The sequence below is a fragment of the Streptomyces sp. NPDC037242 genome, from assembly GCF_055604165.1.
In genome coordinates this window covers 222,703-267,683 of the sequence record NZ_JBVJUY010000006.1, presented here as the reverse complement: position 1 = coordinate 267,683, position 44,981 = coordinate 222,703, and the positions used below count along the sequence as shown (strand labels likewise).

The window sequence follows — 44,981 nt, the reverse complement described above, 5'->3', positions numbered from 1 at the left end:
CCCCCCCCCCCCCCCCCCCCCCCCCCCCCCCCCCCCCCCCCCCCCCCCCCCCCCCCCCCCCCCCCCCCCCCCCCCCCCCCCCCCCCCCCGCGGCGTGGATCCGTACTCCGTGCACCCGGCCGTGGCGCCGGATGCCGGCCGGGTGGCCATAGCCGTATCAGGCCGGTCCACTCTCACCAGCGTCTGTCGATGGCGCATCTAGACCGCTCCCGTACGGCCGTTCAGCACGGCCTTACGTGCGCTGAACGGGCGAGCACCGCCTCGCCCGTCGGCGGCATCCGCATGAGCGACTACCTGACGCATCATCGAATGAGAGCCGGACCATGCATTCTTCGATCACCGACGTAACACCCCCTGCCCGCACCACGCTCTCCGGACTGGTGGGCAACACCCCTCTGCTCCGCGTGTCAGAGCCCCTCGCCCCGGCGGGCCGCGGCTTCTGGGCGAAGCTCGAAGGCTTCAACCCCGGCGGCATCAAGGACCGACCCGGCCTCCACATGGTCGAGCGCGCCCGCGCCCGGGGAGATCTCAGGCCGGGTGCCCGGATCATCGAGTCCACCAGCGGCACCCTCGGTCTCGGCCTGGCCCTGGCCGGCATGGTCTACGGCCACCCGGTCACCCTGGTCACCGACCCCGGCCTGGAGAGGTCGATGACCCGGCTGCTGACCGCCTACGGGGCCCAGGTCAATGTCGTGTCCGAGCCGCACCCCTCCGGCGGCTGGCAGCAGGCCCGCCGCGACCGCGTCACCCAGCTCCTGGCGCGGCACCCGGGCGCCTGGTGCCCGGATCAGTACAACAACCCCGACAACACCAGCGCGTACACTCCGCTCGCCCTCGAACTGGCCTCCGAGCTGGGGCACATCGACGTCCTGGTGTGCAGCGTGGGCACCGGTGGGCACTCCGCGGGCATCTCCCGCGTCCTGCGGCAGCTCTACCCCGATCTGACGCTGGTGGGCGTGGACACCGTGGGTTCGACCATCTTCGGCCAACCCGCCCGGACCCGGCTGATGCGCGGCCTCGGATCGAGCATCTACCCCCGCAACGTCGCCTACGACCGGTTCTCCGAGGTCCACTGGGTCGCCCCGGCCGAAGCCGTGTGGGCCTGCCGCCGGCTCGCGGCGTCCCACTACGCGACCGGCGGCTGGAGTGTCGGCGCGGTCGCCCTCGTGGCCGGATGGCTGGCCCGGACCCTGCCGAAGGACACCCGGATCGCAGCGGTGTTCCCCGACGGACCGGAGCGCTACCTCGCCACGGTGTACGACGACGACTACTGCGCGGCCCACGGCCTGCTCGACTCCCCTCCGGCCGCCGAGCCCGAGACGATCGGCCGCCTCGACGAGAAGGAGGTCACGCGCTGGACGCGCTGCGCGGCCGTGGTCGACCCGCTCACCCTCGACGCGGCCGCTGACGCTGACGCTGCGGCTACCGCCACTGCTGCGCAGGAGCCGGGCCGATGAAGGGCACCCTCGCGCAAGTCCGTACGTACGAGCGCAGCGTCCAGCTGTTGATGGTGAACCAGTTCACCATCAACCTCGGCTTCTACATGCTCATGCCCTACCTGGCCGCGCACCTGGCCGGGCCGCTGGGGCTGGCCGGCTGGACGGTCGGGCTGATCCTCGGCGTACGCAACTTCAGCCAGCAGGGCATGTTCCTGATCGGCGGGACACTCGCGGACCGCTTCGGCTACAAGCCGATGATCATTGCGGGGCTGGTCCTGCGCATCGCCGGTTTCGCGACCCTCGGGCTGGTCGATTCGGTGCCCGCGCTGATCGGCGCCTCCGCCGCCACGGGGCTGGCCGGGGCCCTGTTCAACCCGGCCACCCGGGCGTACCTGGCCGCCGACGCGGGAGAGCGCCGGGTCGAGGCCTTCGCACTGTTCAACGTCTTCTACCAGGCCGGCATCATGCTGGGTCCGCTGGTGGGCATGGTGCTCACGGGGGTCGACTTCCGCGTCACCTGCCTCGTCGCGGCCGGGATCTTCGCGCTGCTGAGCATCGTGCAGATCCGGGCGCTGCCCGCCCGCCGGGGAGATGACGCCCCGGTGGGGCGGGACGGCCGGTCCGAGAGCGTGCTCACCCAGTGGCGCGGCATCCTGGCCAACCCTCCGTTCCTCCTCTTCTCCGTGGCCATGATCGGTTCGTACGTCATGACCTTCCAGGTCTACCTGGCCCTCCCGCTGGAAGTCCGGCGCCTGGGCGGCGAAGGCCTGTCGGGCACGGCCGCAGTGGCCGCGCTCTTCGCCGTGTCCGGGCTGAGCACGATCCTCTTCCAGACCAAGGTCACCGCTTGGTGCAAGGCCCGCATGGAGCCGGGCCGCGCGCTCACCTGGGGACTGCTGACCATGGGGGTGGCGTTCCTGCCGATGCTGGCCGCCACGGCGGTGCCCGTACCGGGCGGCGCGATAGGAGCGTGGCTGCTGGCCGCGGTGCCGCCGGCGCTGTCGGCACTGCTGCTGGCCCTGGGCACGATGATCGCCTACCCGTTCGAGATGGACACCATCGTCCGCCTCTCCGGCGACCGGCTGGTGGCTACGCACTACGGGTTCTACAACACCGTCTGCGGAGTCGGCATCGCACTCGGCAACCTGCTCACCGGCGCCGCGCTGGACGCGGCCCGGGCCGCCGGGGTGTCCGCGCTCCCGTGGCTGGCGCTCTTCGCCCTCGGCCTCGGATGCACCGCCGCCCTGTACGGGCTGCACCGCACGGGCCGCCTCGACCCACCCGCCCGTGAACCACGGACGGAGGCCGTGGCCGCCTGAGGGGGCCGGAACCGGCCGGGGCCGCCGTCAGCCAGGCGTCCTCGGCCAGTCCCAGGGCCCCCACACCAGCGCCGGGGCGAGCGTCGAGGACGCCTTCGACTCCTTACGAAACGCGGATGTCTACGGGGAGCCGCGCCCGGGGCAGGACGCCCGGCGGCGCCGGATGCGAGGCTGGAGCCCATGAGCACGCAATCCCCTCCGGACCGGATCCTCGTCGTCGACGACGACCCGACGGTCGCCGAGGTCGTCACCGGCTACCTGCGCCGTGCCGGACACATCGTGGAGCAGGCCGCCGACGGCCCGGCCGCTCTGGACAGCGCCGGGAGGCAGTGGCCCGATCTGGTCGTCCTGGACCTCATGCTCCCCGGCATCGACGGCCTGGAGGTCTGCCGCCGGCTGCGCGCGACCGCACCCGTACCGGTGATCATGCTGACGGCCCGCGGGGACGAGGACGACCGGATCGCGGGCCTGGAGCTGGGCGCCGACGACTACGTCACCAAGCCGTTCAGCCCGCGCGAGCTGGTGCTGCGGGTCGAGTCCGTACTCCGCCGCAGCCGAGGCGCCGCCGAGAGCCCGCCCTCGGCGGCCCGGACCCCGCTCTGCGGCGGCGGGCTCACCCTGGACCCGCAGACGCGGCAGGCCACCAAGAACGGCAGCGAACTCACGCTGACCTTGCGGGAGTTCGACCTGCTCGCCCACTTCCTGACCCACCCGGGCACCGCGCACACCCGCGAGGAGCTCGTACGGGACGTGTGGGGCTGGGACTTCGGAGACCTGTCCACCGTCACCGTCCACGTCCGCCGCCTGCGCGGCAAGATCGAGGACGACCCCGGGCGGCCGGAGCTGATCCGCACCGTGTGGGGAGTCGGCTACCGGTTCGAGGCCGAGCCGGACGCGGTGAGCGGGGCGGAGGAGCGGTGAAGGACCTGCTGCTCATCGCCGCCTTCGCCCTCGGCGGCGCCGCCTGCGCCGGGCTGCTCGGCGCCCTCGCCCTGCGCCTGGTACGGCAGCGCTCGGCCGCCGTCTCCCTGATGGTGGTGGCCGCCGTCACCGTGACCGCCATGCTGGCCGGCACCCTGGCGGTGGCGCGGGCGATGTTCCTGTCCTCGCACGACCTCACCGTGGTCACCCTGGTCGTGGCCATGGCCGCCGTCGTCTCCCTGCTGACCGCCTTCGTGCTGGGCCGTTGGGTGATGGCCCGCAGCCGTGAACTCGCCCTCGCCGCACGCGATTTCGGCGAGGACGGCACTTTCCTCGCGCCACCCGCACCGGCGACCGCCGAACTTGCGACGCTCTCCCGCGAACTGGCCGTCACCAGTGCCAAGCTGGCCGCCTCGCGCGAGCGGGAGCGGGCCCTGGAGTCCTCGCGGCGCGAACTGCTCGCCTGGATCTCGCACGATCTGCGCACTCCGCTGGCCGGGTTGCGCGCGATGTCCGAGGCGCTGGAGGACGGGATGGTGGACGACCCGGCCCGCTACCACCGTCAGATCCGTATCGAGGTCGACCGCCTCAACTCGATGGTCGGCGACCTCTTCGAGCTGTCACGCATCCATGCCGGATCCCTCACCATCAACCCGAGCCGGATCTCCGTCCGCGACCTGGCCGCCGACGCGCTGTCGGGGGCCGACCCGCTCGCCCGGGAACACGGCGTACGGCTGGTGGGCGAGGAGATCGCGCACGTGCCCGTGGAGGTGGACGGCAAGGAGATCGCCCGGGTCCTGTCGAACCTGCTGGTCAACGCCATCCGCCACACCCCGGCCGACGGCACGGTGGCGCTGGCCGTCGCCAGTCGGGCCGACGCCGTGGTGCTGTCGGTCACCGACGGCTGCGGCGGGATCCCCGACGAGGACCTGCCGCGCGTGTTCGACACCGGCTGGCGGGGCAGCGCCGCCCGGACTCCCCCGGCCGGCGCGGGGCTCGGGCTGGCGATCGTACGGGGCGTCGTCGAGGCGCACGCCGGCCGTGCCGACGTACGGAACGTGCCCGGCGGCTGCCGCTTCGAGGTCACCTTGCCCCTCAAGCCGGTGTGATCGGGCGGGAATCCGGGCAGCGGGTCGATCGCCCCTCGGCCACCGAAATCCAGTGGAAGCGCGCTCCCGCGTGCCGTTAGTGTGCTCCCGCCCGCAGTCACCCCGTCAAGGACGTGCCGTTGTACACCAAGTGAGACACCCCGAGCGCTGAACCGTCGCGCGTCGCACCTGTGCGACGTGCTCCTTTTCGCTGCGGTCTTCTCACTGGAACCGGTGTATTTCTGTGTCCGAAACCTGGGTGGTCATGCCCACCTGCCTGCCGATAATCCTCCGCCGTTGCCACAGGTGTGCCTCCGGGCGCTTCCGGGCGGACGGCAAGTTCCGTGTCAACGCGAACCACAAGCTCCTCGACGCCTGGCTCCTCGCGTTGTGCACCGAGTGCGGGGACACCACCAAGCTCACTGTCCTGGAGCGGGTGAACGTACGCTCCGTGCAGCCGGGGTTCCTGAACCGGATGCACGACAACGACCCCGGCCTGGCGGCCGAGCTGCTCCAGGACCCCGTCCTGCGGCGCCGCAACCACATCGCCCTCGACTGGGACAACGCCTGGCGCCTCGACACCGGCGCGCCCGGCCGGCCGCATCAGACGCACCGGCCGGAGGGGGAGGCGATCGAGGTGTCGGTCCGCTTCACGGCGCGGATCCCCGTGCGGCCGGTGCGGCTGATCGCCGAGGGCTTCGGCCTTTCGCGAGCCGAGGTCGAGAGGCTGCTCACCGAAGGGAACCTCGTGTCGACGGTGCGCCTGAGCGGCAAACTCTCGGGCGACTTCACCTTCACGCTCAAGCACTGAGCCCTTCCGGCCCGGGCCTGTCCGGCGGTATCCGACCGCCGGGCAGGCCCTCGCGCTGTGACCGGCCGGTCCACGTTGGCCGGGCGGCCTGCGCGGGTCCGGCGCGCGTGTCACTCCGGATCGTTACGGATGCCTTGCCCGGCGTACCCGCCGCTAGCCTGTCGACCGCGTCCGCCAGACCGACCAGCCCGGACCCCGGGGAGCAGCCATGCCGACGACCGCCACCACCGACCGGCCGACTGCCCCCGTACTCGGGCACCGTGAGCGCGAGGTGCTCCAAGCGGTCGGCTGCGGTCTGCGGGACGACGAGATCGCCGCCGCGCTCGCCATCCCCGAGGACGCCGTCGCCGGACACCTCGCGCGGATCCTCGTGAAGCTCGGTCTGCGCGACCGGGCCGCCGCCATCGTCCACGCCTTCGACTGCGGCATGGTCGTCCCCGGCTGCGGCCCCCGTACGCAGCCGGTGAGCCCGGTGCTGCGCGCCCTCGGCGGCCGGGCACCCGGGCCGAAGGTACGGATCTCCGTACTCGGACCGCTACGGGCATGGCAGGACGAGCGGCCCCTGAATCTGGGGCACCTGCGCCAGCAGGCCGTACTGGCGGCCCTCGCGCTGCGCGCGGGCCGGACGGTCAGCCAGCAGGAACTGCTCGACGGGGTATGGGGGATGGAGCCTCCGGTCACGAATGTGGTGCCGGTGTACGTCTACCGCTTGCGCAAGACCCTGCGCATCGAGGACAGCCCGGACTCGGTGATCGAGCACGCCCGGTGCGGCTACCGGCTGGCCACCGGAGCGGTCGAGGTGGACGTGGCGCGCATGGAGGGCCTGGTCGCCGATGCCGCTACCGCCGATCGGGCGGGCGACCGGACCGAGGCGGTCCGCCTGTGCTCCCAGGCGCTGGACCTGTTCCGCGGGGAGCTGCTGGCGGGACTGCCCGGGCCCCTCGCCGAGTTGGAGCGGCTGCGGCTCGCCGAGCGCAGGATCGCCGTGGCTCAGCGGAAGTTGGAGTGGCAGTTACGGCTGGGCCAGTGCGCCGAAGCAATCGCCGAGCTGTTCTCGCTGTCCACGGCGCATCCCCTGAACGAACCGGTGGCGGCGATGCTGATGCGCGCGCTGTACCGCAGCGGCCGGCAGGCCGATGCCTTGACCGTGTTCGACCGCGCCCGCCGCCGCCTGGCCGACGACCTTCAGGTGCCTCCGAGTCCGATGCTGCGGCGGACGTACCAGATGATCCTGCGCGGGGACGAGGCCGGCCTCGGACTCGTCCGAACCACGACGCATCTGCCACCATCCGTCAACGGTCCCTCCATTCGGGGCCGTTGACGGATGTGGGAGGGAGTTCGGTCACGCAGCCTGCCGACCGGCTCGCTGACTACCAGGCGGACCAGACGCCGTTGTACCACTGCTCGTGGGCGCTGTCGTTGTGGTGATCCATGTTGAAGTCGACGCGGTAGTTGTTGACGTGGTTGGCCGGGTAGGTCCAAATGCCGGCGGACTCGTCACAGACGTAGTCCCAGTGGCAGATCGACTTGACGGGCACGTTGCCGAAGAACCTGTCGGCGCCGGCGAGCGGGGCGCCGATGATGCCGCCGAACGGCACGGACCCGCCGTTGGCACCGGGAGGGGCCTGGCGCTTGGGGTCCGCGATGAGAATGGCGTTGACGTTGCCGAACGTCTGCCAGTTCTCGGTGACCCAGATGTGCACCACCGCGGCGCCCAGGGAGTACCCGCCCATCTTGACGTGCTGGTCCGGGCACGCGGCACGCTGGTTGCGGACCAGCCGGTTCAGCTCATTGACGCCTGCGCGGGCGCTCGCACCGTTGGGGATCCTGGTGGGGTACCCGACGTGCTGCTGGATGTTGCCGGAGAAGCCGTCGTCGTTCCAGGAGCTGCCGGTGCCCCCGACGACGATGGTGTAGGTGCCCTCGCACGAGGCTGCCGCTTGCGCCGTGGCCGTGGCCCCCTGCGTCGCCGAAAGCCCGACCGTCAACAGGAAACCGGCTAACGCGGCCGCGATCCTTCGTGTTCGCATTCTGTTCTCCCCATGTAGTCAACCGGCCTGCGCGCCCGCTGTCCGATGCGGTGCGGTACGCGGTCGGCCGAGGTCACCGGACGACAGTGGCAGCGCCCGATGACATCCCGATGAAACCGGGGCTTTACTAAACGGACCGACGGTCCGTATGCTTTCACCCATACGGACTGCCGGTCCGTTTCCTTTCCCATGCCGAGTCAGGACGGAAGCCTTGAACATGACCGCATCCATGCCCACGCCCATGACGGCCGCGGAGCTGTACCGCCACGGTCTGCGACTGCTGCTGGCGAAGGACGTGCCCGCCTGGGTGGAGCTGTGGGCCGTCGACGGCGTCCTGGAGTTCCCCTTCGCACCCGACGGCTGGCCCGTGCGCCTCGAAGGCAAGGCCGCGGTCGGCGAGTACATGCGCCACTACCCCGACCACATCGACCTCCACGACTTCCCCGACGTGACGATCCACCAGACCACAGCCCCCGAGACGATCGTGGTCGAGATGCGCGGGGTCGGCCGTCTGGTCGAGACCGGCGGCCCCTTCAACATGACCTACATCGCCGTGGTCACGGTCAAGGACGGCCGGATCGCCTCCTACCGCGACTACTGGAACCCCCTGGCCGCCCAGCAGACCGGCGCCGACTTCGCCGGAGCGACCCGATGAACGCCCCCCACGCCCCCCACACCACCCTCGTCATCGGGGCGACCGGCACCACCGGCCGTCGCGTCACCGCCGGGCTGATCGCCGAGGGCCACCCCGTCAAGGCCGCCAGTCGAAGTGCCACGCCGATGGAGGGCGCGCAGGCCGTCCGCTTCGACTGGAACACGCCTGCGACCTGGGCCGATGCCCTCGACGACGTCGGCCGCCTCTACCTCGTCCCGCCCGTCGGCTCCCCCGACCCGGCCGCGGTCATGCTGCCCTTCCTACGCCGGGCCCGCGCGGCAGGCGTGCACCGCGCGGTGCTGCTCAGCTCGTCGGCGATCCCCGAGGGCGGTCCGGCGGTGGGGCAGGTCCACGAGGCTCTGCCCGGCCTGTTCGACCAGTGGGCGGTGCTGCGGCCCTCCTGGTTCATGCAGAACTTCGCCGACCCGGCCCCCCACGCGCGCAGCATCCGTGAGGAGGGCGCCATCATGTCGGCCGCGGGAGACGGCCGCGTCGGGTTCATCGACGCGGAGGACATCGCCGCCGTCGCCGTACGCGCCCTGGCCGACGAGGGGGCGCCGAACACCGACCTGATCCTGACCGGGCCGCAGACGCTGAGCTACGCCGACGTCGCCGCGATCATCGCTGAGGCCACCGGGCAGCCCGTGGTGCACCGGCGGCTGACCTTCGAGCAGCTGCGCGACCGCTGGGCCGCCGGAATACCGCTGGAGTTCGCCACCATGCTGGCCGAGATGGACCGCGCCATCGCCGGGGGCGCGGAGGACCGTATCTCGGACGCCGTCCAGCGCCTCACCGGCCGCGCCCCCGGCACGTTCCGCGCCTTCGTCGAACGGGAGGTGGCGTGAGGCGGCCGATGTGCCGGGCGCCTCACGCCCTGCCATAGCGCGTATCTTCGACTGGCTCGAGGACACCACCTGACCACCGAAGACCAACGAGGAGGGCCCGTGGCCCAGCGCACTGAACGCACAGAGCGCGCGGACGCCCTGCGCAACCGGGAAGCCGTCCTGGCCGCGGCCGATGCCCTTTTCGGCGCCAGCAGCAGCCCCCAGAACGTGTCGATGGACGACATCGCCGCGGCCGCGGGCGTGGGCAAGGGCACCCTCTTCCGCCGCTTCGGCGACCGCGCCGGACTGATCGGCGCCGTGATCGCCGCCCGCCTCGAACCCTTGCAGCAAGCCGTGCTGGAGGCGCAGGACGCCGCCGGGTCCGCACCGCGCCAGCGGGTGCTGGACCTCCTCGACGCCTCGCTCCGCTTCAAGATCGAGAACCGGAACCTGATGTCGGCCGCGGAGGACGCCGGGCTCAGCAGCCCCTACCGGGCCGGACACTACGGCTGGTGGCACGGCATCCTTCGTACGGCCCTGGACCAGGTGCCCGGGGTCCACGAGGCGGATTTCACCGCCCACGCGCTGCTGGCCGCCATCCGCGCCGACCTCGTGGCGCATCTGATCGACGACCAGAAGATGACGCCCGAAGGCCTGCGGGCCTCCCTCGCGGCCCACGTCGACAACGTCCTCGGCGGCAGTTCCGAGCCGCCGACGGGCGGTGGCCGGTCCGCGGTGCCAGGCTGAGGTCGTACGCGACCCGCGAAAGGCAACCGTCATGATCACCACTGACTTCGCTCCCGGCTCCCCCTGTTGGCTCGACCTCGGAGCCCCGGACGTCCCGGCCGCCGCGGCCTTCTACGGCACCGTCCTCGGATGGGACTACGAGTCCATGGGCGAGGGCGAGGACATGGAAGGCGGGATGTTCCGCAAGGACGGCAAGATCGTCGCCGGGCTCGGCAAGCTCACCGAGGGGGGTGCGCGCTCGGCCTGGATGATCTACTACAGCGTCACGGACGCGGACGCGACGACCCGGGCCGTCGAGCGCGCCGGCGGCACGGTGCGGGTGGCGCCGAGGGACCTCGACGAATGGGGCCGGATGGCCCAGTACACCGACCCGCTGGGAGGCCAGTTCGCCGTCTGGCAGCCGGGTACGAACAAGGGCGTCGACCTGGTGGACCAGCCGGGCTCCCTGTCCTGGACCGAGCTGTACACGAGCGACGCCGCGGCCGCCAAGGAGTTCTACGGCGGTGTCTTCGGCTGGCAGTACAGCGACATGGAGCTGCCCGGCGGCGGGGGCTCGTACGTCCTGATCACTCCGGCCGGACTCCCCGAGGAGCGCATGCACGGCGGCCTCATGGAGATGCCGAAGGAGAACCTCGCGCTCGCGGGCGGGCACGCGTACTGGCACCCCGTCTTCGCCGTCACCGACTGCGACGCCGCGGTCGCCAAGGTCACCGAGAACGGCGGCAGCGTACAGATGGGTCCCGAAGACGCGGAGGGCGTCGGCCGGCTCGCCGTCTGCCTCGACCCGTCGAACGCCGACTTCGTCCTCCTCACCCCGACCTCCGGCTGACCTCGGACCGGACCGGGGCAGCAACCGGAGGTCGCCCGCGCCGAGTTACAGTGTTTGAATGTTGCATATTGCGCGGTCGTGGGTCGAAGGATGGGCCGTGGCCCGAGGGATACCCGAGCCGGTGGACGTGCCCTGGGGACTTCGGATCGAGGTCGGACAGCCGACTCAGACGGTCCGCCACGTCCTGCTCGACACCGACGCCGCAGCCGCCCGCGGGCTCATCGGCACGATCACCGAACCCACCACCTGCATCAAGGGATTCCTCCCACCGGAGGACATGGATCCCTGGTTCTCGTCCGACTGGGAGCCCACCGATCCCTGCTTCCTGATGGCCGTCGATTTGCGCCCGTCGCGCGTGCGTGCGCCGGACGGGTACACCACGACCGTCGAGACCGCCGATGGCGTCACCTACGTGCGGATCCTGAGCGCCGATGGGGAACTCGCCGCGTGCGGCCAGACCGGTCTGGCCGATACCGCCTGCGTCTTCGACCAGATCATCACCGAACCGGCCCACCAGCGCCGTGGCCTCGGGACGGTGGTGATGGGCACACTCACCGACGCGGCCGTCGAAAGCGGGGTGTCCACCGGCATTTTGGGCGCGACCGTCGAGGGCCGGGCGCTCTATGAGGCGCTCGACTGGAAGGTCCTCTCACCCTTGACCGGATACGTCTACAAACCCGCCGCCTAGGGGGTGCGGAGCGACTCCTTCGGGGGGCGCTCGCGCAGGGCCCCGTACGCGATGAAGTAGGCCGGGATCCGGTTCAGCCAGCGCGAGTCGGTGACGAGCTCCGACATCCGCTCGGCCCGTCGGGGGTTGCCGAACGCCGTGCGGCCGGCCAGCAGTGGTTCGATGACCTGCCTGTGGGCGAGGCGCTGGAGGCCTTGGGTCGCCACCGTGGTGGGCCAGCGCCGGTGTTGGACGCGGCGCACGTCGCGCAGTCCTACGGTGCCCTCGCGCAGCGGACGCACGAGGTAGCGGGCCGCGGCCACCGCGTCCTGGACCGCGAGGTTGATGCCGATGCCGAAGACGGGTGACATCGCGTGGGCGGCGTCGCCGATGCACAGCAACCCCGGGCGGTGCCACCGGCGCAGCCGTTCGAGCCGTACGTCGAGCAGTTTCACCTCGTCCCAGGAGGTGACGGCCTCGCTCCGGTCGGCCAGCCACGGGGCCGCGGCCGTGAACCGGGTCATGAAGCGCTCCAGGCCCTCGGCGCGGCGCTCGACGTCGGTCCCCTTGGGGATGAGCGCGGCGCACTGCCAGTAGTCGCCGCGGTCGATGAGTGCGGTGAAGAACCTGTCGCCGAGGCCGCCCACGAGTCCGCTGGGGTCGTCCTCGCGGCGCGGCAGCCGGAACCACCAGGCGTCCATGGGGCACGGGAAGCCTTCCAGGCCGAGTTCTGGCAGCGCTCTGGCCAGTGAGCCACGGCCGTCGCAGGCCACGGTGAGGGTGGCCCTGAGCTCGCCGGTGCTGCCGTCCGCGGTGCGGTAGCGCACGCCCGTGACCCGTCCGCGTTCCATGAGGAAGGAGGTCGCCTCGGTGTCCATGCGCAGGTGGAAGGAGGGTTCCCGGGCGGCTTCGTCGGCGAGGAGGTCGAGCAGGTCCCACTGGGGCACCATCGCGATGTAGTTGTACTTGCCCTTCAGCGCCCCGAGGTTCCCGACCGTGACCAGGGAGCGGTCCGGCCCGATGGGCAACTGCACCGAGTTCACCCTGCGTTGGGGCAACTGCGCGAACCGTTCGGCGAGGCCGATGTCGTCCAGCAGCGACAGGGTGGAAGGGTGCACGGTGTCACCGCGGAAGTCGCGCAGGAAGTCGCCGTGCTTCTCCAGCACCGTCACCTCCACACCCGCCCGGGCCAGCAGCAGTGCCAGCACCATGCCGGCCGGCCCGCCTCCCACCACGCAGCACGTCGTGCGCTCCACGGCAACCACTCCCTTCGCGGGCATCGGGTGCGCCCCAAGGGACGTATACCGCACTGGGGGCGGCGAATGGTGCTCTCTATGCTGACGACATGATCGACGTACCTCTTTCCGCGCTGGAAGTCGCGATGGTCCAGACGGGCTCCCGGGCCCTGGACACCCTGCGCGACACGGCCGCCTTCGCACAGGGACTGGAACGCCTCGGCTACCACCGCATCTGGTACGCCGAGCACCACCACTCGCCCGCGATCGGCGCGTTCCCGCCCGTCCTGCTGAGCGCGCACGCCGCTGCCTCGACCTCGGCCATCCGGCTCGGCTCCGGCGGGGTGCTGGCCCCCAACCACGCGCCCATCACGGTGGCGGAGCAGTTCGGGACGCTGGCCGCCCTGCACGAGGACCGCATCGACCTGGGCATCGGCCGCGGTCCCGGCACCTTCGACGAGGCCACCGCGCGGGCGCTTCGCCGCGGTGCCGGGCCGGCGACGGACGCCGAGTACCGGGAGGACATAGCCGCGATCCTGTCCTTCCTCGTCGACGAAGTCGCGCTCGGCCCGCTGCCGGAGCCGTGGCTGCTGGCCTCCAGCACCGCGGGGGCCGCCCTCGCCGCGGAACTCGGCCTGCCGGTCGCCGTCGCGCACCACATCCGGCCGGACAACACCCTCGCCGTCCTGGACCGCTACCGGTCGGCGTTCCGCCCGTCCCGCTGGTGCGAGCAACCCCGGGTGCTGCTGTGCGTGGAAACGGTGTGTGCCGAGACGCAGGAGGAGGCCGCGTGGCGGATCGGCCCCATGGACGTCGTCAAGGCCGGGCTCCTCAAGGGACTGAGCCAGGACCCCTTCCCCACGCCCGCGGAGGCCGCAGCGCACTCCTTCACGGCGCAGGAGCGCCAGGCGCTCGATGCCTTCCGTGCGCAGCAGGCCGTCGGGACGCCGGAGACCGTCGTGCACCGGCTCGCGCAACTCGTCGATGGGACCGGGGCGGACGAACTGATGCTGACCACGCCCGTCTTCGACCTCCACGACCGCATTCACTCCTTCGAGCTCATCCGGAAGCACGCCGGGGCGCCTTCAGCACCGTAGGAAGGGCAACCTGCCTCCGCCTCTTCCCCCCCCTCATCCCCTCTTTCAGGAGCCACCTCACCCATGGCACGCTCACTCGACGGCCTCACTCTCGTCCCCGTGGCCGACCAGGCGCCCGGCCAGGTCGGCCGGCAGACCCGGTTCGAATACCACGAGCAGGAGGGCCGCGTCTGGGCCGAATACTCCGGCGGAGAGGTGGTCAGGGGCTACCTGGTCGGCACCCGGGCGCAGGACACCGTCGACTTCCGCTACGTCCAGCTCCGCGCCGACGGCACGACCGCCTCCGGGCACTGCGTCTCCCTCGTGACGGAACTCCCCGACGGCCGCGTCCGCCTGGAGGAGACGTGGACGTGGGAGTCCCAGGAAGGCAGCGGTACCAGCGCGGTCGAACAACCGCTGTCCTGAGGGACGGGTGCCGGGACGAGACGGGCGGCTACGTCCGGTTCACGGAGGCCACGTCGCGGTCCAGTTCCAGGGCGAGTACCCGGTCGTGGGCCTCGTCGGCGATCTCCCGGGCCTGCGCGAACCGGCGCAGCGCGACCGCGGCGGCGCCGTCGGCGGCGTTCACCCGCCCCATCCCCTGTAGCGCCCTGGCCTCGCCGCGCCGGTCCCGCAGCTGCCGGGTCAGGTCGAGGCTCCTGGCGAACGACCGTGCCGCGGCGCCCGAGTCGCCGGTGTCCAGCTCGGCCTGTGCCAGACCGCGCCAGGCGTACGCCTCGGCCCGCCGGTCCCCCAGCTGCTGGAACTCGGCCAGCGCCTCCTGGAAGAGGGGGACCGCGTCGCTGACGCGCCCCTGGCCGGTGCGGACGACCGCGAGGCTGCGTCGGGCCTGCGCGGCGAGTCGGCGGTCCCCAGCGGCCCGCAGCAGCTCGACCCCGTCGCCCAGCCGCTGTGCGGCCAGCTCCCACTCGCGCCGGTTGCGGTGGACGATGCCCTGCACCAGCATGACGGCGCCCATGCCGTGCTCGTCGCCGGACGCCGCGTACCCGGCCATCGCCTCTTCGTACGCGGCCAGCGCCTCGTCGGGACGGCCCAGGTCGCGGAAGAGCGCGCCGTTGTCGAAGAGCGTGACCGACTCGGCCCAGCGGTCGCGCGACCGGCGGGCGCCGGCCAGGGCCAGTTCCACGGCGGTTCCCCAGTCGTCCCAGATGGCCAGCATCTCGAAGAACGGTGCCCCGATGTGGGTGAGTTCCCACGCCGCGCCCCAGAACTCCCGCTCGAACGCGAGCCGTACGCACGCCACGACATTGTGCCGCTCGGTGATGAACCACACGACCGGCTCCCGGAGCAGACCGTCCAGGTGACCGGCCTCGACGGCGTGGCGCGGATGCGTGCTGACCTTGCGCAGCTCGCCGGGCTGGAACCGCTCCTCCGCCGCCGCCGCGAGCGTCAGGTACGCGCCCAGGAGCCGACCCGTCGCAGCCGCGGCATCGGGCTCGGGCTGCTCACGGGCGAGCGCGCGCAGCAGGTCGTGGAAGCGGTAGCGGCCGGTACCGGTCTCGTCGGGGCCCACGGCGTCGAGCAGTTGCGCGGACACCAGCGCGTCGAGATGGCGCTCGGCCTCGCGCAGGGAGACGTCCATGAGCGCGGCGAGCGACCATGCGGCGAAGTCGGCTCCGGGGAAGAGCCCGAGCAGCCGGAACGCCCGCTGCTGCGCCTCCGGCAACCCCTGATAGCTGATCATGAATGTGGAGCGTACGTCGAGGTCTCCGATTTCGAGGTGGTCGAGCCGGTCGCGCTCGTCGGCGAGACGGTCGGCGAGGCCTGCCAGGCTGAGGTCGGGCCGCTCGGCGAGCCGCGCTCCGGCGATGCGTACGGCCAGCGGCAGATGCCCGCAGAGCGCCACCAGCCGCCGCGCGGCCGACGGGTCTCCCGCGATCCGGTCCGCGCCCGCGACCCGGCCCAGCAACTCGACGGCCTCATCGGGCTCCAAGAGGTCGAGCACGATCGCGTGGGCTCCTTCCAAAGTGCTCAGCGGAGCACGGCTGGTGACGATCACCGCGACATCCGGGGTTCCCGGCAGCAGCGGCCGCACCTGCCGGGGCCCGTTGGCATTGTCGAGGACGATGAGCAGCCGCCGCCCGGCCGTCAGGGTACGCAGCATCTGCTCGCGGTCGTGCTGGGAGTCCGGGATCGTGCGCGGTTCTGCGCCCAGCGACCGCAGGAAGTTGGCCAGTATCTCGGTCGGTTCGGCGGGCAGGGGGTCGTACCCCCGTAAGTTCGCGAACAGCTGCCCATCGGGGAAGGCCGCCGCGGAGCGCTGCGCGACCCTCACCGCGAGCGTCGTCTTTCCCAGGCCCCCCTTGCCCGCGATGGTCACGAGCGGCCCGGCCGACCGGCCCGGGGCCCGTAACAACTCCCCCAGTCGGATGAGTTCGGTGGAGCGACCGGTGAAGTCCGGTATGTCACGCGGCAGTTCCCGCGGCACCGGATGGCCGGGCCCGGTGGATGCCGTACGGCCCGCCTGATGCCATACGAGCGCTCCGCCGAGCAGCGCCGTCACCCCGGCGGACGCGTACTGGACCGGCCCGACCTCGCCGAAGGCCTGCCATCCGGCTGCGGCTGCGGCGAACGCCCCGACGGCGCCTGCCAGACCCGAAAGCCACCGTGCTGCGCCTGAGTTCACGCGGCACATGATAGCGAGCGCCCCATGTCCGCGCGGGGCTGATTCAGGCCGATCGGAGCCGCCCGGGCCGGCTACCCGGGGAGGCGGAAGCCGTTGAAGAGGTCGTCCATGCCGCGCAGGGCCAGGCGGGCGGGGGTGGCGCGGACCGCGAGGTCGCGGGCGGCCGCCGCGAGCGGGTTGCGGAGGGTGCCGAGGCGGCCGACCCGGCGGGCCCGGACGCGCACCGCGTCGGTGCGGTCGCGGCGGGCGGCGGTGTACGCGGCGAGGGCGGCCGGGATGGGGTTCGCGCCGGGTCCGCTGCCGCCGATGGCGTCGATGGCATTGCTGTCGCCGTCGCCGATGTCTCCGGCCGGGAGCAGGTGCGCGAGGACCACTGCGTCCTCGATGGCCTGGCAGCCGCCCTGGCCGAGGTTGGGGGCCATGGCGTGGGCGGCGTCGCCGATCCAGGCGATCCGGCCGTGGTGCAGGGTGGGGAGCGGGGCGGCCAGGTCGTAGAGGTCGTTCTGGAGGATGTCGGCGGGGTCGAGGCGCTCGATGCGGTCCAGCAGGGCCGGAATCGGGTCGTGCCACGAGCCGAAGCGGCGCCGGAGTTCGGCGCGCGGGTCGGCCGATCGGGTGCCGGCCGGGACGAGCGCGGTGGCGTAGAGGTAGTACCGCCCGTCGGAGAGCGGGGTCACGCCGAACCGCTCGCCCCGCCCCCAGGTCTCGCTCATGGCCGGCACCCGGAGGTCCGGGGCGTCCACGATGGTCCGCCAGGCGATCTCACCGAGGTAGTTCAGGCCGGGGTGGGCCGGGAAGCAGGCCTGGCGGAGCGGGCTGTGGATGCCGTCGGCGGCGACGACCAGGTCGGCGGGCAGGTCCGCGCCGGCTTCCGTACGGACGACCGGGCCGCCCGCGGTGTCGTCGACGGCGGTCACGGCGGTGCCGTAGCGCAGGGCCTGCGGCGGCAGGGCCGCCGCCAGGGCGGCGGTGAGGGCCGTACGCGGAACGGCGATCGGGGCCATGCCGTAGCGGGCCGCCATGTCGGCGGTGCCGGTCCGGGTGAGCCACTGCCCGCCGGCGCGGCGCACGCCCATCGAGGTGGGGATGGCGCTGCCGGCGGCCCGGGCGGCGTCGACGCCGATGGCGTCGAGTGCGCGCAGGGCGTTGGGGGCGAGACCGATGCCGGCGCCGGTGACGGGGGGCTCGGTGGCGCGTTCGCAGACGGTGACCCGCCAGCCCCGGCGGTGCAGGGCGACGGCGGCCGTGAGGCCGCCGATTCCGGCTCCGGCCACCACTGCGTGACGTTTCGGCATGGAACACCTCTCCGTTCGGGCTCCCTCTACACTTGCAGAGCCCTCACTCTACAGCTGTAGAGCCTGGCCGTGTCCAGCCCCGGCCGACGTCCATACGGAGCGCAGCCCCTCGGCGGCGGAGGCCGCCTGGGCAAGACCCGCCCGGTAGGCCGGCTGCCAGTTCGCGGGGTCGTGCAGGTCGGAGCCGAAGGCCCGTACCGCGTCCGGGTCGGGGCCGATGGTCACGACCGTCCGCGCCCCGACGGCTGCCAGTTGCTGTTCGAGCTGCTCGCGGGGGAACAGGTGCGCCAGCGGCTCGATGACGACCAACGCGCGGGCTCCGGCCGCCAGGTCGGCGTTCGCCCCTGCGCGCAGGGCGCCGTCCATGTAGTGCCGCCCGTGGATGGTGACGGGCGGATCGGCCCCGGGGAAGGCGCTGCTCGCGGCCACCGCCTGCACCAGCGGCACGCCGCTGCCGCGGTCCCACACCACGGGCTCACCCGTGGCCGCGTCGACGGCGGTGATCAGCAGACGCCGGTCGGGCCAGACGTCCGTACCGATCAGGGCGCCCCGCGTCGCGAGGAGCGCCCGTTCGGCTTCGGGGTCGGCGTGATCGATGGCGATCCGGCCGACTCGGCGCCGGGCCTCCGCGGGTTCGAGCCCAGCTTCGCCGAGTACGGCGAACACGGAACCCAGTACGTCGGTGTCCACCTCGCGCGGGGGCGCGGCCGGGGTCGACCGGCGCGACGGAGCGGCGAGCCCGTCGAGGTCCTGGCCGGTGGTCAGGAGCGCACCGACGATCGCACCGGCCGACGTGCCGACGGTCAGGTCGGCTTCGCCGAGGTCCACGCCACCGCGGCGCAGGCCGGCCGCCAGGCCGGTCATCCATGCCGTACCGGCCAGGCCTCCCGGGCCGAGTACGAGTGCCCGGCCGAATGCCGCTCCGGTATCGAGATCCACGAGTTCGCTCCCCCGTCGTCTTGTGGTGATCAACACGATCGACGGTAGGACCTCAACCAGTCTTCAGGTCAAGCGTGCCGCGGTGCCCTCGAAGGCCGGGGCGAGGCGATCGAAGCGAGGAAGTCGTCGACCATGGCGCTCTGGACCGCGACGGGGAACCGGCCGGGGTCGAAGAGAGCCTGGACGACGAGTCCGTGGACGAACGCGACCGCGGTGGCGGAGAGTTGTTCCGGGTCGGCGTCCGCCTGCAGCTCGCCCAGCCCGTGAGCGGCCTCGAAGTGCGGGCGGAGCGTGGAGCGCAACCGGGTGTACCGGTCGGCCTGCTCCGCGCCGAGGCCGTCGTCGGCGAGGGCCAGGTCCCAGGAGCTGACCCAGATGCGGTTGCGGGCGGCGCCGTCCGCGGTCAGCGGCAGGATGTCCAGCAGCATGGCCCGTACGGTGGCGAGGCCCTCGGCGGGCCGCTCGCGCCGGGGGCGCTGCGCCGTACGCCGCTCCAGCAGGTCCAGGGCGTGCGCGACCAGGGCTCGCTTGGTCGGGAAGTAGTGCATGAGCATCCCCGTCGAGACGCCCATGTCGGCGGCGACGGCGCGCAGCGTCAGCCCGCCGAATCCCTTGTCGGCGAGGACGTTCCAGACGGCCTGGGAGACGTCCTCGCGGCGGGCTTCACGGTCTCCGGGTGCGGGTGGCATGCTGCTACCTTACCTACCGAACGCTCGTTACGTACCCATGGAGTGAGGAACCCGTGTTCGAACTGTCGCTCGGTGACAATGGCCGGCTCCGCCCCCTGGAGCCCTGGCACGCGCAGGAGTTCCTGGACCACATGGACCGCGCCCGGCCGTACGTGGACCCCTGGATACCCTGGGCGACCTTCAGCACCGACCTCGACTCCGCCGCGGCCACCCTCCAGCGCTACGCGGACCAGCAGGCCAAGGACACCCGCAGGATCTACGGGATCTGGCTGGACGGCACGCTGGTCGGCGGGGTCATGTTCCCGAACTTCGACGCCACCACCGGGGTGTGCGAGATCGGCTGCTGGCTGGAGGCGGCCGGCGCGGGCCGCGGGCTGGTGACCGGGGCGTGCCGGGTGCTGATCGACTGGGCTTTCGGGCAGCGGGGGATGAGCCGCGTCGAATGGTGGGTCGCGCCAGGCAACACCCGCAGCGTCGCAGCGGCGCGCCGGCTCGGGATGACCCGCGACGGTGTGCTGCGACAGCGCTATCCGTACCGGGGCGTGCGCCAGGACACCGAGATCTGGTCCCTCCTGCGCGAGGAGTGGTCGGGCGCTTCGCCCGCCGAAGGGGTGGCCGAACGGGTGGCCGCGTCCGACGACAAGGCCCGGATCGACGCGTTGATGCACGTCTTCCTCGGCGCGTTCACCAACACCAACGGCAGCCGGCCGGACCTCGCCGTCGTCCGCGAGGTGTTCATTCCGCAGGGGACCATCATCAGCAACACGGGGGACGAGCCCGCCGTCTACGACCTCGACGCGTTCATCGAGCCGAGGCAGCGGATCCTCACCGACGGGACCCTGACGGAGTTCTCCGAATGGGAGGTCTCCGAGCGGACCGAGATCCTCGGGTCGATCGCGCACCGGTTCAGCGAGTACCGCAAGTCCGGTCTCCGCGACGGCGAGCCGTTCGAGGGCGGCGGCCGCAAGACCACCCAGTTCGTCCGGACCCCGGACGGCTGGAGGATGAGCTCGATGGCCTGGGTCGACATGTAGGGCTTCCCCGGGCTTCCCGGCCGTAGGAGGGCACGGTGGTCCAAGATGGTCTTCCGCAACCGCGCACAGGGAGGCCCGCCGTGTCCAGAACACCGCAGGAGATCTTCGGGAGCTACGTCCACGCCGGCACCATGAGCCGCGATGCCGATGCCCTTGCCGAGTGCTTCACCGCGGACGGCGTCCTGGAGGCACCGCTCATGCCGGGCGGTGCCACCTTCCCCAGACGGCTGGTCGGCCGCGAGGAGATCCGTAGCGCGATGGCGGCGTACTACGAGCGGCCGGTGGCGGACGACAGCGCGCCGAACTTCGAGAAGTCCGGGTACGTACTGCACACCACCTCCGACCCGGACGTGTTCATCGCCGAGATCGACACGGTCTTCGACGGGGACGGCGTGGAGGTCGCCGTCTCGCTCGTGCAGATCTTCCGCATCCGGGACGGGAGGATCGCCCGCCTGCGCGACTATTTCGCTCCGGAGCTGATGAACTGACGAGCCGATGGGCTCATGGGCTCATGAGCCCACGGCCGTCGAAATATTCCGCGGCGGACCGGCCGGTGGACGTGCAGAATCGCCCCATGGTGTACATGCAGGCCTTCCGGGACGCCGTCGACCGCTGGGCGGCCGGCGGTCCCGGCGAACCAGCGGGCGATCTGGCCGTGCAACTGGGGCTACGGACGGCAGTGCTGCTGGAAGGACTGAGCGACCTCGCGGCAGTCGACGCCCTGACCGCACGGCGGGGCCGGGACCTGGCCGCCGAAGGCGTCTGCGTCCTGCCGATGGGCGGGGCCATGAACGTCGGCCGCTACACCGGTCTCCTCGGGCCGCCCGGGCTCGGTCTGCGCCTGAGGGGACTGTGCGACGTGCGCGAACAGCCCTTCTACGACCGCGCCCTGGAGCGGGCCCGGGCCCCGCACGAGGGCTTCTTCGTGTGCGTGGAGGACCTGGAGGACGAGCTCATCCGCGCACTGGGCACGGCGCGCGTCGAGGAGATCATCCGGGCCGAGGGCGACCTGCGGGCCTGGCAGACCTTCCTGCGCCAGCCCGCACAGCACTGCCGGCCCCGGCAACAGCAGTTGCGGCGCTTCCTCGGCACGAAGAAGGGCCGCAAGATCCGCTACGGGCGCCTCCTGGTGGAGACCCTCGACCCCGGCCAGGTACCGGCCCCGCTGGACGACCTCCTCACGAGCCTTTGACCGGCGTACGAAGAGGCGCATCGCCGGTCGGCGGCGGCCCGGCGATGCGGTAACCCACCCCGGGCGTCGTCGTGATGACCGGCGGGCTGCCCAGCTTGCGGCGCAGCCGGCCCACGGTGACGGTCACCGTGTTGGTGAACGGGTCGGCGTTCTCGTCCCATACCTGTTCGAGCAGGTCCTCGGCGCTCAGGAACCCCGGGCTGGCCCGCAGCAGCGCCTCCAGGACGGCGAACTCCTTGCCCGAGAGCTCCAGGGGGCAGCCCTCCCGCAGGGCGGTCCGGCGTGCCGGGTCGAGTTCGAGGCCGGCGGCGCGCAGCGTACGGGCCCGGGCCGCGGGCCTGCGCCGGGCCAGCGAGCGGATGCGCAGGATCAGTTCCGGGAAGTGGAAGGGCTTGGCGAGGTAGTCGTCGGCGCCCAGGGTGAGACCGCTGACGCGGTCGCCGGGCGACCCGGCCGCGGTCAGCATCAGGACCATCGCGCGGTCGTCCCGTTCGGTGATCATCTGGCAGAGCGCGTCGCCGTGGATGCCGGGCAGGTCCCGGTCGAGCACCACCACGTCGTACGCGTTGACGTCCAGCTTGGCGGCGGCGGCCAGCCCGTCGTGCGCGACGTCGACCGCCATCCCCTGGTCCCGTAGCCCCTCGGCGACGACCTCCGCGAGCGCCCTCGCGTCCTCGACGACCAGGATCCTCACGGCGCCCCCTCCCCCTGCTGCCCGTCCGGGCCCGCCGTCGACGGCACCGCGGCCGTCACCCGCAGGCCCCCCTCCGGACGAACGCGCAGGCCGAGGCTTCCGCCGTGCGCGTCGACGATGGCCGCGACGATCGACAGCCCCAGGCCCGAACTCTCCTCCGATCCGGTCCGGTCGGTGCCGAGCCGCTCGAAGGGCTGCGTCAGCCGGTCCACCTGCTCCTGGTCCAGGACGCTCCCGCCGGTCTCGACCACGAGACGGGCCTCGGGGCCGTCTTCCTCGGTCCTGATCCGGATCCAGCCGCCCTCGTGGTTGTGCACGACCGCGTTGTCGATCACGTTCTCCACCATCCGGGACAGCAGCGCCAAGCTGCCCCGCGTCCAGGCGTTCGGCCGGACCCCGTCGTCGAGCGTCAGGTTCTTGGCGGCGATGGCGGCGCCCCGGGCGCTCAGCGCTCCCCTCGCCAACTCGCCGAGCGATACGGGAACCTGGTCGGGGAGCACGCCGTGCTGCGCCCGGGCGAGATCCAGGAAGCCGTCCAACAAGTGGTCCACCCGGTCGAGCTCGGTCCGCATCCGGCCGGCGAGCACGAGGGTCTGCGCCGCCGGCTCCGGTTTCGCGGCGGCCACGTCCAGCGACGCCCGCATCGTCGCCAACGGCGTGCGCAGTTCGTGCGACGCGTTGGCGACGAACCGGCGCTGCGCGGCGAAGGAGGCCTCCAGGCGTGCCAGTAGGCCGTCGATCGTGTCGGCGAGCTCCTTGACCTCGTCGGCGGGCCCGGCCACCGCGAGCCGCTGATGCAGGCTGTCCGCGGAGATCCGCCGCGTCGCCGCGGTGATCAGCCGCAGCGGGCGCAGGACCCGGCCGGCGAGGGCCCGGCCGAGCAGGAGCGAGACGACCGCCATCACCAGCAGCGCGATCACCGAGCCGAAGAGCAGTTGGCGGGACTGCTGTGCGTGCACGTCCGAGAGCTGCCGTTCCAGATCGCGGATGTGCTGCTCCGCGCCCGCCCCGGGGCCGGCGCTCGGACCCGGGCTGGGCAGGCCGGACGGGAGCTGGCCGGGGGCGCCGGTGCTCATGTGGCCGCCGGACAGGAGGTAGGTCAGGGCGAGCAGCCCGATCCCGGACAGGAGGAAGACCGTGGCGTACAGAATCGTGAAGCGCCGGCCGACGGTTCTGCCCGGTGACTTGCCCATGGTTCCCCCCTGTTCGGCACGGCCGGCCGGCAGCCGACCGCACTCAGCATGCCCCGCGCCACCTAACAGCGTCATGACAGCATCCCGCCGGCCGGCCACCGGTCTCAGCCGTCGTGGCGGCCCTGGCAGCCGCAGCCCTGGGCGCCCGCGCGCGGCAGCCCGTCGGTGAACGCGCTCTGCGAGAAGACCGCCAGGACCGTGGCGTCCTCCTCACCGTGGTTGACGAGGGTGATCTCCTTGCCCGCGGGGAGCATGGCGAAGGTGCCCTGGGCGACGGTCTTCGCCCCGCAGCCGCAGGAGGCTTCGATCACGCCCGCGACCCCGGTCAGGAGCAGTTCCGAGGCGCCGTGCGCATGGGCCGGTACGGAGCCGCCCGCGGGGACCTGGATCCGTACGGCGGCGAGCTGCCGGAAGGGGCCGCCCTCGGGGTCGAGTCGCAGCGCGGGGCTCTGCGCTGCGGAGTCGTGGGCGGTGTCGATGGTCATGCCGAACATGGAGGTTCCTTCGGTGTAGGGGAACGATGTGTATCGCTGAGCAGGGGTCAGGGATCAGGGGTCAGTTCGTGGTCGGGTGCAGTTCTGCCGCGCACAGGTCCGGTCCGATGAAGGGCCGCAATCTCGCCGTGGTCCCGGAGGATTCGAGCAGGCCGTCCAGCACGCCCTGGTGGACGGCGCAGACGACCTCGGGCCGGGTCCGGGCCAGTTCGCGGTACGGACAGCCGTGGAGCAGCACCTTGCGCGTGCCGGGACCGGGGCCCGGCTCCTCGCGCGGGTCGAAGCCCATCCGGGCGGCCACGGCGAAGACCTGCTCCGCCGCCGGACCGCTCCCGGCCATGCGCCGCCCCCAGCCGCGTCCGGCTGCGCGGGAGGCGCCCGGTCCCCCGCCCACCGCCTCGGCCAGGGCTGCGGCCAGCTCGCGGAAGGGGGCGTCCGCCGACTCCTCCCCGGGATCGGGGCGGGTGGGGGCGTACCGGAGTGCGGGGCGTCCCCGGCCGCGCCCGGCCGAGGCCGAGGCCGTGGCCGCGATCAGGCCGGCCCCGGCCAGGGCTGCCAGGTGGTGGCGGACCGTGGCGACCGAAAGCCCCGTGGCAGCGGCCATGTCAGCCACGCCCAGCAGGCCGTCCGCCTCCCGCAGCAGGGTCATCAGACGCCGACGCGACGGTACGGCCAGGGCGTGGTGAACACGCTGGGCATCCACACCACGGGGCATTTCGGTCATGACTCGAATTTAAGCGATATCCACCGTTTAAAAAGAGAACGAAGTCCTGCCCTGCAAGGCAGCAGGTCCCGAGGAGCGGGCGTCGCTCACCAGGGGCTGCGGATGCTCACCGGCAGGGCCCGGACCCGGTCCTGGGCGTCCGGGGGCAGCCGCCGCAGCAGGTCCTCGCCGACGACGGCGTCCCGCCTCCAGATCACGACCAGCGACTCCAGCGCCGCCCGTGCGACTTCCGGGTCCGGCCCGGCCGCCGCGGCGGTCAGGACTTCGAGGACCGGGCGGGTCCCGAAGCGCTCCAGCGCCGCCATCGCCCGGATCCGGTCCGCGGCGGGCAGCTCCGGGTCCCCCGCGCGGCGGACGACGTCCCCCGTGGCCCGGGCGTCCTCGCAGGGCAGCACCCACACCACGTACACCGCCTGCACGCACAACATGATCATGTACTGGAGCGGGACCAGGAGAGCCGCCGGCAGGACCGGAGCGAACGGCAGGAGGAGCAGCCAGCCGCCGCGGATGCGCGCCGCACCACCGGTCGGCGGCTCGAAGCGCCTACGGGCCAGGAGGCTGAGCACCAGCACGGTCGCGCCGGTGAGCAGGGGCAGGACCAGCAGTCCCACCAGCATCCCCGTGCCGAACATGGGGACGAAGGGGTCCGATCCCCTGGGCAGGACCGCCACTGCGGCCGCCCAGCCCACCAGGGCCACGGACAGGTACCTCAGCGCACTACCGACCAGCCAACGCCCCGTAGTCATCTTGCCGTTCCTCAGGTAACGCACGGCCTCCGGCCATGTTCCGGAAGTGGACCATACGGGAGGCCGGCCCGGAACCGGACGGCAGGGGGCCCGCTGTCAGTGGCGGCTGGCAAGATCGGCACATGAACAGCAGCACCGGCGCCCATGTCCCGCTCCCGGCCAACCACCGCATCTCCGAGACCTACACCGACTGGGCGCGCATCCAGGATCCGGCCACCGCGGCCACCGCGGAGGGGGTGCTCGGCGAGGCCGGCCAGAAGCGGGGGCGGTCCTGGGAGAAGCCCGGCCGCTTCGTGGACGACATGGAGCGCCTGGCCCGAGGCCTGCCGGATGCCCATCTGCCCTGGTTCTGGGACAACATCGGCCACTGGCTGCTGGAGACGCACCGCCGCTCCGCCGCCCGCGCGTACGGCCAGGCGCGCGCCGCCGAGCAGACCCGCGGACTGCCCGTGGACCCCCACTGGCGGCGGGCCAATGTGCTGCTGTTCGCCCGCTTCGGCGCCCTGCCCGCCACCGAACTCAGCGGACACTGCGCATGGCTGGCCGGCCTCCTCGAACCGGGCGGGGCACACCGTGAGTTCGTCCGCCTGCTGACCACCTGGGCGGCGTCGCCCGGGGAGCTCCCCGCCGATCTGGCCCGCAGGGTCCGGGACTCCGCCCGCGCCGCCGGTCTCGGTACCGAGGAGGAAGCCCGGGTACTGGGTGAACTGCTGGCCGCCGCCGGCGGGAAGGCCGTACCCGACCGGCTGCTCGAAGCGGCGGTCGGCCCGCTCAGCGCGCATCCGCCGGGCGACGCCCAGGCCACGGCCCTGCTCGACCTGTTCCCCGAGTCGAAGAACGACGCGGCCGCCTGGCTGCGGTTGCTCATCGGCTGCGGCGCCGCCGACGCCGCCGCGGCCGGCCGGATCGCCCCCGAGGGCGGCCTTGGCGACTGGCTGCGTCGCTACGCCGCCCGCTACTCGCACCGCCCCGTCGCGGGCGGCGGTGTGACCAGCCAGCCGATGCCGGCCGAACTCTTCCGGCTGGTCGGCCGGTTCGCACCCCTGCTGCGGGCGGCCGGCACCCCCGTGCGGCTGCACGAGGACCGCTACCGGTGGCAGCACCTGGACGCCGATCTGCTGGACCTGTGCCTCGCCGAGGGCGTATCCGTGGAGGATCCCGGCCCGGCCGTCAGCCTGGAGTTCTGGGGCGAGCAGTCGCAGCGCGACCTGAAGGCGATCGCCGCCGACCCCGTCTTCGGACCCCGGCTGGAGGGCAGCGTGCACGCCGGGCTCCGTAGCCGGGGCGGCACCGCCATCAGCCGGCTCCCGCACAACCCCGGCATCGCCGCGGAGGTGCACGCGCGCGTCGAGAAGCTGCTCGACGCCCTGCGTGGCGGCGGTCTCGCGGCCGCCGACGAATCGGTCGACGAACTGCGCGAACTCCTCGACAGGCCCACGGCCATCGCCCTGGACGGCATCGAGGAGGCCCTCGCCGCCCTCGACCTCGCCGGCCCCCTGGCCCGCGCCCTGCGCGCCGGACTGCCCGAGGAACTGGGCTGGCCCGCCCTGGAGCAGGCCGTCGCCGAGTTCCGGCCCGACGAGACCGTGCAGGTCACCTGTACCTGGCCGGTGCTCGCGCTGTACGGGGACACGCGCGCTGTCGCCGTCGATCACGCCGGCCGGCGCGGCGAGCACGTCCTGCAACTGCCCGATGCCTCCCGCTCCCACACCGTGCACTGGGTCGGTGGGCAGTTCCTCGTCTCTTGGGAGGAGCAGGCCGAGGAGGCCGCGGAGCCCGGGAAGGCCGGGGAGAGGTGGAAGCGGTACGCCTACTGGTCCGGGCGGCCCGGCGAGACCTTCGAGCCGCAGGAGTCGTACGGACTGCGCCCCTACGGCGGGAGCATCCAGGGCGGCCTCGGGTACCAGTTCGAAACCCCTGACGGGGGCGGCCGGTTCGACGGCGAACGCGTCCTGCGCCCGGGCGGCCGCGAGGGCATGGGCCACCGCGACTACCAGATGAGCGACGGCCGGACCGTCTGGAGCTCGGAGGTGTTCGGCGAACGCCGCAGCGGCTGGGCCTGCGTCGACCCGGATACGGGCATCCCCACCGGCGACCGCACCCTGCCCGCCTTCCACCGGCCGGCCGAAAACCCGCCCGGTACCCAGCCGTTCGCCGACCACCGGATCCTCGCCGCGCTGCCGGTCGGCGCACCGCCCTCCCCGCTCGGCCAGGACGGGCCGCTCACCGGGTGCCGGGTCCTGCACCGCACTCCGTACGCCGGTCCGTCGCCCCGCGAGTTCGTGCTGGAGTCCGTCGACGGCCGCACCGCCTCCTACCGCAGCAGCCGCTGGGGCCGCCGCCCCTGGGGCGTCCTCGCCCTGCCGCTCGGCGGTGAGGACGCCGTCCTGGCCGGCGAAACCACCGTCCGCTGCCACGCCGCCGAGGACAACTCGCTGCTCTGGCAGGTACGCGGCTTCGCCGGCAGCCGGGATCGCTCCCCCCGTCCGGGCCACCCTCGGTGAGCAGGCCGGGCCGGTTCCGCCGCCGGCCTACTGGCACTTCCTCACCCCCCGCGACGAGGCCTCCTCCGAAGCGCTGCGCGCTGTGACCGAAGCCGCCGCAGGGCAGCTGATGCGGGCCCATGCCGAGGATGGCGGCGAGGCGTCCTGGCCACTGCCCGGCGTGACCGAGCCTGCGGTGCGGGAGGGCGTCCTGCGCGCCGCCCGGCTCGCCGCCGACGTACTGCGGCGTCGCCGGGAACTGTCCCGCCGGGTCGCCGTCATGCGGTCCGGGCCGGTCGTCGACCTGCCCGACGCGGTGCCCGACACCCAGCTCTCCCCCGCCCTGCACGGCCTGCTGCCCGAGCTGCGGGCGTACGACGAACGGCCCGCGCAGCCGCAGCCCGCCCTGCTGACCGCGGTCGCCGCCGATGGCCGACACCTGCGCGGGGAGATCGAGGACGAGGTACGGGTGCTGGCCCGGCCCGCCACCCCGCCGGAGTGGACGGCGCTGCTCGGCGGGATCGACGCGGTGGCCTGGCGTGCCGCCGGCGCCGCTACCCCCGACGAGCAGCGGCGGGCCCTGACCGCCCTGCTCGAAGTGTGGAGCAGGCAACCGTTCGCCGAGGCCGGCAGCGCCTGGCGGACCGGCCGCGCCGCCGAGCCGCGGATCGCCGAACTCCGCTCGGCCGGGGTCACCGTGGCCTCGGGCCCGGTCCGTAGCGGCCTCGCCCCCTTCCTCCAGCGCGCCGCCGACCCGGCCCCGGCCGACGCCGAGGACTGCGCGATCCACACCATCGCCCGGGACGACGCCGCCCGGCTCCGGCGCCTGTCGGCCCTGATCGCCGAGCACGGCCCGCTGCCCGTGCCGGAGGAGGCCGTGGACCTGTTCCGCTGGCGCACCGGCGTGCCCCGCCCGATCGCCGCCCTCGCGCTCGACGGCTTCCCCGGCAGCGCGGACTACGACGTGCACCGCAAGCTGCTGCGCGCCAAGCCGTACAAGGCGGACCGGGCCGCGGCCCAGGCCTACCACGACCTCCAGTGGCGGCTCGGCCCGGGCGGCCGGCGTACTGTGCTCGCCGCCGCCCTGCCCGCGGACCCGGCCGAATTGTGGGCACCCGGCGGGATGACCGCCGCCGCGGAGCGGATGGCCGCCGCCTGGACGGGGCTCCTCGATGCCACCCCGTACACCGACGACGGCAGCCACGCCGCCGCCCTCGCGGCGGACCGCGGCCTGCCGGAGGCCTGGGCCACCGCCCTGCTCACGGGCCGCGCCCCGGAGCCCCTGGACGCCGACGGGGTGCGGAGCGCTGCGACGGCCGCCGCCTGGGCCCTCACCGAACGCCCGATCGGCGATCCGGCCGCGACCGGTGCCCGCGCCCTGGTCGACGGGCTCGCGGACTCCCCGGCCGCTCCCCTCGCCCGCCTGCGGCGACTGGTGGACCGGTCCGCGGCCACCCCGGTGCCGCCCGGCCAGTACGAGACCAACCCGCTCTTCAGCGTCCCGGACCTGGTGACCGAGGCCGCGGCCGCGCTCGGTGTCAGCCGCGAGGCGGCCGCGCTCCACCTCCAACTGCACGCCCTGGGCGGCCCGGCCGACCGTACCGTGCGCCGCTGGAACACCTGGTCGCTCGAACACCACCGCGCCGTCCGCAAGGAGCTCACCGCCGCAAAGGCCCCCCGCCCTGCCCCGCCCGCCCCTGTGGACGACACCGCCGCGGTCCCGGCCCCCGTTCACGAACGCTTCGCCCACGCGTGGGCGCGGCAGGCGCGGTGAGGTGGTAGAAGCGGGCCAGCTCCGGGCGGGCGGCGTAGACCCCTTCCAGGATCACCGCGGCGCCCGGGGCGATCTCACGCCGCCTGTCCGGGGTGTCGGAGTCCTGCTCCACCTCGGCTATGAGGGCCTCCAACTCGGACAGCACCTCCGCTCCCCGGCCGTGCACGACGGCGACTTGTGTCGCATGGAAGACGGCTGTCCACCGGGCGACGGGGCTGCGGTCCCGGCCGCGTCGTGGGTGACCGGCGAAAGCCCGCGCCGCAGTCCCGGCCTCCTCGTACCGGCCCGCCTCGGCAAGCACGGCGATGCGTTCCAGGACCGCCGCTCGCCCGCCGCCGATCTCTCGTCTGAGCAGCCCGTACCCCCGCAGGTGGTCCCACATCGTCCGCATCAGGGTCACAAGGCGAGAGGGTACGGGGATATCGGATCGTGATCCGCCAACTGTCGCGACGACCAGTCTTCGCACCGCCGCCGTCAGGTGACGGTGTCGACCTCGTCCGTGGCCTCCGGGTGTGGGATTGACCCTCTTGGGTGACAGTGGAGGGGTCAGTTTTCCGTGAGGAGGACCCCCCATGTCCATGATCGACAAGCTCAAAGGCCTGCTGAAGGGCCACGAGGACGTAGCCCGTCAGGGCGTCGAGAAGGCCGGAGACGCCTTCGACGCGAGGACGGGGAACAAGTACCAGTCCCAGGTGGACACCGTCCAGGAGAAGCTGAACGAGCAGATCGGCAACCAGCCTCCGACCGACCAGCCGAAGTAGCCCTTGGCGGTGTCGCCCGTGACGGCCGCCATCGAGCCGTCCCGGGCGCCGCCGGGCCTCAGCCGCGCGGGTCGGGGTCGTCGAAGCTCAGTACGGTGTCGACCTCCCGGCGCAGGGCGTGGGCGGTGGGCGGCGGTGCGTAGGCGAGGCGGAACAGCAGCAGTTCGGTCTCGCCCGGGTGCTGCGGGACCAGGGCGGAAAGCCGCTTGCGCAGAGTCTGCAGGATCGCGGTTTCCGTCGCGTCGAGTCCGGTGCCGTCGCCGCGCTCCATGCGGGCGAAGAGGTACAGCAGGACGGTGACGGGCTGGAATCCGAGGCCCAGGGACGTCGCGGTGAGCCAGAGCCGTTGCAGGGCCCTGCCTCCGTCGAAGTGGGCGTGGGAACCGGTCCCGGTGGTGGTGAGGCAGCCGATCGCCGAGGAGCCCGCGAGGCTGGTGCGCGCGCCCTGCTCGAAGGCGCGGCCGCCGCCCATCTGCCGTACGAAGGCGAGGTGGGGCCAGTGCCGGGCGAGGGACAGGCCCGCCAGGTCGGTGCTGTCGGCTTCGAGGGTGGCGATGTCGATGCCGTCGCGGGTCCTGCGCACCTCCTCCGGGGTCCAGCGGAGCTCGCTCATCATTTCCCGGTGCAGGCGCGGGGACAGCATGCGCAGCCGGTCGCCGGCGCCCAGGATGTGCCCGGCCTCCTCCAGCTCCGGACGGTCGGTGATCAGGTGGAGGCGCGCGCCGCTGTCGGCCGCGCAGCGCATCAGGGCCTGCCGGTGTGACTCGTCCAGGGACCGGGCGGGGCCGGTGCGGCGGTTCGTGGCGCGCCGGTCGATCCAGTCGGCCAGTTCGGGCCGCGGTGTGTGCGGGGCCCTGGAGAAGGTGAGTTCGCACACGAGCCCGGGGTCGGCCGGGTCGGGCATGGGGCGTACGTGGCAGGCCCAGCCCGCAGCCCGGGCCGCGAGGTCGATGTTCTCGACGGCCGCCCCGATCGCCAGTTGGGTGGCGGTCCCCTGGAAGTCGAGGAGCGTCGACGGCTGCGTGTCGTCGGTGCGGCAGTGCAGCACGGGTCCGCGGGCGACGAACCTCCAGGGCTGGACGTTCCCGCCCGAGGGGGCCCTGGTTCCGTACGCCACGAGACGGCGGATGCCCTCCTCGCCCAGGACCTCGCCGGGGCCTGGCAGGACGAGCGGGGAGCTCTGCGGCTGCTCGGCCGCAGCCCCTGCCGGGCGCGCCGAGGACGGCGCCGCGGGCGCCGGGCGGGCCTGTGTCCAGTCGCGTACGAGCTCGGCCAGGTCTACGAGGAAGCGCCCCGAGCCGGTGAACTGCCCGAGCAGGACCCGGCGGGCGGTGTCGGTGAGCACGGCGGCGCCGAGGGCCACCCCCGAGGCGAGCTGGGGCCAGGAGGAGAGGGTGTGCCCGATCTCCATCAGTGAGGGGGCCATGCGCGCCGAGAGGTTCTCCGGGCCGAGGATCCGCAGGACGTGGGGGACCTTTTCGCGGACCGGCAGCCCCTTGAGGTCGGCGGCGGCCACGCCGTCGAGCAGGCCGTGCAGCACGGGCCGGTCCGGTTCGAGGTCGAAGCGCTCCACGTCCAGCATGCCGCGCTCGTTGGTCTCCATGAGCACCGCGATTCCGTGTGCGCGGGCGCGCTCCCGCGCGAAGACCTTGATGTAGAGGTCGTCGCACTCCTCGATGAACAGGTCGGCGCGGCCGTCTCCGGTGAGGAACGCGTCGACGTTGTCCTCGGTCAGGCCCTCCGGCCAGACCTCGATGTCGAGGTAGGGGTCGATCTCGTACATCTGCCGTGCGGCGAGGACCACTTTGGGCAGTCCGATGTCCGTGATCGAGGCGCGCAGCCGGTTCAGGTTCGAGAGGGAGAGCCGGTCGAAGTCCGCGAGCCGGAAGCGGCTGCCGACTCCTTCCTGGGCGAGGGTGAACGCGCTGGCGGCGCCCACGGAGAGTCCGGCCACGGCGATCGTCCTGCCGGCGAGGTCGGCCTGTTCCGCCGCCGTGATCTTGTACTGGTTGCGGGACTGGCGCAGTTCGCGGTACTCGGGCTCGGGCAGGACGTGCGCGAGCTGGCGGGACCACGGGTACCAGACCCAGGTGCCGTACTCCAGGGGCGGCTTCCCGCCGAAGTGCCCTTCCACCGCCGTCGCGAGTTCTGCGTCGCCCGGGCGCCAGGCGGGGCGGCGGGTGGTGAGCAGCTCGGCCACCTGTTCGGCCAGGGTGTCGCGGACCGCCGTCGCCTCGCCGCGGGCCAGGATGCCGGTCAGCTCCGACCGTTGGCCGGGGTCGCCCGCGGCGAACAGCCGCGGACGCCAGGGGTTCGCGCCGTCGGCGGTCCCGGCAAGGGAGTTGATGTGCGATTCCAGACTCATCGTGCACCTTCGGCAGATCGTGGTCGGGGCGGAGGCGGAGGCGGAGGCCAGAGCGAGAGGGGCGGCGGCGTCAGGATTCCGGCGCGAGCAGGGAGAGTTCGAACAGCCGGATGCCGAGCAGGCGGGCGCAGTCGCGCAGGACGTCCTCGGCCAGGTGTTCGTGCGAGTTCGCCAGCCCCCGGCCCAACAGGTGCAACGCCCGCGTGAGTCGCGCTTCCCGGTTGTGGAACGCGCTGATCCCGTCGAGGGAGTAGTACGAGGTGGCGCCGGGGAAGGGGACGTCGATCAGGGGCAGTTCCCACCGCCACCGGAATCCGCAGAGCGCGTACGTCTCGGTCAGCCGGGCGGAGCAGCTGGCGAGGATCGCCGTGGCGCCGAGTCCTTCGGTGGCGGCGATCCCGGCGACCATCAGCAAGGGGACGAGATCGCGCCCTCTCCAGTGCGGCGCCACCCAGGCCCCGGCGAGCTCCGCCACGGCCAGTCCCCGAGCGCGGGCCCGGGCGACGGCGGCCGATACTTCCGGGCTGCGCAGGTGGATCTCGGAGGGCAGCTCCCCCTTGACTCCGTGGTGGATGCGCAGACCGCCCACGAGCCGGCCGTCGTCGTCAACGGCTGCCACACAGCTCAGGACGTCGGCCCCGATGCGTGGGTCGCCCTTTCCGAACCTCACCATCGACTGGTGGCCGAGCCGGGCGTACGCCTTCTCCTGCTCGGCGAGGAACTCCTGGTAGAGGCGGTCCTCGTAGTGGATTTCGAACAGTTTGAAGTGCATGGGGCGGCCTCGGGGTGTGGGGGATCCGGCGCGAGGGCCCGGCCGCTGCCCGGCGGCTCAGCACCTGCGGGGCAGCGGGCGGCGCGGGTGGAGAACCGTCAGCGGCGGTTCGTGTCACCGCTCTCCCGACGTCTGCGGCTGCGTCGGCCGAGGGCTCCCGCCAAGCCGACCAGGCCGCCTGTGAGCGCGCCGGCCACGAGGATGCGCAGCAAGTCTTCCATCGAGTACTCCCCTCCGGGCCAGGTCCCGGCAGATGCTTCCATGTGCTCGGGTGCCTGACCGACTACGAACGGGGACACTAGCGACGTGCGGACCGCCTGGCTTGGAAAAATTTGACCTCGCTCCTCACAGGGCGAGGGCGCCCTCCGCCACGCGGGCGGCGGCCATCTGGCCGGGGGTGGTCCCGGCCAGGGAGCGGAACTCGCGGTTGAGGTGGGCCTGGTCGTAGAAGCCGCAGGCAGCGGTCACTTCGGCGAGGTTCGAACCCTCGCGGACGAGCAGCCCCATGGCTCGTTGGAAGCGCAGCACCCGGGCGGACATCTTGGGCGTCAGGCCGACCTGTTCGGTGAACCGGCGGACCAGGTAGCCCTGGCTCCAGCCGACTTCGGCGGCTATCCGGCCGACCGGGATCGCCCCGCCGGCGCGGGCGAGCAGCCGCCAGGCGTGGCTCACCTCGGGCGCGGGGCGCGGGCCGTGTTCGAGCCGGGTCGACAGCGCGATGTCCAGGAGGTCGAACCGGGCTCCCCAGTCGCGGGTGGTGGCCAGTTGCTCCACCAGCAGTCCGGCCCCGGGGCCGAGGACGTCGCTGAGGTCGACCACTCGGTTGGTCAACTCGCTCATCGGCATGCCGAACAGGCGGAAGGCTCCCAGCGGGGTCAATTCGAGCCGGATCGCCTCCTGGCCGCCGGGGTGGTCGCACACCCGGGACCCGTCCTCCAGGCCCGCGATCAGCGAGCCGGTCACCTGGTTGTTCGGGCTCGCGCCGTCCAGCCGGTGGATCTGCGCGAAGGGTTCGCCGAGGCTTATCACGACGACGGCCCGCCCCGTGGGAACCAGCCGCACCCGATAGGGCGAGGCCGCCACCGCCTCCCAGTAGCCGGCGTAGCTGTGCACGATCGGGCGCAACTGGGCGGGCCACGGCCGGGTCACCCGCCACCGGTCACCCACCCGGGTCATCGCGACTGCCCGACCTGCCATGGCTGTGCCTGCGACCACCGGCATGCCCCTCTCCCTCCCGTGGCGCCGGGCGCCAGGCGCCGGCCGGCCCTCGGGCCGGTGCACCTCGCCCCCTGCGAGACCCCGATCAGGTATCAGCATCCCAGAGAGAGCGGCCGAGTCGGAGCGGCGCCGCTCGCGCCGCGGCTCGCACCGGAGCCGCGGCCGATACGGCACGGTGGCGCTGCGGCCCGGCCGTGACGGCCGGGCCGGCGCAGGGTCAGAGTGCGAAGACCGCGTTGCCGTTGAGGGTCGCGGACATGACGCAGGAGTTGGAGAAGGTGTACTTCCAGGCGACGCGGGAGCCCTGCCACACGCCGTCCGCGGTGACGGTGACCGGGTCGTAGTGCATCGGACACGCCCGGTCCGGGTTCGGGGAGTCCAGCAGGCGGTCGAACGTCCCGTCGGTGGAGTTCAGGGCCGCGCAGGCGGCCTCGGGGTCGGGGTGGGTGCCCCGCGCGGCCGGCATGCAGCTGAGGGTGGACGCGCGGACCACGGTGGCCGTGTCGGCGTCGTCTCCCTGTGCGACGGCGATCACCAGGGCGGACGGGGCGTACAGGCTGTCGGGCTGGGCCGTCGCCATGCCGCTGGCACCGATCAGAGAGAGGAGGGAAGCGGCGAAGACAACTGCGATGCGGTGACGCACAACAAACTCGCTTTCGATTCAAAGGTTGAACGCGATATTTGATTTCGATACCACGCCCTGTCAAAGCCCAGAGTGTCCGATGTGAAGGCCTGATGCATATCGATGACCGACTTACGGACACCACGTTCGAATATCGGGCTCCGCACGCGGGTTCGGGCAGCTCACGGGCACCGCACCGACTCCGCCGCCGCATGCGTACGCGAGTGGCGCCCGGCCTTGACGTGCACCCCTGCCCGCTGTCGGCCGCGCCGGGTTCACCGAACGGCCATGGAGCTTGGCCGGATACGTACTGAACTCCCCCACCCCGCATTCCACTTAGGCAAGGCTTGCCTAAGCTGCCTTAGAGTGTCGACATGAAGAAGATCATCCGCATGCTGACGGCAGTGACGGCCGGTCTGGTCCTCGCCGCGCCCGGCACGCTCGCGACTCCCGCAGCGGCCGCGGCCGCACCGGAGAAGGCCTCCAGACTCGAACTCCCGGGGCCCACCGGCGCCTTCGCCGTAGGGCGCGACACCCTCCACCTCGTGGACCGGGACCGCAAGGATCCCTGGGCACCCACGGCCGCCCGGGAGTTACTGCTCTCGCTGTACTACCCGGCCCTCCCGCACACCGGAACCCCCGCTCCCTACATGGCCGTTCCCGAGGCCAAGGCACTGCTGACCGACCGGGGGCAGCTCGGCGACCACGCCACGCCCGAGCGCATCGCGGCCACCCGGACCAACGCGCGGGAGAACGCCCTGCCCCGGCCTGCGATGCGCCGCTACCCGCTGATCGTGCTCTCCCCCGGCTTCACCCTGCCCCGCTCCTCGCTGACCACCCTGGCGGAGGAACTCGCCAGCCGCGGGTACGTCGTGGCCGCCGTGGACCACGCGTACGAGTCGGACGGCACCCTCTTCCCCGGCGGGCGGATCCTCAACTGCACCGCGTGCGAGCAGGTGTTCCCCGACAGGTCGCTGCACCGGGTATCCGACGGGCGGGCCCGTGACATCCCCTTCGTCCTCGACCGCCTCACCGGCCCGGGTTCGACGTGGCGGTACTCCTGGCTGATCGACTCCCGGCACATCGGGATGGCCGGCCACTCCATCGGCGGGGCTGCGGCCTCGGCCGCGATGGCCGCGGATCCGCGCGTGGACGCCGGGGTCAACATGGACGGCACCTTCTTCACGCCGATTCCCGAAAGCGGCCTCGGCGGACGCCCCTTCCTGATGCTCGGCGGCGACCCGGCCCTGCTGCCGCCCGACTTCCCCGACACTTCCTGGGAGGACAACTGGCCCCTGCTGGACGGCTGGAAGCGCTGGCTGACCGTCACGGGAGCGGGGCATCCCGGCTTCACCGACTGGCCGGTGCTCGGTGACCAGGTCGGGTACGCCCACCCCGAGACGCCGCTCTCGGGCACCCGCTCCCAGCAGATCACCCGAGCCTACGTCGGCGACTTCTTCGACCTGAGCCTGCGCGGGATCCCCGCGCCGCGCCTCGACGGCCCGACGGCGGCCGACCCGGAGGTCGTGTTCCACCGCAGGTGATGGCCGACCGCAGCCGACCATGTCAGCGGATTTGACCCGGGATGAACCGGGATGTCATGGTCGGCTCGTCGCCAAGTCGGACATACCCCCACAAGGTCCGGCGTTCAGGCTTGTTCGATGACATGTGACGGAGGTGGTCGTTGTGTTGTACGGCGAACCTCCAAGTTGCGCGCATCTTCTTCCGCTTCTGACGCTTCTTCCGCTTCTTCCGCGCTGACCGGCTGATCCCTCCCCCAGCCGCCTCTCAGCCATGGGCCGGCCGCTGCCCGGCCCTCCGTCGACTTCTTCACCGAAGCCCCGCCCCGGTGCGCCCCGGCGGCTCCGAGCCGCTCCGTTGCCGCACCCGCAACACAGCGAGAGTTCATGAACCTCAGCGCACGGCGGGACGGCTCGGGGTTCCGCCCCCGTCACACCGCACGCATCGCCGTCCCCGCACTCCTCCTCGCCCTGACGCTGCTCTTTCCGCGGCTGCTGCCCAACTGGCCGGGCAACCTCGGCAGCCTCGCCGAGACCCTCCTCCCGTGGCTCGGCATCCCGGTGGCGATCCTCCTGGCGTGGGCGGCGGTACGCGGCTCACGTCTGGGGAAGGCCGCGGCGCTGGTGCCCCTGGTGGCCTGGTGCCTCCTCTTCGTACCCGCCCTGGCGATGGCCCCCCGTACGGGGCACGCCGACTTCAAGGCCCTGACCTTCAACGTCGGCGGGGACCGCACCACGCCCGAGGCCGTCGCCCGGGAGGTGATCGCCACCGGCGCCGATGTCGTCGCCCTGGAGAAGGTCCCCCTGTCGGACATCGCCGGATACAAGAAGGCGCTCGCCGGGACCTACGGCCACCACACCACCGGCAACACCCTCGGACTGTGGTCGCGCTACCCGCTGCGCGAGGTCGAGGAGCTGGACCTGGGCGGCGCCTGGCCCCACGCGATCCGGGCCGTCGCCGCCACCCCCGGGGGCGATACCGCCGTCTACACGGTGCGCCTGCCCTCCGTACGGGTCCGCGCGAGCGAGGGCTTCACCATCGGGCGCCGGGACGCCGCCGCGGCCGAGCTGGCCGACCGCATAGCCGAGGACCCCGTCGGACGCGTGATGCTGCTCGGCGACCTCAACGGCAGCCTCCACGACCGCGGCCTGGCCCCTCTCACCCGCCACCTCAAGCCCGCGCAGGAGGACGCGGGCCGCGGTTTCGGCTTCACCTGGCCCGCCGCCTTCCCCATGGTCCGGATCGACCACGTGCTGCTGCGCGGCCTGGAGCCCGCCACCACCACCGTCCTGCCCGACCTGGGCAGTGACCACCGGCCCGTCCTCACCGGGCTGCGCCCCATCGCGTGATCGGCGCCCGGTCCGGACCGGCGGACCGGCGGACCGGACCGACGGGCACGGAGTCATGCGTACGGGCCGCCCCGGATGCGCCCGCCGCCGGATGCGCTCACCATCGCATCGAGGGGGCGGAACGGCCGAGGCCGCGGGCGGAGGAGGAGCCGTGACGCATCTGGCTCGGATTTCCCTGGCAGACGGTGGCTACCTGCTGGTCGAGACGACGCCGACGACAGAGGGGCCTGTGAAGGCCGGCCGCATCGGCGAGGTCATCCAGGAACTGCCCAAGAGTCTGCAATCGGCCCTGGGTTCGGTGACGGACGCGGCCGGCGCCATGCTCGACCAACTGCGCAAGGCGAGCCCCGACGCGATCAAGATCGAGTTCGGTGTCGACCTCGCGTTCGAGGCCGGAGCCGTGATCACCAAGACCAGCACCAACGGCCACCTGCGCGTGACGATGGAGTGGAAGAAGAGCAGCCCCTCGGGTGCCGAAGCACGCGCGGACTGATCCGTGGACATCACCGGCCGGCCTCCGGACGGAGGCAGCGGCGACAGCGACCAGGACTCCCGCGACGCGGGACTGCTCCGGGCCGTGGCCCAGGTCCTCGGTCCGGACGACCAGGTGGTCGGCGTCGGCTTCCTCGTCTCCGAAGGTGTCCTGATGACGTGCGCGCACGTCGTACGCGCCGCGGGCGCCGAGCCCGGCGACAGCCTGCGGCTGGCCTTCCCGCACCTGGAGGGCGTACCCGAGGTCGAGGGGCTGGTCCTGGCGGACGCGTGGCGCGCCCCGGAGCACGAGGACGTGGCCGTCGTACGCCTGGCCACCGGCGCCGAGGTCATCGCGGGCGTCGCACCGCTGCCCCTCGGCTCCGCCGCGGGCTCCCGGGGCCACAAGGTGCACTCGTTCGGGTTCCCGGCCCAGGCCCCCGTCGGCGGCCACTTCGGGTACGGCACGGCCGGCGCCCTGCTGCCCGCCACCGAGGGCCGGGCCGCCCACCTGCAACTCACCGGCGCCAACGACCTGACCACCGGGTTCAGCGGCGGGCCGGTCGTCGACGAGACGACCGGCCTGGTCATCGGCATGCTCACCGAGATCACGGCCCCCGACGAGCACGAGCGGGGCCAGGCAATCGCCTACGTCACCCCGACCCAGGTGCTGCGGGAGGTCTGGCCGGAGCTGACCGAGCGGGACGTATGCCCCTACCGGGGGCTGGAGGCGTTCGGCGCGGAACACGCCGAGTGGTTCGAGGGCCGCAAGGACGCCGTCCGGCAGGTGCTGGCGAACCTCGCCGAGCAGCAGCGGGTGACGCTGCTCCTCGGCCCCTCCGGCTCGGGCAAGTCGTCACTGGTGCAGGCCGGCGTGCTGCCGGCCCTGGCAGCGGGCGAGGTACCCGGCAGCGACCGCTGGCTGCCCGTGGTCGTCCGGCCCCGGCAGAACCTGCTGCTGGAACTCGAACGCTCGGGACTGCCCGGCGCGGTCGGCGACGGGATCGGCGCGGCCGTCACGCGAAGGCTCAGGACCGAGCCCGGGCGCCGGCGCGTCGTCCTGGTCATCGACCAGTTCGAGGAACTCCTCACCCGGCCCCTGACCGGCCGGGACCGGGACCTGCGCCTGGCCGCCACCGACCAGATCACCACGGCGGTCAAGTCGCACTCCGCGCTCTTCGTGATCCTGGTCATGCGCGACGACTTCTACCCGCAGCAGGCCGCTCTCGCCCCCAAGCTGCTGGAAGCCGCGATGCCGGGGCTGCTCAACATGCCCGGCACGCTGAGCCAGGACGATCTGAACGCCATCATCACGCGGCCCGCGCTGAAAGCGGGCGCCCATTTCGAGCCGGGCCTGCCCGAGCACATCATCGATGACGTCCTGGCCAGCACACCCGAGGGGAGGACCACCCGGCTGGCGCCCGTCACGGTACTCCCCCTGCTGGAACTGGCCCTCAGCCAGCTGTGGGAGCGGCGCCAGGACGGCTACCTCACGAACGACGCCTACCACCGCATCGGCGGCGTCACCGGGAGTCTGACCACCTGGTGCGACACGGCCCTCGATCAACTGGACCCCGATCACCTGCCCATCGCACAGCGCATCCTGACTTCCCTGGTCCGCTCCGCCGACCCGCGCCACAACATCCCTCCCGTCCGGGAGCAGGTCACACTGCAGGAGCTGCGGGAGATGGCGGCCGACCCCGGCGAGGACAGCGGCGAGGGCACCGGCGGCGACGGCAGTGGCAAGGCCGTCGAGGAGGTCCTCGACACCCTCATCGATCACCGCATCATCACCACCCACACGCCGAACGTCTCCCTGGTCCGCAACGCCCCTCCCGCGCTGCCGGTGGCCGAGTTGATCCACGACGCCCTGATCCGGGACTGGGGCACCCTGCGCGAGTGGGTCGAGCAGGACCACCGCTTCAAGGTGTGGCTCGACCAGACCCGTTCGCGGTACGCGCGCTGGGCCGAAGGCAAGGATGCCGGCGACCTGCTCGGCGGAACGGCTCTCGCCGAGGGACTCGACTGGTCGCACCAGCGCCGCCTGCCGGGCAACATCGCCGGCTTCCTCAAGGCCAGCAAGGACCACCAGCGCGCCGCCATCCAGCGCAGCAGACGCCTCAACACGGTCCTCGCCGCCCTGCTCGTCCTCGCACTCGTCGCCGCCGCGGGAGCGCTCTGGCAGTGGAGGACGGCCATCGACCGGCGGGAGACGGCACAGTCCCGCCAGCTCGCCGCCCTGTCGGAAACCCTCATCGACACCGACCCCGACCTCGCCTCGCTGCTGGCCGTCCAGGCGTACCGGACCAAACGCACCCCCGAGGCCGTCGCGGGCGTCGAGGACGCCGCGGTCCTTCCGCTCAAGCGGCGGCTGACGGGCCACACCCGCGCCGTGAACCGGGTCGTCTTCAGTCCCGACGGGCGCACCCTCGCCACCGCCGGGCACGACAACACCGTACGGCTGTGGGACGCGGCCACCGGCAAGAACCACACCACCTTGAAGGGGCACGGCACCGTGGTGTGGTCGGTGGCCTTCAGCCCGGACGGAACCACCCTCGCCACCGCCGAGAACGACAACACCGCGCGGCTGTGGGACATGGCCACACACACCAACCGCACCACCCTGAAGGGGCACACCGCCGCCGTGTACTCGGTCGCGTTCAGCCCGGACGGAACCACCCTCGCCACGGGCAGCCGCGATGCGACGGTCCGGCTGTGGGACGTGGCCTCCGGCAAGAGCGAGGCCGTCCTGAAGGGCCACACGGCCGCGGTGAGCTCGGTCGCGTTCAGTCCGGACGGCGACACCCTCGCCAGCAGCGGCCCCGACAAGACCGTGCGGCTGTGGGACACGGACTCCGCCACGACCCGCAGCATCCTGACGGGTCATACCGGCACCGTGTACTCGGTGGCGTTCAGCCCCGACGGACGCACCCTCGCCACCGCGAGCCACGACTGGACGGCGAGACTGTGGGACGTGGCCACGGGGAAGTCCCGCATCACCCTGGGCGAGCACACCGACATGGTGAACTCGGCGGTGTTCAGCCCCGACGGGCGCACCCTGGCCACCACCAGCCACGACAACACCGCGGTGCTGTGGGACGTGGCCACCGGCAGGTCCCACAACCACCTGTTCGGCCACTACGACGCGGTGGTCTCGGCAACGTTCAGCCCCGACGGGCTGACCCTCGCCACCGCCGGCCACGACACCACCGCACGGCTGTGGGACGTTTCTCCCGGCAAGAACTACGCCGTCCTGAGAGGCCACGCCAACGCGGTGCGGTCAGTGGCGTTCAGCCCGGACGGAGCCACCCTCGCCACCGGCAGTTACGACCGGACCGTACGGCTGTGGGACACGGCCACGCACAAGAGCCGGGCGGTCCTGAAAGGCGGCCCCCTCCAAGTGGTCTACTCGGTGGCGTTCAGCCCCGACGGACACACCCTCGCCACCGGCGGCGTGGACACGGCCGTAGGGTTGTGGGACGCGGACACGGGCAAGAACCGCACCAGCCTCAAGGGCCACACCGGTGCGGTGATCTCGGTGGCGTTCAGCCCCGACGGAGACACCCTCGCCACCGGCGGCTACGACGGCACGGTCCGCCTGTGGGACATGTCCGCACCGGCCGAGAAGGCCACAGTCCTGGCCAAGCACGACGACATGGTGGTCGCGGTGGCGTTCAGCTCCGACGGACGGACCGTCGCCTCCGCCAGCGGCGACAACAACATCCGGCTGTGGGACGTGGAGACGCACAAGAACCACAAAACCTTCAAAGGCCACACCGACACCCCCTGGGCCGTGGCGTTCAGCCCCGACGGACGCGTCCTCGCCAGCGGAGGCCGTGACGGCACCGTCCGCCTGTGGGACGTGACCGGGGGCGGCAAGGACACCATCCTGACGGGCCACTACGACCCGGTGGTCTCGGTGGCGTTCAGCCCCGACGGGCGCACGCTGGCCTCCGGCAGCCAGGACGGGACCGTACGGTTGTGGAACGTGACCACGCGCAGCAAGCGATTCACGATCCCCCAGGCCGACTCCGTGTTCGCCGTCGCCTTCAGTCCCAACGGGCACACCATCGCCACCGGCGGCGCCGACGCCACCGCGCAGTTGTGGGACGTCGTGCTCCAGAAGCCGGCCGAAGCGATCGAGGAGATCTGCCGGTCACTCGCCCGCGACCTGACCGACGAGGAGCGGACGTCCTACCTGCCGGGCCAGTCGGTCGGCCCGGTGTGCCCGACCCCCCGGTGACGGGCCGGAGCCTGCCTCGTCGGGGGTCTCATCCGGAGCGCCTCACTGGCCCACCCGTCCGTCGACGCATTCGCGCAACAGGTCGGCGTGCCCGCAGTGGCGTGCGTACTCCTCGATCCTGTGCACCATCAACTCCCGCACCGCGATCCCCTCCTTCCCCACGCGCTCGCCCAGATCCGAGTGGGCGGCCAGCGCGGCGTCGGTCTCGGCCTGCTCGCGCTCCAGATCGCGGTACGCGGCGTCGACCACGGCCTGCTCGGCCACGGCTCCGTCGAAGTCCCCGTCACGCCGGCCGTACAGCTTGGGCAGCGGGTCGCCGTCGCTGATCCAGTTGCGCCAGTCCCGCTCCACCTCGGCGAGGTGCCTGAGCAGGCCGAGCAACGACATCGTCGACGGCGGAACCGACCGACGGGCCAACTGCTCCGGGTCCAGGCCCTCGCACTTCATCCGCAGGGTCGTGCGGTAGTCCGTCAGGAAGCCGTCGAGCGTCGGGAGCTCACCGTCCGGACCGACTCCTTCGCTGTTGCGGGGGTCGTCAGCCGGGTCCGCCCACATGTCGGGGTAGACGGTCGACCGGGTCCAGCGCGCGGGTTGATCGTTCATGCGCTCCATCCTCTTGCAGGAGGCCGGAGCCCGCCAGTGAGTTTGTCCACGGTGGTACGGGCTCCGGACCCTGCTGACCTCAGCTCTGTCCGTACTCGGTCCACGGGCGGAGCTTCTCCGGGTTGCGGACCGCCCAGATGCGGGTGATGCGGCCGCCGTCGCCGAGGCCGAAGGCCGCGACGGTCACTGCGACTCCGGCGTGCTGGGCGACCAGGCCCGGCTGGCCGTTGACCGTCCGCTCCAGGAGCGTCAGGCCGGGGGCCTTGTCGGCGATGAAGATCAGGTACTCGGCGATGTTCTTGGCGCCCTCGACCGGGCGCAGGACGGTGCCGACCAGGCCGCCGCCGTCGGAGACCATCGTCGCGCCGGGGTCGAGGAGGCCGACGAGGGCCTCGATGTCCTTGGCCTCCCACGCCTCCTTGAAGTTCCTCACCAGGCCGGCCTGTCCGGCCGTCGCAACCGCCTCGGTCCGTGCGGCGCGTAGGCGTCGACGGGCCGAGGTGGCCAACTGGCGGCACGCCGCGGGCGTCCGGCCGACGATCCCGGCGATCTCGCCGAAGGGGTACCGGAAGACGTCGTGCAGGATGAACGCCACGCGTTCGGCCGGGGTCATCGACTCCAGTACGACGAGGAAGGCCATGCTCACCGACTCGTCCAGGGTGATCCGGTCGGCGGGGTCGACCGGCTCCGCCCCGTCGCCACCGCCCGCCTGCCCGCTGAACCACTCCGTACGGTCGGGCAGCGGCTCGGGTATCCATTCGCCGACGTAGCGCTCGCGCCGGGCCCGCGCCGAGCCGAGCATGTCCAGGCAGACACGGCCGACCACCGTCGTCAGCCAGGCGCCGGGCGACTGGATGGCCTCCTGCTGCGGCTGTGACATCGCGTACCAGCGGGCGTACGTCTCCTGTACGGCGTCCTCGGCCTCGGAGAGCGAACCCAGCAGCCGGTAGGCGAGGTTGGTCAGCCTCCGCCGCTCGGCGACGATCGCGCTCAGGGCAGGCTCGGGGCGGTCCTGCCGCAGCTGGGACGGGCTGCTCGTGGGCGTGCTCATGTTCGCGATCGTTCCCTGGTTCGTGTCGTCCGCCACCGCTCTCCACGCCTCGCCTCACATTTCGCGGGGCCACGTCGTCGGAGTACCGAGACAGTACCGATCAACCGCGCGAGGCAGAAGAGGGGTCCACATCATGGCCGCACAAACGACGGCAGTACCCGGCAAGTCCACGTTCGTGCAGGTCGCGATCGCCTTGCAGACCTTGGCCATCTTCTTCCAGGCGGCCACCGCCGGACTGCTGCTGTCCTCGTCCCACGGCGAGCTGCTGCACGGCGTCGGAGCGCGCGTGATGTACGGCGCGTCGATGCTCTACGTACTCGCGGCGATCCTGGCGTGGCGGCCGGGCGGCGGGTCGCCGCGGCCCATTCTGTACGCGTCCGGCTTCCTCGTACTCGCTTCGGTGCAGGTGGTGTTGGGTATAGCGCGCATGTCCTCGCTCCATGTCCCCCTGGGTGTCCTG

42 protein-coding genes (1 of these 42 running past the window's edge) are annotated in these 44,981 nt (G+C 72.5%); 24 read left to right on the top strand and 18 right to left on the bottom strand.

Annotated elements, in window-relative coordinates:
- Positions 1 to 323 precede the first annotated feature (323 nt).
- From ACZ7GJ_RS10620 to ACZ7GJ_RS10595, 6 genes are all read left to right on the top strand, one after another.
- A complete protein-coding gene (locus ACZ7GJ_RS10620) occupies positions 324 to 1,457 on the top strand; it encodes a PLP-dependent cysteine synthase family protein (protein ID WP_470750784.1) in 1,134 nt (377 codons plus the stop codon).
- On the top strand, positions 1,454 to 2,758 hold the full coding sequence (locus tag ACZ7GJ_RS10615; RefSeq protein ID WP_470750783.1) for an MDR family MFS transporter: 1,305 nt from the start codon (positions 1,454 to 1,456) through the stop codon (positions 2,756 to 2,758). The genes ACZ7GJ_RS10620 and ACZ7GJ_RS10615 overlap by 4 nt, the downstream gene beginning before the upstream one ends.
- A 180-nt stretch (positions 2,759 to 2,938) precedes the next feature.
- Positions 2,939 to 3,679 (top strand): response regulator transcription factor, encoded by a 741-nt coding sequence (locus tag ACZ7GJ_RS10610; protein WP_470750782.1) that lies wholly within the window; start codon positions 2,939 to 2,941, stop codon positions 3,677 to 3,679.
- On the top strand, positions 3,676 to 4,788 hold the full coding sequence (locus ACZ7GJ_RS10605; protein WP_470750780.1) for a sensor histidine kinase: 1,113 nt from the start codon (positions 3,676 to 3,678) through the stop codon (positions 4,786 to 4,788). The genes ACZ7GJ_RS10610 and ACZ7GJ_RS10605 overlap by 4 nt, the downstream gene beginning before the upstream one ends.
- 223 nt (positions 4,789 to 5,011) lie before the next feature.
- Positions 5,012 to 5,578, top strand: a complete 567-nt coding sequence (locus tag ACZ7GJ_RS10600; protein WP_470750779.1) for a DUF1062 domain-containing protein — start codon at positions 5,012 to 5,014, stop codon at positions 5,576 to 5,578.
- A 208-nt stretch (positions 5,579 to 5,786) separates the two neighbouring features.
- Positions 5,787 to 6,899: an AfsR/SARP family transcriptional regulator gene (locus tag ACZ7GJ_RS10595; protein ID WP_470750778.1), complete on the top strand. Its 1,113-nt coding sequence runs from the start codon at positions 5,787 to 5,789 to the stop codon at positions 6,897 to 6,899.
- Positions 6,900 to 6,948: 49 nt separating this feature from the next.
- On the opposite strand, the gene ACZ7GJ_RS10590 is transcribed toward ACZ7GJ_RS10595, so the two are convergent.
- Positions 6,949 to 7,608, bottom strand: coding sequence for a cutinase family protein (locus tag ACZ7GJ_RS10590; protein WP_470750777.1), 660 nt, complete (start codon positions 7,606 to 7,608; stop codon positions 6,949 to 6,951).
- 217 nt (positions 7,609 to 7,825) lie between these two features.
- Between ACZ7GJ_RS10590 and ACZ7GJ_RS10585 the strand changes: the two genes are divergently transcribed.
- From ACZ7GJ_RS10585 to ACZ7GJ_RS10565, 5 genes are all read left to right on the top strand, one after another.
- Positions 7,826 to 8,263: a nuclear transport factor 2 family protein gene (locus ACZ7GJ_RS10585; RefSeq protein ID WP_470750776.1), complete on the top strand. Its 438-nt coding sequence runs from the start codon at positions 7,826 to 7,828 to the stop codon at positions 8,261 to 8,263.
- Positions 8,260 to 9,108 carry an NmrA family NAD(P)-binding protein gene (locus ACZ7GJ_RS10580; RefSeq protein ID WP_470750775.1) on the top strand — a complete coding sequence of 283 codons (849 nt, stop codon included), beginning with the start codon at positions 8,260 to 8,262 and terminating at the stop codon, positions 9,106 to 9,108. Before ACZ7GJ_RS10585 ends, ACZ7GJ_RS10580 begins: the two co-directional genes overlap by 4 nt.
- 99 nt (positions 9,109 to 9,207) lie before the next feature.
- Complete coding sequence (locus ACZ7GJ_RS10575) at positions 9,208 to 9,834, top strand: TetR/AcrR family transcriptional regulator (protein ID WP_470750773.1); 627 nt, start codon at positions 9,208 to 9,210, stop codon at positions 9,832 to 9,834.
- A gap of 31 nt (positions 9,835 to 9,865) precedes the next feature.
- Positions 9,866 to 10,663 (top strand): VOC family protein, encoded by a 798-nt coding sequence (locus ACZ7GJ_RS10570; protein WP_470750771.1) that lies wholly within the window; start codon positions 9,866 to 9,868, stop codon positions 10,661 to 10,663.
- 121 nt (positions 10,664 to 10,784) lie between these two features.
- The gene (locus ACZ7GJ_RS10565; RefSeq protein ID WP_470750769.1) at positions 10,785 to 11,351 is read left to right on the top strand and encodes a GNAT family N-acetyltransferase; all 567 of its coding nucleotides are present in this window, start codon (positions 10,785 to 10,787) and stop codon (positions 11,349 to 11,351) included.
- Here the strand turns inward: ACZ7GJ_RS10565 and ACZ7GJ_RS10560 are convergent.
- The gene (locus ACZ7GJ_RS10560; RefSeq protein ID WP_470750768.1) at positions 11,348 to 12,586 is read right to left on the bottom strand and encodes an FAD-dependent oxidoreductase; all 1,239 of its coding nucleotides are present in this window, start codon (positions 12,584 to 12,586) and stop codon (positions 11,348 to 11,350) included. The two genes, ACZ7GJ_RS10565 and ACZ7GJ_RS10560, sit on opposite strands and share 4 nt — an antisense overlap.
- An 89-nt stretch (positions 12,587 to 12,675) precedes the next feature.
- Between ACZ7GJ_RS10560 and ACZ7GJ_RS10555 the strand changes: the two genes are divergently transcribed.
- A complete protein-coding gene (locus ACZ7GJ_RS10555) occupies positions 12,676 to 13,662 on the top strand; it encodes an MsnO8 family LLM class oxidoreductase (protein ID WP_470750767.1) in 987 nt (328 codons plus the stop codon).
- A gap of 63 nt (positions 13,663 to 13,725) precedes the next feature.
- Positions 13,726 to 14,067: an avidin-fold protein gene (locus tag ACZ7GJ_RS10550; protein ID WP_470750766.1), complete on the top strand. Its 342-nt coding sequence runs from the start codon at positions 13,726 to 13,728 to the stop codon at positions 14,065 to 14,067.
- A 28-nt stretch (positions 14,068 to 14,095) separates the two neighbouring features.
- On the opposite strand, the gene ACZ7GJ_RS10545 is transcribed toward ACZ7GJ_RS10550, so the two are convergent.
- From ACZ7GJ_RS10545 to ACZ7GJ_RS10530, 4 genes are all read right to left on the bottom strand, one after another.
- Positions 14,096 to 16,288: an ATP-binding protein gene (locus ACZ7GJ_RS10545; protein ID WP_470750764.1), complete on the bottom strand. Its 2,193-nt coding sequence runs from the start codon at positions 16,286 to 16,288 to the stop codon at positions 14,096 to 14,098.
- Between the two features lie 71 nt (positions 16,289 to 16,359).
- Positions 16,360 to 17,583, bottom strand: coding sequence for an FAD-dependent monooxygenase (locus ACZ7GJ_RS10540; protein WP_470750763.1), 1,224 nt, complete (start codon positions 17,581 to 17,583; stop codon positions 16,360 to 16,362).
- A gap of 48 nt (positions 17,584 to 17,631) precedes the next feature.
- Positions 17,632 to 18,522, bottom strand: coding sequence for a patatin-like phospholipase family protein (locus ACZ7GJ_RS10535; RefSeq protein ID WP_470750762.1), 891 nt, complete (start codon positions 18,520 to 18,522; stop codon positions 17,632 to 17,634).
- Positions 18,523 to 18,590: 68 nt separating this feature from the next.
- A complete protein-coding gene (locus ACZ7GJ_RS10530) occupies positions 18,591 to 19,211 on the bottom strand; it encodes a TetR/AcrR family transcriptional regulator (RefSeq protein WP_470750761.1) in 621 nt (206 codons plus the stop codon).
- 53 nt (positions 19,212 to 19,264) lie between these two features.
- Between ACZ7GJ_RS10530 and ACZ7GJ_RS10525 the strand changes: the two genes are divergently transcribed.
- From ACZ7GJ_RS10525 to ACZ7GJ_RS10515, 3 genes are all read left to right on the top strand, one after another.
- On the top strand, positions 19,265 to 20,245 hold the full coding sequence (locus ACZ7GJ_RS10525; RefSeq protein ID WP_470750759.1) for a GNAT family N-acetyltransferase: 981 nt from the start codon (positions 19,265 to 19,267) through the stop codon (positions 20,243 to 20,245).
- A gap of 80 nt (positions 20,246 to 20,325) precedes the next feature.
- Complete coding sequence (locus ACZ7GJ_RS10520) at positions 20,326 to 20,733, top strand: nuclear transport factor 2 family protein (RefSeq protein ID WP_470750758.1); 408 nt, start codon at positions 20,326 to 20,328, stop codon at positions 20,731 to 20,733.
- Positions 20,734 to 20,819: 86 nt separating this feature from the next.
- Complete coding sequence (locus ACZ7GJ_RS10515; RefSeq protein ID WP_470750757.1) at positions 20,820 to 21,437, top strand: TOPRIM nucleotidyl transferase/hydrolase domain-containing protein; 618 nt, start codon at positions 20,820 to 20,822, stop codon at positions 21,435 to 21,437.
- On the opposite strand, the gene ACZ7GJ_RS10510 is transcribed toward ACZ7GJ_RS10515, so the two are convergent.
- The 5 genes from ACZ7GJ_RS10510 to ACZ7GJ_RS10490 all read right to left on the bottom strand — a co-directional run bounded on the left by ACZ7GJ_RS10510 (position 21,424) and on the right by ACZ7GJ_RS10490 (position 25,288).
- Complete coding sequence (locus ACZ7GJ_RS10510; protein WP_470750756.1) at positions 21,424 to 22,131, bottom strand: response regulator transcription factor; 708 nt, start codon at positions 22,129 to 22,131, stop codon at positions 21,424 to 21,426. The two genes, ACZ7GJ_RS10515 and ACZ7GJ_RS10510, sit on opposite strands and share 14 nt — an antisense overlap.
- Positions 22,128 to 23,324, bottom strand: coding sequence for a sensor histidine kinase (locus ACZ7GJ_RS10505; protein WP_470750754.1), 1,197 nt, complete (start codon positions 23,322 to 23,324; stop codon positions 22,128 to 22,130). Before ACZ7GJ_RS10505 ends, ACZ7GJ_RS10510 begins: the two co-directional genes overlap by 4 nt.
- Before the next feature lie 104 nt (positions 23,325 to 23,428).
- A complete protein-coding gene (locus tag ACZ7GJ_RS10500) occupies positions 23,429 to 23,818 on the bottom strand; it encodes a cupin domain-containing protein (RefSeq protein WP_470750752.1) in 390 nt (129 codons plus the stop codon).
- A gap of 61 nt (positions 23,819 to 23,879) precedes the next feature.
- Positions 23,880 to 24,542 carry an ArsR family transcriptional regulator gene (locus ACZ7GJ_RS10495; protein WP_470750751.1) on the bottom strand — a complete coding sequence of 221 codons (663 nt, stop codon included), beginning with the start codon at positions 24,540 to 24,542 and terminating at the stop codon, positions 23,880 to 23,882.
- Positions 24,543 to 24,628: 86 nt separating this feature from the next.
- The gene (locus ACZ7GJ_RS10490; RefSeq protein ID WP_470750749.1) at positions 24,629 to 25,288 is read right to left on the bottom strand and encodes a hypothetical protein; all 660 of its coding nucleotides are present in this window, start codon (positions 25,286 to 25,288) and stop codon (positions 24,629 to 24,631) included.
- A gap of 122 nt (positions 25,289 to 25,410) precedes the next feature.
- On the opposite strand from ACZ7GJ_RS10490, the gene ACZ7GJ_RS10485 reads away from it, so the two are divergent.
- The 3 genes from ACZ7GJ_RS10485 to ACZ7GJ_RS10475 all read left to right on the top strand — a co-directional run bounded on the left by ACZ7GJ_RS10485 (position 25,411) and on the right by ACZ7GJ_RS10475 (position 30,306).
- Complete coding sequence (locus tag ACZ7GJ_RS10485; protein WP_470750748.1) at positions 25,411 to 27,792, top strand: hypothetical protein; 2,382 nt, start codon at positions 25,411 to 25,413, stop codon at positions 27,790 to 27,792.
- A gap of 160 nt (positions 27,793 to 27,952) precedes the next feature.
- Positions 27,953 to 29,545, top strand: a complete 1,593-nt coding sequence (locus tag ACZ7GJ_RS10480) for a hypothetical protein (protein WP_470750747.1) — start codon at positions 27,953 to 27,955, stop codon at positions 29,543 to 29,545.
- Positions 29,546 to 30,117: 572 nt separating this feature from the next.
- Positions 30,118 to 30,306, top strand: a complete 189-nt coding sequence (locus ACZ7GJ_RS10475; RefSeq protein ID WP_470750746.1) for an antitoxin — start codon at positions 30,118 to 30,120, stop codon at positions 30,304 to 30,306.
- Between the two features lie 58 nt (positions 30,307 to 30,364).
- Here the strand turns inward: ACZ7GJ_RS10475 and ACZ7GJ_RS10470 are convergent, their stop codons facing one another.
- From ACZ7GJ_RS10470 to ACZ7GJ_RS10450, 5 genes are all read right to left on the bottom strand, one after another.
- Positions 30,365 to 32,671, bottom strand: a complete 2,307-nt coding sequence (locus ACZ7GJ_RS10470) for an Rv1355c family protein (protein ID WP_470750745.1) — start codon at positions 32,669 to 32,671, stop codon at positions 30,365 to 30,367.
- Positions 32,672 to 32,741: 70 nt separating this feature from the next.
- The gene (locus ACZ7GJ_RS10465; RefSeq protein ID WP_470750744.1) at positions 32,742 to 33,443 is read right to left on the bottom strand and encodes a hypothetical protein; all 702 of its coding nucleotides are present in this window, start codon (positions 33,441 to 33,443) and stop codon (positions 32,742 to 32,744) included.
- A gap of 98 nt (positions 33,444 to 33,541) precedes the next feature.
- Positions 33,542 to 33,664, bottom strand: a complete 123-nt coding sequence (locus ACZ7GJ_RS10460; protein WP_470750743.1) for a hypothetical protein — start codon at positions 33,662 to 33,664, stop codon at positions 33,542 to 33,544.
- 124 nt (positions 33,665 to 33,788) lie between these two features.
- Complete coding sequence (locus ACZ7GJ_RS10455; RefSeq protein WP_470750742.1) at positions 33,789 to 34,664, bottom strand: helix-turn-helix domain-containing protein; 876 nt, start codon at positions 34,662 to 34,664, stop codon at positions 33,789 to 33,791.
- 214 nt (positions 34,665 to 34,878) lie between these two features.
- Positions 34,879 to 35,241, bottom strand: a complete 363-nt coding sequence (locus tag ACZ7GJ_RS10450; protein ID WP_470750741.1) for a subtilase-type protease inhibitor — start codon at positions 35,239 to 35,241, stop codon at positions 34,879 to 34,881.
- Positions 35,242 to 35,657: 416 nt separating this feature from the next.
- Here ACZ7GJ_RS10450 and ACZ7GJ_RS10445 point away from each other — a divergent pair, with 416 nt between their 5' ends.
- The 4 genes from ACZ7GJ_RS10445 (at position 35,658) to ACZ7GJ_RS10430 (ending at position 42,867) form a co-directional block, all read left to right on the top strand.
- Positions 35,658 to 36,827 carry an alpha/beta hydrolase family protein gene (locus ACZ7GJ_RS10445; protein WP_470750740.1) on the top strand — a complete coding sequence of 390 codons (1,170 nt, stop codon included), beginning with the start codon at positions 35,658 to 35,660 and terminating at the stop codon, positions 36,825 to 36,827.
- A 363-nt stretch (positions 36,828 to 37,190) separates the two neighbouring features.
- Positions 37,191 to 38,153 carry an endonuclease/exonuclease/phosphatase family protein gene (locus ACZ7GJ_RS10440; protein WP_470750739.1) on the top strand — a complete coding sequence of 321 codons (963 nt, stop codon included), beginning with the start codon at positions 37,191 to 37,193 and terminating at the stop codon, positions 38,151 to 38,153.
- Between the two features lie 151 nt (positions 38,154 to 38,304).
- Positions 38,305 to 38,646 carry a CU044_2847 family protein gene (locus ACZ7GJ_RS10435; protein ID WP_470750738.1) on the top strand — a complete coding sequence of 114 codons (342 nt, stop codon included), beginning with the start codon at positions 38,305 to 38,307 and terminating at the stop codon, positions 38,644 to 38,646.
- A 3-nt stretch (positions 38,647 to 38,649) separates the two neighbouring features.
- Positions 38,650 to 42,867, top strand: a complete 4,218-nt coding sequence (locus tag ACZ7GJ_RS10430; RefSeq protein ID WP_470750737.1) for an nSTAND1 domain-containing NTPase — start codon at positions 38,650 to 38,652, stop codon at positions 42,865 to 42,867.
- A gap of 42 nt (positions 42,868 to 42,909) precedes the next feature.
- Here ACZ7GJ_RS10430 and ACZ7GJ_RS10425 read toward each other — a convergent pair whose 3' ends face one another.
- Both ACZ7GJ_RS10425 and sigJ read right to left on the bottom strand, forming a co-directional pair.
- Positions 42,910 to 43,479, bottom strand: coding sequence for a DinB family protein (locus tag ACZ7GJ_RS10425; RefSeq protein ID WP_470750736.1), 570 nt, complete (start codon positions 43,477 to 43,479; stop codon positions 42,910 to 42,912).
- A gap of 70 nt (positions 43,480 to 43,549) precedes the next feature.
- A complete protein-coding gene (gene sigJ / locus ACZ7GJ_RS10420) occupies positions 43,550 to 44,521 on the bottom strand; it encodes an RNA polymerase sigma factor SigJ (RefSeq protein ID WP_470750735.1) in 972 nt (323 codons plus the stop codon).
- A 133-nt stretch (positions 44,522 to 44,654) separates the two neighbouring features.
- On the opposite strand from sigJ, the gene ACZ7GJ_RS10415 reads away from it, so the two are divergent.
- Positions 44,655 to 44,981: the 5' portion of a hypothetical protein gene (locus tag ACZ7GJ_RS10415; protein ID WP_470750734.1), read on the top strand. The gene runs 81 nt beyond the window's last position; only the first 327 of its 408 coding nucleotides appear in the window; it begins with the start codon at positions 44,655 to 44,657; its stop codon lies beyond the right edge, outside the window.

Excerpts from the sequence above, each read along its gene's own strand:
- ACZ7GJ_RS10620 (WP_470750784.1), top strand. The coding sequence starts at position 324 with ATGCATTCTTCGATCACCGACGTAACACCCCCTGCCCGCACCACGCTC.
- ACZ7GJ_RS10615 (WP_470750783.1), top strand. The coding sequence starts at position 1,454 with ATGAAGGGCACCCTCGCGCAAGTCCGTACGTACGAGCGCAGCGTCCAG.
- ACZ7GJ_RS10610 (WP_470750782.1), top strand. The coding sequence starts at position 2,939 with ATGAGCACGCAATCCCCTCCGGACCGGATCCTCGTCGTCGACGACGAC.
- ACZ7GJ_RS10595 (WP_470750778.1), top strand. The coding sequence starts at position 5,787 with ATGCCGACGACCGCCACCACCGACCGGCCGACTGCCCCCGTACTCGGG.
- ACZ7GJ_RS10590 (WP_470750777.1), bottom strand. The coding sequence starts at position 7,608 with ATGCGAACACGAAGGATCGCGGCCGCGTTAGCCGGTTTCCTGTTGACG.
- ACZ7GJ_RS10585 (WP_470750776.1), top strand. The coding sequence starts at position 7,826 with ATGACCGCATCCATGCCCACGCCCATGACGGCCGCGGAGCTGTACCGC.
- ACZ7GJ_RS10580 (WP_470750775.1), top strand. The coding sequence starts at position 8,260 with ATGAACGCCCCCCACGCCCCCCACACCACCCTCGTCATCGGGGCGACC.
- ACZ7GJ_RS10570 (WP_470750771.1), top strand. The coding sequence starts at position 9,866 with ATGATCACCACTGACTTCGCTCCCGGCTCCCCCTGTTGGCTCGACCTC.
- ACZ7GJ_RS10555 (WP_470750767.1), top strand. The coding sequence starts at position 12,676 with ATGATCGACGTACCTCTTTCCGCGCTGGAAGTCGCGATGGTCCAGACG.
- ACZ7GJ_RS10550 (WP_470750766.1), top strand. The coding sequence starts at position 13,726 with ATGGCACGCTCACTCGACGGCCTCACTCTCGTCCCCGTGGCCGACCAG.
- ACZ7GJ_RS10540 (WP_470750763.1), bottom strand. The coding sequence starts at position 17,583 with ATGCCGAAACGTCACGCAGTGGTGGCCGGAGCCGGAATCGGCGGCCTC.
- ACZ7GJ_RS10530 (WP_470750761.1), bottom strand. The coding sequence starts at position 19,211 with ATGCCACCCGCACCCGGAGACCGTGAAGCCCGCCGCGAGGACGTCTCC.
- ACZ7GJ_RS10515 (WP_470750757.1), top strand. The coding sequence starts at position 20,820 with ATGGTGTACATGCAGGCCTTCCGGGACGCCGTCGACCGCTGGGCGGCC.
- ACZ7GJ_RS10505 (WP_470750754.1), bottom strand. The coding sequence starts at position 23,324 with ATGGGCAAGTCACCGGGCAGAACCGTCGGCCGGCGCTTCACGATTCTG.
- ACZ7GJ_RS10500 (WP_470750752.1), bottom strand. The coding sequence starts at position 23,818 with ATGTTCGGCATGACCATCGACACCGCCCACGACTCCGCAGCGCAGAGC.
- ACZ7GJ_RS10495 (WP_470750751.1), bottom strand. The coding sequence starts at position 24,542 with ATGACCGAAATGCCCCGTGGTGTGGATGCCCAGCGTGTTCACCACGCC.
- ACZ7GJ_RS10490 (WP_470750749.1), bottom strand. The coding sequence starts at position 25,288 with ATGACTACGGGGCGTTGGCTGGTCGGTAGTGCGCTGAGGTACCTGTCC.
- ACZ7GJ_RS10485 (WP_470750748.1), top strand. The coding sequence starts at position 25,411 with ATGAACAGCAGCACCGGCGCCCATGTCCCGCTCCCGGCCAACCACCGC.
- ACZ7GJ_RS10475 (WP_470750746.1), top strand. The coding sequence starts at position 30,118 with ATGTCCATGATCGACAAGCTCAAAGGCCTGCTGAAGGGCCACGAGGAC.
- ACZ7GJ_RS10470 (WP_470750745.1), bottom strand. The coding sequence starts at position 32,671 with ATGAGTCTGGAATCGCACATCAACTCCCTTGCCGGGACCGCCGACGGC.
- ACZ7GJ_RS10465 (WP_470750744.1), bottom strand. The coding sequence starts at position 33,443 with ATGCACTTCAAACTGTTCGAAATCCACTACGAGGACCGCCTCTACCAG.
- ACZ7GJ_RS10460 (WP_470750743.1), bottom strand. The coding sequence starts at position 33,664 with ATGGAAGACTTGCTGCGCATCCTCGTGGCCGGCGCGCTCACAGGCGGC.
- ACZ7GJ_RS10455 (WP_470750742.1), bottom strand. The coding sequence starts at position 34,664 with ATGCCGGTGGTCGCAGGCACAGCCATGGCAGGTCGGGCAGTCGCGATG.
- ACZ7GJ_RS10450 (WP_470750741.1), bottom strand. The coding sequence starts at position 35,241 with ATGGCGACGGCCCAGCCCGACAGCCTGTACGCCCCGTCCGCCCTGGTG.
- ACZ7GJ_RS10445 (WP_470750740.1), top strand. The coding sequence starts at position 35,658 with ATGAAGAAGATCATCCGCATGCTGACGGCAGTGACGGCCGGTCTGGTC.
- ACZ7GJ_RS10440 (WP_470750739.1), top strand. The coding sequence starts at position 37,191 with ATGAACCTCAGCGCACGGCGGGACGGCTCGGGGTTCCGCCCCCGTCAC.
- ACZ7GJ_RS10425 (WP_470750736.1), bottom strand. The coding sequence starts at position 43,479 with ATGGAGCGCATGAACGATCAACCCGCGCGCTGGACCCGGTCGACCGTC.
- sigJ (WP_470750735.1), bottom strand. The coding sequence starts at position 44,521 with ATGAGCACGCCCACGAGCAGCCCGTCCCAGCTGCGGCAGGACCGCCCC.